This window comes from Clostridium sp. MCC353, from assembly GCF_018785315.1.
Lineage (GTDB): Bacteria > Bacillota > Clostridia > Lachnospirales > Lachnospiraceae > CHH4-2.
The window spans coordinates 1-46833 of sequence record NZ_WQPN01000080.1 but is presented as its reverse complement, the minus strand read 5'-3'; the positions used below and the strand labels follow the sequence as shown (position 1 = coordinate 46833).

The window sequence follows — 46833 nt, the reverse complement described above, 5'->3', positions numbered from 1 at the left end:
TATTACGACTGCATACCCGCTTTACAAAAGATAAAATACCATTATATTACGACTGCATACCCGCTTTATAAAAGATAAATTACCATTATATTACAACTTCATACCCGCTTTACAAAAGATAAATTACCATTTTATTACGACTGCCCACCTGCTTTATAAAAGATAAAATACCAGCATATTACAACGTCATACCAACTTAATAAAGACAAAAACCATCATAATACAAAACAATCTTTATACCACAACCGCCCTCTATAAAAGTATTCAAAATTAATTTTTTATCCTCACTCCAGCGAAAACCAGCAGGAAATAGGGCGTGAGGCAGGCCGGGAGACGGTGGAAGCCGCCGGGAGCGCAAACGGCCGGGGCGCGGTTCGCGGTGACAGCGATTTGTTCCGGCCGTCGGCAGCTCTTGGGCTGAAAGAACGGGAAATGGAGGGGAAATCGCTGACCTCAAAGTCAGCGATTTAGGGAGCCTGAATTGAGAATTTCTTCAGAAATTCTCGATGAATGCTCCCGGTACCCTCCATTTCCCGTTCTTTCAGCCCTAGAGCTGCCCCGGCCGGAACCATGAGCTGCCGCCGCGAACCGCGCCCCGGCCGTTTGCGCTCCCGGCGGCTTCCACCGTCTCCCGGCCTGCCTCACGCCCTATTTCCTGCGTCTCTTCTGCCAACAAAAATTAATCCAGCTTCGCCTTAAATTCCGTCCAGATTTCTTCATGCAGCGACGTAGCATCCGCCCCCACATCCTGGATAAATTCCCCATTTGGAATATCGTCTGCGCTGATAATCAAACTCTTTTTAAACTCTTCCGGCAGGAATTCATAAGACGCCTTATTGGGGCAGAGGTAATAGGTCTGCTGTGAAATCTTCGCTCCCACTTCTCCGTCCAGAATATAGTTTAAGAACGCGAACGCATTATCGCTGTTAGGCGCCTGCGACGGGATGAATGCCGCGTCCACACCAAATCCCAGACCTTCTTTCGGATACACCACTTTTAAATCAGGGTTCTGCTGCAGGGCCAGGACAACCTGCGAGGTGAACAGGTATGCCGCGCTGACTTCGCCGCTGAGAAGGAAATCCTGGGTCTGGTTCTGGCTCAGGACGCGCACGTTGGGGGCCAGCTCCATCAGTTTTTCCCCTGCCTGTTTAATCACCGCCTGGTCTTCCGTATTGAACGATTCTCCCATGGTTTTTAACACCATGCCCATAACAACCCGCTCGCTGTCCATCAGGGCTAAACTGTCTTTTAAAGACGGATCCCATAAGGATTCATACCCTGTGATCTCCGCGCTCACTGCCTCAGGGTTATATACAATCAGGGGGATGCCAGGGCCATAGGGCACGGTCAGTTTGTTGTCCGGATCATAGAAAAAGTTCTGGAACACCGGGTCGATGTTCTGGTAATTGGGAACTTTTTCTTTGTCGATTTCTTTTACAAGCCCTTCATCTGCTGCGATCTTGATGATATAATCGGACGCGATGATGATGTCATAATCCCCGCCTTTGCTGGTCTCCAACTTCGCAAGCATCTCTTCATTGGCCTCAAAGTTGGTATAATTCACCTTGATGCCCGTTTTTTCTTCGAAACCGTCAATCACATCCTGGGGCACATATTCGGCCCATGTGTAGATATTCAGTTCTTCACTCTTCTTTCCGCCACAGCCCTGTAAAAGTCCGGCCGCCATGATACCGGTCAGCGTAACCGCTGCAAAGCGTTTCCATTTTTTCATAATCTTCCTCCATTCCGTTCTGCCGTCCCACGGCATTCACATGTTACATTTTTATCTCAATTCCGGTCCATCTTCCGCCCAATCACCTGTGACGCGATTACGATCACAAATGTCACAACCAGCATGATGCTGCACAGAGCATTGATCTCCGGCGTCACCCCTGATTTCAACTGGGTATAAATGCGGATCGGAAGAGTGTTCGTCTTCGCCCCGGTAACAAAAATGCTGATCACCACATCATCCAGCGACATGGCGAATGCCAAAAGCATCCCAGACACCACCGCAGGCATAATTAAAGGCAGGGTAATATCCCAAAATGCCCTCGGCTCCGAAGCGCCCAAATCCTTGGCCGCTTCCGCCAGCGATTTATCAATTCCAACCAGACTGGCTTTCACCATCATAAATACATAGGGAACGCAGAATGTGGTGTGTCCCAGCACAAGGGTCAGCATTCCGAAAGGCAGACTGAGCATGGCAAAAAACGCCATAAAAACCATACCTAAAATAATCTCAGGGATCATAATCGGAAGCGTGGATATATATTCCACCGCCCCTTTGCTCTTAAAGCTGACCCGGGCCATGCCCACAGCTCCCAGCGTGCCGATAATTCCGGCAGCCGAACTGCTCAGAGCCGCCAGGACCACGCTGTTTCTCAAAGCTTCCAGAAGCCCTCTGTTGCGGAACATTTTCAGATACCAGTCCAGGGTCACGCCGCTCCATACGGTTGTGTTCTTGGAAACATTAAAGGAATATATCACCACCACTGCAATCGGCAGATACATTAACAGCAAAAGAACGGTCTGGTAAACCGCCGATATACGGATTCTCTTCTTTTTCATAGCAGCCCCTCCAGATCCTTTACCCGGGTCACTTTACGGTACAGCCATATCATGACCGAAGTAAATATCATGAGGATGACCGAAAGAGCCGCCGCAAACGGCCAGTCCCTTCCGCTCTGAAGCTGGTTCTGGATCAGGTTTCCCACCAGCATCACCTTTCCGCCGCCCAGGATATCGGCGATGAAAAAGAGCCCCATGGACGGGATAAATACTAATACCACTCCGGACATAATGCCCGGCAGAGTCATTTTAACAGTGACCGTAAGAAATGCCTCTAATCTGGTAGCTCCCAAATCCCTTGCCGCCTCCACTAAGGACCAGTCCATCTTATCCGTGCTCGAATACACGGACAAAATCATGAATGGGAGCAGGGAATATACCATTCCCACCAGCACCGCCGGATAGGAATACAATAATTTCAGCGGGTCTTCCGTTATCCCTAACGTCATCAGCAGCTTATCCAAAAGGCCGTTGCTCCTGAATATGATGATCCAGCCATACATACGCATTAAAGCGCTGGTCCAGAATGGGATCACCACAAACAGCATCATCATGCTCTTCGCTTTTTTCTCCAGCCGGGCCATGAAATAACCGAAGGGATAACCGATAACCAGAGTGACCAGAGTGGTTGAGACTGCCAGCTGAAAGGATTCCTTAAATGTATTCAAATAAACCGGTTTCAGGATCTTGGCATAATTGTCAAGTGTAAATTCATTCACCACGCCCCATGTCTGCGCCCGGGTCATGAAGCTGAGGGCAATCAGATAAACGATGGGCAGAGCCACGAATATAATCGTAAAAATGTAAAGAGGCGCGACTGTCATCCACCAGTGATTCCCCGGCTTTTTCCCTGTCTTTTCAGCCATCTTCTTCCCCCTCCACATCTACCAGCACCGCATGTTCCGGCTCCCATCCGGCATATACCACATCCCCCGGGGCCACGGAACTGTTAATTCCCTGCCTGCTGGAAACCAGCTCTCCCAGACTGCCGCCGTCCAGGCTGATCCGCAGCATTCCTCCCGCAAAATTCTTCTCCGTCACAGCCAGTTTCATGCATTCCGCCCGGCTTTCCGGATACAACGTCACATTTTCGCTTCGGACAGCCGCAGTCACCGGCTGGCCGGCCTTTAAAAGCCCTTTCTGCTTCTTTGTCACAGCCGCCCGCACAACTCCCGCCGGCGTCAGGATTACAGCCGTTTCACCTGTCAGTTCCTTCAACATGCCTTTGATGATGTTGGCAGTCCCTACGAAACTGGCCACATAGCTGGTCTTGGGATGATCATAAATCTCATCCGGCGTTCCCACCTGTTCAAATAATCCGTCTTTCATCACCACGATCCGGTCGGACATATTGATGGCTTCCTCCTGGTCATGGGTTATGTATATGAAGGTGATACCAAGCTGTTTCTGCAGCCTTTTCAGCTCCGTCTGCATCTGGCGCCTCAACTGCAGATCCAGAGCGCCCAGAGGTTCGTCCAAAAGCAGCACTTCCGGATTATTGACAACCGCCCTTGCTATGGCCACACGCTGTCTCTGGCCGCCGCTCAGTTCAGACGGCATCCTCTTTTCAAAGCCCGAAAGCTGAACCAGCTCCAGGACCTTTAACGCCCGCTCTGCAATCTCCTGTTTGGGCACCTTTTTCAATTTCAGCCCATAGGAAATGTTGGTGATGACGTCCATATGGGGGAACAGGGCATAATTTTGAAATACCGTATTCACATTGCGCTGGTTCGGTTCCAGACCGGTCACATCCCGTCCGTTTAAACGCACTTGTCCGCTGTCCGGGCTTTCCAGACCTGCGATGATTCTCAGCGTCGTGGTCTTGCCGCAGCCGGACGCTCCCAGCAGGGTTATAAACTCGCCCTTTTCTATTGAGAGACTGATGCCTTTTAGCACCCCCGTCTCTCCAAAGCTCTTTTTTATCTGGTCTAATTCTAATATAATATCAGCCACATTAAGCCTCCTTATCTTCCTACCAATTGTATCATAAATACCATAGGATGCAACAGTATCTTGAGTTTCACGACCCCCATCACTTTACTTTCAAGACTTTATTTGCTATGATAAAGCTACTATATAAATGGAGAAGAGATATGAACAAGGAAAAAAACAGTCTAAAATCAATCGTCTATCAGGAAACTCTGGACGGTATCATCAAAGGTGAATACAAAGCAAATCAGATCATCAACGAACAGGAGCTGGTAGCCAAATTCGGCTTCAGCAAATCTCCGGTCCGGGAAGCTCTCATCTCCTTATGCAACGAAGGTGTTCTCCGCAACATTCCAAGATATGGATACGAAGTTATCCGGCTCACCAGCAAGGATGCCAACGAGATCCTCCGCTTCCGTTTTATCCTGGAAGGCGGCATGCTGAGGGAATGCTACGATAAAATAACTTCAGATCAGATAGACGAATTATACCGTCTGGATGACCTCTGCAATGCCTCTGTAGACGATATGTGGGTACATTGGGAGCATAATATCAACTTTCACCTGAAACTTTTGTCCTACTCAGGCAATTCCTATTCCTACGCACAGCTGGAGAGATCCATGGACATTTTAAAACGCGCCTATGCCCAGTTTTACTGGGATAAATGGGACGCCGCCTATAATCCCATCGACATGCGCTACCACAGGGCCATCCTATCCTGCATCAAGGTAAAGGACATCCACGGAGCGCTTAAAAACCTGGAATTGGATCTGAAAGACTTCCGCAGCATTTGATCTCACCGGTTACGCAGGACAGCGGTTCCTGTGTAACCAGAATAAAGTCCCGGCCCCCCGGCTTTCCACATGATTGTGGAGAACCGGGGCGGCCGGGACTTTTTTACAGCAGTTTCCTGCCGATGGAATTAATTTTTGCTCTCTTCGTATTTCTCACGGACAGCGATAGCAAGCTGGTCTGCGCAGGATGTGGTGTTTTTGCCGCAGGTATTGCCCTTTAAGAAAGTCTCTACCTGTTCTACCGTCATACCGTCAACTAATTTGCTGATGGCCTTTAAATTGCCGTTGCAGCCGTCAACGAACTCTATGTTTTTCACAACATCCCCGTCTAAATCAAAGGAAAGGGAAGAAGGGCAGACTCTCTGTGGTTTTACTGTATATCTCATGATTTCCTCCATTCTGCCTGATTCCAGGCATGTATATTATTTATTTTTTCAGGTTCAGGCTCATGTCATTATAAGCGCTTTCATTTAAAGTACCCATATGTTTGTCCACAACTAATGCGTTTGTAAGGGATCCTGTAACATTTAACATGGTTCTCGGCATATCGATGATCGGGTCAATGGCAAGGATCGGGCTCACCATAGCGAACTGAGAAGCCATACCAACGCCGGAAAGGCCTACGGAAGCTGCCATAGTAGCTGTTCCGGGGATACCTGCGATTCCTAAGGAACCGATGGTTACTACGATTACAGTCATTACAAGCATGGTAACGTCAAGGGGTGTGCCTGTCACATGGCAGACATAAACGATGAGCAGTGACGGGAATACGCCTGCGCATCCCTGCATTCCTGCCGTCGTACCGAAGCCTGCAACGAAACTTGCAGTACCCTGGTCCACGCCCAGCCTCTTTGTCAGTGTCTCAATGGTCATCGGCAGACATCCAACGCTGGAACGGGAAGTAAATGCCATCAGCATGGTTGCAAATGATTTCTTCATATAAGTTACCGGATTCAATCCGTGAACAGCCAGCAGAACCAGCTGGATAATAAACTGAATTGCAACCGCCAGATAAAGCGCAATAATAAATTTACCAACTTCCAGGATTGAGGAAAGGCCTCTCTGAGCGATTGTGTTGGCAAGCAGAGCCATAACAGCCCATGGCATATAATCCAGGATTAAAAGGGCCATATTGATCATGGCTTTGTGAGCTGCATTGATACCGTCATATAATGGTTTTGCCGCTTCCGGGCTTTCATAATTGATCCACCATACTGCCAGACCAAAAAATGCCGAGAAGATAACAAGTCCGATGATGTTGCTTTCAACCATAGATCCAACGATATTGGAAGGAATCAGGTTTTTCAGTGTGTTCGCCACTGAAGTGATGGCTTTTGCTTCTGCCGTTCCGTCGGTCACAATTGCAGAACCTTTGCCAACTCCTAACAAAAGGCCCACGCAGATGCCGATAACAGCAGAAACCGCAACCATTCCCATGGTAACAAAAATCGTCTTCTTAACCAGAGCGCCCATGGAGCTTCCCTGCTGCATGTTGATAATAACCTGCATAATGGAAACCATAACAAGCGGCACAACGATCATCTTGATCAGGTTGATATAACCATTTCCGAATAAGCCAAACCATGTGGTCGTCTCTTTAACAAATGTAACTTCCATCGGCGCGTCCGGAAAACCGCCCACGAACTGCATCGCCAGTCCGAGAAGAAGGCCAAGACCTGTGCCGATCATAACAACAACTGCAAAATCCATATGTTTTTTATGGTACAAAACATGGATCAGATAAAATAACCCCGCCAAAATTGCAAGAAATACGATAGTCTTAATATCGCTGATCATCAGAAACTCTTGTAAAAATACATTTTCCATCTCCATACTCTCCTAATCATTTGTACTATGCTTCGTCTACATTAACACGGTCGATCATAATATTCAATATCTCCGTATCTGTAATTTTCATACCAACACGGCCGATGTAACCCATGCTCTTAATGGTTCCCTCAACATCATCCTGTACGATTCCCTCGCCCGGCTGGAAACAATGGTGCTTGCTGGCCATATAGTGCGCCAGGATCGCGGCTTCCACTGCGGATGCGATCTTAGCCGCGCAGGAGGATTTCGCCCCGTCGCAGACAATTCCGCCCACATTGCCGATGGTATTCGTAATGGTAAGCCCAACTTCTTCTTCACTGCCGCCATAGAGATATGTAATCGCCGCACCTGCCCCACAGGCCGCGCTGACAGCTCCGCAGTATGCAGAAAGGCTTCCGATATACTTTTTCTGGTGGATTGCAATCAGGTTGCTCACTACCAGGGCCCGGTATAACTTCTCTTCCGAAGCGTTCACCTCTTTGGCAAATTCGATGACCGGAAGGGATACGGTCATACCCTGGTTTCCGCTTCCTGAGTTGATGACAACAGGAAGAGAACATCCGCCCATCCTGGCATCGGAACCTGCCGCTGCCCTGGCTCTGGCCCTCACTCTCACATCATCTCCGTACACGTCCAGAAGGGTCCGTCCCACTTCAGCCCCATAATGATTTTTCATTCCTTCATCTGAAATGGCGGAATTCAGCGCAATCTGGTTTCCGATGGCTTCGCGGATATCATCGATCTTCACCTCATCCGCAAATATCAGGATATCTTTTACATTCAGAAGGGATTTGTCCACATACTCCGGTGATTCCTCACTGACCTTATGCTCAAACAAGATCTCCCCATCCTTTACAATCTTGGTAATCAGTGTATGGCGGTTGATGATGGTAACTTCCGCAAAGTGTTCCCCTTTGATTACCTTTGCCACGATGTACAGGTTTTCCACGCCTTCCTGAAGCTTACACTGGCAGAACCCCTCTTCAACCAATTGTTTGGTCTTATCAATGTCTTCCTGTGTAATCTCCTCCAGGACTTCCAGTTCCCTGTCAGCATCACCGCCTACTATTCCCAGGGTTGCCGCCACGTCTATGCCGCGCAGGCCCCCGGAATTCGGTACGGTCACGCCCATTACGTTTTTGATAATGTTTCCGCTGCAGCGCATCTCCACACGCTCCGGAAATGTTCCCAAAGTAGCACGCGCTTTCGCCGCTGCATAGGCAATTGCTATGGGCTCTGTGCACCCTAGTGCGGGAACAAGCTCATTATTCAAAATTTTTACATAATTTTGATACAGGCTTTGATCCATATCGCTCCTCCTTGTTGGTAATATTACTAATCTTGTTATTAATAATATCATTGATATTATCAGTTGTCAACAATATAACGCAATTTTTTCTCAATAAGATTTTCATTCATTTACGATTTTGAATTTCCCCTTTTCCGCCTCCAAAAAAAACGGCTGATCCATGAGTTCCAGCCGGCAAATGGGGAGTTTCCAGGCGGTTATTTACAAAAAGAAAAGGCGCAAAAGCCTCTCCGCTCTCACGCCTGATCAACACAAACTCCTCTTCTATCTCTGTTTCTATCTCCGTTTCTATGAAAAACACTTGATGCCGTCCGCAAGCGCCGGTTTCTCCCCTCCCGGCAGTGCCGCCTTCTCCACATCTAATGCCTTTTGGGCAGAATTGTTTAATTCCAATACCTGGTTCTGAACAGCTTCCAGCATTCCTGCGGTGATCTGCCCGGTCTGTTCAATAATGTGCTCCTTGCTCTGTAAGAATCCGTCGATGATCTGTGACTGTCTCCTGGAAACAGCCTCAATCTGCATGGCATAATGTTTCGCCTGGAGCGCCATATCCTCTTCAATCCTTTTCATATAGATTTTATGGGACGGCGAACCTTCCTCATACTTTTCCAAGATCGAAAGCAGTTCCGGCAGTTTCTCCGTATTATACCGGTCGTCGTCTTCCTGTATTTTCGTCCCCAGTTCATCATAAAAAGTTTCAATATCCTTGATGATCTGCAGCGATCCCTTTTCTATGATCAGAAGCCGTTTCTCCGCCACTTCGTTCAGCTTTTCCTGTAATGTAAGGATGGTCTGGGCCATCACCGTCAGCCCCTGGGCCTTAGCCTGCTCCAACGCGATCCGGCTTTCCGTCTCAAATTGGAGCATATCCATTCTGGCCTGCTTCATCAGTTCAATGCGGTCATTTTCCATATGCGCCAGCCGGATCTTGGTATCGCTTTCAATCTCCGCTATCTTTACCTTGTCCGGCTCATATGTGGATACAGAACGGCTTCCACCTGAACTTCCGCCCCCAAAAAAATTCTTAATTGCATTACCGATTTTCTCTAAAAATCCCAATTCTTTCCCCTCCTCATTTGGCAGTTTACCAGACAGCACCCGTTCCACCTGGTTGCTCCGGAAACGGCCTAATGTACATACATTTGCAAAATGTTCACAGTTATTAAATGCTAAGTGATACCCTTTGTCCCCAAGACACGCTCTGGCATATAAGACAATCTGTTCCGGGGAGTATAAATCATTAAATTCATCCTCTGTATACTCCTTAACCTCAAGCGTGCCTCCCTTTAAAAAATAATCCAGGTCCGACCTTATCACTTCCGGTTTTGACCAGTCCAGAATGCTGTCGTCTTCCGCCCCGGTAAAATGGATGATCTCATCATCCGACACATAAACTCCATGATGGGCATACAGGCCCCCGGCGCGCATAACGCGGATATGGTCGCCCATTTCAGGTCTGCGCCGCACCCATATCTCCGGTTCTGAAAAATCAACATTGATTACAGGCGGTCTGGCTATAATGCTGTCCATAAATTCCCTCCATTACTTCATCAGATCCTTGCGCATCTTGTAAATCAAAGAATTATACTGTTTTTCCCTGGCAGCCTTTTCCATCCCGTATGCCTTTGCATCCGCCAGATAGACATCGTAATTCTTCAGTTTCAAAGCGGCAAACTCCTGCAAAATGCTTTTAGATATCTTCTGTAAGTCATGATCAGCCACAAATCCGAGGATTTCATCGATCTGGATATCCAAAAGGCTGCTGCTCCAGTTCAAAATAAAGATCCTGTCCTCAGCATTTTTACAGTTGAAAATGATCTCCTGGAGATTCGATTGAAATTCCGCCGCATAACGGTACAGGCTGGCTTCTGTTTCGAATTTATCCTGCAGCTCCCCTCCGCTCTGAAACGCATATTTCTGGTAAATGCCTTTGCGCTCTTCTAAATAGAATTTGTCCACCGAATCCCTGTAGCTTTTTAACACCTGAATGATGTTTCCAACAATTCCGCATCCGCCCTGTTCACCGGCGTCTCCGGCACAGTCGATGTCACCCTTTAATCCACGCTCAATCATGGGCTGGACCTTCTGTTCCACCGCAAACCTGAGCTGCTGCCAGTCAAGGTACCACTGAAGCCACAATTCCTCTTCAATTCCGTCTTCCTCACAAACCTTCTTAAAATCTTCCCTGTAAACGGTTTTGAAAATCCTGTAATCCTCAGACCATTTTTCCCATATATCAACCGCGCTCATCACAAACTGGTGATGGGATTCAAAATATTCAATCTTTTGCAGGGCATTGCGGATCATCTTAGCCGTATTTTCAGCAATAAAAGAAAATCCCGCCCTCTCTTCCCGCTCCAAAACTGCCAGTTCATGAATCGCATCGCTCCCATTATCGATTTCATCGATGCGGTTTTCCAGTTCATCGGCCTGTTTTTTTACGGCCAGTATCTTGGATTTCACACGGTTCATACCCAGGGAAAGCTTCTTCCTGAAAAATGCCTGGCGCTCTTCCAGCAAAGAATTTTCTCTGTCTGTCAGGTTTGCATCAGGTTCGTATTTTTTGGCCAGTTTTAAGCCTATCATATTGAAGTCGTTGATGACAGCCTCTTTTTCATGTTCATATGTATCCAGCTTTTCCATCAGCTCATCCGTCCACTTCTGAACTGCCTGATAATATTGAATGACAGAATGATCAATGGCCTTTAAATCGTATTTCTCCAAAAGCAGAGTGTAATCGAACTCAGAGGAAAGCAGGCTGACCGTCTGAAGGCTTTCGATCTGGGCCTGCACTTCCTCCAGTTGTCTTAAAAGCATCGGTTTTTCAAAATAAATTTTATGGTATAACTGTGTAATCTCATCATCATTGAAAACAGGCCATAATTTATTTTGAACAAAGAGATCCAGGGTGAACTGAAGGCGTTCTTTTTCAGAATAGACGGAATTATTGGCCGATACATTTTTTTCATAATCAGAACCTTTAACCAGTACTCCGGAACAGGGCAGGATGGAAACATCTCTTGATGAAGATATGTCGCTCAAAGCCCCGGCGTCATCCAGATCTTTTGAATAATTCAATCCGTTATGATTTACTGCCCAGTAATCAATGTCTTTGATTCTCTCACAATTTTTATTTGAAAATGGAAAATCTTTAGCGAAAGCCATATTCCATAATTCATAACAATCTGGAACCCCAAATCCAGCTATTCCGTCAAAATCAAAGCCCGAAATCACCTTGGTGGCATCAGAAAGTGAGTATGGAGTTATTAGATTATTCTCTCTATAAGGAAAGTAATCTAAATTTGCCCATAACAGACCCGTACTCTTATCCATCAGTACTTTTGGCTTGTTCTTAAAATAAAACCACTTCTGATTTTTTATGGCATCCAGAATCCGGTCAATTCCCGTCCCGGACAATTTGCTGATCTCGGAATTTATCACGGATAACCGATGATCCAATTCCGTCAGTTTCCTGACCAGTTCTGAGCGCTGCGCCGCTAGTTTAACCTGCTCTAAGTTCAGCGCCTGCACCCTAGAAGCGTTATGTTCGTTTTCAATCCCTTCACAATTTTCTTCAATACCACGGATTTTTCGAAGCAGTTCATCACGCTGTGATGTTAAAATGCTTAATTCGGACATTATTTACCCCCTATCCCCTATTTTGGAGCCCATTTGCCTATAAAACGAAAAAAACATCACCACTTGCGGCAATGCTTCTATAAAGTTGCAACTGGCTGCCATGTTAAAGGCCCTATAGTTTTGCGTCATAACCTTTCGGCTATTTTGCCCTGATACTATAATACAGTATATTATTTGCCGCAAAATTTGTCAATCTTTCTGCTTTTTTAGGCTTATTGCTGAGACTATATTAAAAACTCAGAAAATAATGCCCGGATTATGATTTTATCCATTGTTGAAACCGGATAAAACCGATATAATTTTAAGCAGAGTATAACTCAGTATTTATGCCAAAACCGCATTGTCATGGAGGATTATGATGAGGATAGATAAAATTGAAGACAACAGCAAACAGAATTTTATGGACCTTCTTCTGCTCGCAGATGAAGATGTGAACATGATAGAAAAATACCTGTACCGAGGGGAACTGTTCGCATTGTATGATGATGATTTAAAAAGTGTTTGTGTAGTCACCCGGGAAAGCGCCGGCGTCTGTGAACTGAAAAATATAGCCACCTATGAAAAATGGCATAAAAAAGGCTATGGAAGCCTTCTTTTAAACCATGTGTTTTCATATTATAAGGGCAAATATCAAACAATGCTTGTGGGAACCGGAGACGTTCCATGGATCATGAACTTTTACCAGAATAACGGTTTCCGGATTTCCCACAGGATTAAAAACTTTTTCACAGACAACTACGATCATCCCATGTATGATGGGGACGTTCAGTTGGCGGACATGGTCTACTTGAGCAAAGACTTATAAACCCGGCCTTTCCTTCTTCTATTTCAGAATAAAGGCAGTGAAAACCTGCCTTTTTAAGGTTTTATAATCTTATCGCACGCTTCCATAGCTTCAGCAATATTGTACATATTGGTCACTTCGCCCACCAGCAGCTTTTCCGACAAACCGTAATAATTCAGACAGGTTCCGCAGGATAATATCTCAACGCCCTGGGCTTCCATGGATTTTAAATCCTCTATGGAATCGGAACCTTCCGTGGTCAGCGTCACCCCGCCGTTGTAGAAGATCACTTTGGACGGCAGACGGTCCAACTGGCTGACCGCATAGATAAATCCCTTCATCAAAACTCTTCCCAGTTCTTCATTTCCTGTGCCCATTGTGGCGGAATCGATGACTACGATCGTATTCTTCCTGGAATCGGGACAGCAGACCGGCATCTCCGGACGCTCCAATATGCCGCCTTTTCCGGGCACAGCCGCTCCGTTTCCTCCCTGAATTGTCACCACAAAATGCTTCTCTCCTACTTTTTCCGATGTGCATCCAAAATCCTGGTTTTTTGCCATCTTAGTCAGGTTCTGCACAGCGATTTCATTGTCCACCTGAACCTGGATCACATCTCCTGCTCCGGCCTGGTCCAACGCCCTTTTCGCCTTGACAACAGGAATCGGGCACTGGTCGCCCATCGCATTTACGTCAATAATTTTTGCCATCAGATAATGTCCTTTCTGTATGCTTCCTGACCGGCTTTTTCGTTCAAGAAGATAAGCCGTTCTGAACAATTACAAATAAATATAAATTATCCGTGAGACAAGACAGCAGTCTGCTTCTCCATACCTTTTGTTATCGTAATCGAATTTCCCGCATAGTTCACAACATTGCCGCACAATTTGGTATACTCCTCCAGCGTTCCGATCACCGGATAGCCAAATGTCTCGCTGCGGTAATGCATGGGCACAGTAACAGCCGCATCCAGCAAATCCGATATTTCCTTTGCCTTAGCCGCGTCAATCGTATAAAATCCGCCCACCGGGATCAAAAGCACATCCGGCTTTCCGATCTGCCCAATCTGTTCCGCCGTCAGGTCACAGCCTAGATCCCCCATATGCACCAGCCGGATTCCATTGTGATCCAGGATATGGATGCGGTTTTTCCCCCGCAGTTCCCCTTGTTTGTCGTCATGATAGGTATCGATCCAGGAAATCTCCCAGGGATTTTCACCTGTCCAGGGCGCGGTTTCCACACCTGCGGTAAAATTGTGATCCCCATGGCCGTGGCTGCACAGCGTCTGATTCGCCGTTACACGAAGTTTTGGAAGCCCGGGCACATTGTCGTCTGCGTAGGGATCCATCACAACGGAATATCCTTCTGCCTCTGCTTTAAAACACGAATGTCCATACCAGGTAACTGTTATCTTATCTGCCATTCTATTCCCTCCATGCCGGAGCGTTTTTTGTGCAAATATTGCGCTGCGTGGGCACGCGCTGAGAATTTCAGATTCTCAGCTGCGATTCAAATTTGTGGCTCCGTCACAAATTTGGGTGTGAAACATAAACCATCAGGATTATTTTTCACACCAAACCTCCATTTCTGAGCTGTTTTTTCTGCATAGTTTTATTATAAAGGATATTTGATGGAAAAACAATGATTCAATGGCCCGCTTCCTTTCCCCAGATTCAAACCCGTGCTCAACGCCTCAGATAAATACTGTTTCGCCCGTTTTACGCTGTCCTCCATGGACAAACCTTCGGCAAGCCCGCAGGCAATCGCTGACGACAGGGTGCACCCGGTGCCGTGGGTGTTGGAATTATCAATCCGTTTGCCATAAAACCAGGTGGCAAGCCCATCCCTGTAAAGAACGTCGTTGGCATCATTCAGCTGATGGCCGCCCTTTATCAATACGGCCGTGTGATATTTCTGCGCCAGCAGACAGGCCGTTTCTTCCATATCCCCGGCCTCCTGGATTTTACCGCCGGAAAGCAGTTCCGCCTCAGGAATATTGGGGGTTATGAGGTCTGCCAGAGGAAGCAGTTCCTCTCTCAGGGCACACAACGCATCTTCCTCCAAAAGTCGGCTTCCGCTGGTGGAAACCATAACCGGGTCAAGGACAATATTTTCCGCCTGATACTGGGAAAGTTTGTTTCCAATCACCCTGATCAGCTCTTTTTTCGATACCATTCCAATCTTGACCGCATCGGGCCGTATATCCGTAAAAATGCAGTCCAGCTGGTTTTCCAAAAATTCCGGCGTGCTGTCCAGAATCCCATACACGCCTGTAGTATTCTGGGCTGTCAAAGCCGTTATGGCGCTCATCCCATATACCCCAAAAGAGGTCATGGTCTTCAAATCCGCCTGTATCCCTGCCCCGCCGCTGCAGTCGGAACCGGCAATCGTTAAAACCGTCTTCATAATAAATCCCTCCATACCAGAGCGTTATTCCGCAAATACTGCGCTGCTCCGGATCAGCCTTCGCCTTGTCCTGTTACTATTTTTATCTTTCCCAACAAATTAAGGGCTGCCGCCCTGATGTCTCCGGCCGCAAAAATCCCGGAAACAACCGCTGCCCCCGCAATCCCGCTGCCTTTGAGCTCCAATACATTTTCCCCTGAAATGCCTCCGATGGCCACAATGGGGATGGAAACGGCTCCCGCAATCGCCTTCAGCCGTTCAACCGTCATGGGCACCGCATCTTTTTTCGTCTTGGACCCGAAAACGGCGCCGACTCCCAGATAATCGGCTCCATTTTTCTCTGCCAGGACAGCCTGTTCCACGGTTTTTGCCGTAACTCCCAGGATTTTATCCGGGCCGATCAGACTGCGGGCCTTTCCCGCCTCCATATCCCCCTGTCCTACATGAACGCCGTCTGCGTCACAGGCCAAAGCGATTTTAATGCTGTCATTGATGATGAGGGGCACATGGTACGCCTTAGTCAGCGATCTCATTTTCACCGCTTCTTCCAAAAAATCCCCATCTCCCAGCTCCTTTTCCCGGAGCTGCACCATGGTGACGCCCCCCTGTAAGGCCGCTTCCACCTGCTGTTCCAATGTCATTTTCCCCGTCCATGTCCGGTCAGTCACCGCATATAAAAGAAGCATTGATCTATCGAATTTCAATTTCAGCACCTCCCATCAGCCTTTCATCCGTCAGACGGCTCATGGCATCGATCAAATACATCCGGAAACTTCCTGTGCCCGCTCCGGCTTCAGCCATTTTTTCCGCCGCTGTTTCACCGCATATCCCTTCCGCCGCTATAGCCAGCGCGGTCAGCTCTGTGGCGGAACATCCCTCTTCCCCACAGGCGCAGAACGCGGCAATGATCCCGTCCAGCATACACCCGCTGCCCGTTATACGGCCCATGGCGGGATCGCCATTTCTGATAATAAACGATTGTGTTCCATCCGTAACAAGATCCGCCGCGCCTGTTATAGCGGTGACCGCACCTGTTTTTCTGCTCAGTTGTTTTCCCAATTCCAGAAAATAGTCCAGGTTCTCTTCCTCCAGCCGGTCCTTTTTCTCCGCGTCCACACCGCCTGTGCTGGCAGTGCCGCAGACCAGCGCCTTTATTTCCGACGCATTTCCCCGTATCACGCGGCAGGGGAATTCATTCAGGATTCTTAAAGCGGCTTTCGTCCGGAATTTTCCAGCTCCCGCCCCAACCGGGTCGAATACCACCGGAAGGCCCAGTTCACCGGCTTTTTTACCAGCCTTCACCATGGATTCCAGCTTATTTTCATTCAGGGTTCCGATATTTACCATCAGCCCCCGGCTGATGCCCACGATCTCCTCAACCTCCATCATTCCATCAGCCATAATGGGGGAGCCGCCGACGGCCAGCAGCATGTTTGCCACGTCATTTGCGGTCACATAATTGGTGATGCAGTGAATGAGGGGGGATTCCCTGCGGATATTTGATATTATTTGTGTATGGGATTGTATGCTCATATGTATTTTCTTCCCTTCTAATTCTCCGCCAGCATGTGGTTCAAATAAGCAAATGCCCCGGATTTATAAAGCGCCCCTACCAGCACTGCCGCAATCACCGTTCCGCAAAGGGTGCTCATCAAAAATGGCAGCACATAGGCAAAAACAGCAGCTTCCTTTCCCATGATCATGGTCGCCACCGGATAACAGAGCATTCCGCCCAAAATCCCGGTGCCGAATACTTCGCCGATATACGCCATTGCCAGCTTATTGCTGTATTTAAACATCACCGCCCCCAGCCATGCGCCCACCATGCTTCCCGGGAATGCCAAAAGGCTTCCGGTTCCCATGAGGTTGCGGATCAAAGAGGTACAGAATGCCATGGAAACGCCGTATACAGGGCCTAAAAATATTCCGGCAACCACGTTCACCAGATGCTGGATCGGGAAACATTTGGATGCTCCGATGGGGATGGAGAAGCTGGATAAGGATACTGCCACCGCTATCAGCATACCGCTCACTACAATTTTCTTTACATTTACTTTCATAGTCTTTTTCTCTCCTTTTTTACATGACTGACTTGGGGGTTTAGTGTAAAGCGTGAAGCCATTTTCGAAAATGCCTTCACGCTTTAGTGTGGCACGCTTTAGTGTGGCACGCTTTAGTGTGGCACGCTTTAGTCTGGCACGCTTTAGTGTGGCACGCTTTAGTCTGGCACGCTTTAGTGTGGCACGCTTTAGTCTGGCACGCTTTAGTCTGGCACGCTTTAGTGTGGGGATGGTAGTGTTAACCCCACCGCCTCACTCATCATAAATGCTCACAATCTCCCCCTCCAGAATCCGGTTCATATTCTTCACCGCACAGAAATTCCCGCACATGGAGCAGGTATCTTCCTTCTCAGGCTTCGCAGACGCCCTGTAGCTTCTGGCCTTATCAGGGTCGACAGCCAGTTCAAACATCCCTTCCCAGTCCAGGTTCTTCCTGGCAGTGCTCATCCTGTAATCCCAGTCCCTGGCGCCTTTCACCCCTTTTGCGATATCCGCCGCATGAGCCGCTATTTTACAGGCTATAATCCCTTCTTTCACATCCTGCTCATCCGGCAGACGCAGATGTTCGGCAGGAGTGACGTAACAGAGAAACGAGGCCCCGGCCGACGCAGCAACCGCCCCGCCGATGGCCGCCGTGATATGGTCATATCCCGGCGCGATATCCGTCACAAGCGGCCCCAGCACGTAAAATGGCGCGCCCTTGCAGACCGTCTGCTGGATCTTCATATTGGCTTCAATCTGGCTGAGAGGCATATGCCCCGGCCCCTCGATAATCACCTGCACATCCTTCTCCCAAGCCCTCCTGGTAAGCTCACCCAAAGTGACCAGTTCTTCAATCTGGGAAATGTCCGTGGCATCCTCAATGCACCCCGGCCTGCATGCATCGCCCAGACTCAGGGTCACATCGTACTCCCGGCAGATATCCAGAATCCTGTCATAATGCTCATAAAACGGATTTTCCTGCCCTGTCATCTCCATCCACGCGAAAATGATGGAGCCGCCACGGGAAACAATGTTGGTCAGCCTCCTGTTCTCCTTAAACCGCCGGGCAGTGCTCCTGTTAATGCCCACATGAATGGTCTGAAAATCCACACCGTCCTCCGCATGCATTTCCACGATCTTAATCCATTCTTCCGATGTGATCTCCTTCAAAGGTTTGTGGTAATATACCACTGCGTCATAAATCGGCACCGTACCGATCATCGCCGGGCATTCCGCTGTCAGCTTCCGTCTGAACGCCTGAGTATCCCCGAAAGAACTGAGATCCATGATGGACTCGGCTCCCATTAAAACCGCGTCATTGACCTTTCTCAGCTCCATATCCAGATCACGGCAGTCCCTGGAGGTTCCCAGGTTCACGTTGATCTTGGTTTTCAGCATGGAGCCGATTCCATTGGGCTCCAGACACCTGTGCAGCCTGTTGGCCGGGATCACCACCTTTCCCTCCCCCACCAGTTTCATCAGTTCCCGGGGATCATACTGCTCTTTCTCAGCCACCGCCTTCATTTCCTTCGTTAAAATGCCTTTTCTGGCCGCATCCATCTGCGTTGAGTAATTCATATCATTTCCTCCTCTGCACCTGTCTGGGATCTGCTCATGATTCGTTCCATAGGCCCAAATTGTTCTTTACGCAGCAGCACAATAAAGAATCCCGCTTGCGGGATTCTCCGCCTGCGGCGGGCCGCTTCAGCGGCATAATTCCCTACCGCCGCATTATATGCGTTACGCAGTGCGATCCCATAGCCAGCAAAGCTGGCATAGGAGGGCTTTTTTATTTCATAGGACGCACTTTCCAATGAAAAAAAGCCTGTGCCACGCACGGCACAGGCTTCTATCTCCATCCTCATCCAAATCCGGAATCTAAGATATATCACTATTTCCCTACGTTGGCATTACCCAAATCAGGTTATATAGGTCGAAGTTCGATTACTTCCTCTCAGCCCGCTCACGAGCTCCCTGTTTATGTCAGTAAGTTTAGCACCGGACACTATTCCTGTCAAGAAAAATAATAAGCGGCTTTTTCATTCAAAAAGACAGGCCGTGTAAACGGTTGCTATTTATCCAGATACATATCCTTTATCAGCCGGACCACTTCATCCTCTCCCAGAAGGCTCACATTGAAGAGGGCCTGATGGGATTCGATGCTGCCCCAGTTGTTGTCCGTATAAGTTTCGTAATAATATTTCCTCTTCCGGTCCACCTTTTTAATGGCGTCCACGGCATCCCGTTCCGACAGTTCATACCGTTCCATAATCCGCTTTTTCCGGTCCTCTCTGGATGCGCAGATAAATACATTGATGCAGCCCGGATGATCGCGGAGCACATAATCGGCACAGCGGCCGATTATCACACAGTCCTCCTTCAGCGCCAGTTTCATGATGATCTGGCTCTGGATCAGAAACATGTTGTCATTCAGCGGCAGGCCGTAATCCATGGCCGACTGCGTGTAGCTCGGGGACTTGTGTAGGGAAAAGAAGCGGCTGACCGCACTTTCGTCCACCCGTTCCAGATCGTATTCATCCACCCCCATCTCTTTGGATGCCATCTCGATCAATGCCCGGTCATAGCAAGGGATTCCCAGTTCTTTCGCAACCCGTTCCCCGATACACCGTCCCCCGCTGCCAAATTGCCTGCCAATCGTTATAATTCTAGTACCCATATACACTTCTCCTTTCTTGCAGCCTTTTTTGCATCTGCCGTAAAACCGGCAACATTCTTATACCAGATTGAGCAGCATACAAGCCAGCTGAAAATATATGATCAGGCTGAACGCGTCCACAATCGTTGTGATCAGGGGGGCCGCCATAATGGCCGGATCCATCTTTACCACTTTTGCCGCGATAGGCAGCATACACCCGATTGTTTTTGCCAGCACAACCGTACCAAATAAGCTGAGGACAACCGTAAGACAGAGCATCTCATTGCCCGGAAACATGATCACAAGGCGGATATAGTTAACAAAACCCAGAATCACGCCCACAACCACTCCGACCCGCAGTTCCTTCCACAGCACCTTCAGAATATCCGTGACCTCAATCTCCCCTACTGCCATACCGCGGATGATCAGAGTGCTGCTCTGGCTTCCCGCATTGCCCCCCGTATCCGTGAGCATGGGGATAAATGTAACCAGCAGAGGGATGACCGTAAACGCATTTTCATACTTTGCCAAAATCCCGCCTGTGACCATGCTGCTGACCATGAGGATTAAAAGCCACATAATCCTGTTTTTCGCCAGCTGGAACACCCCGGTTTTCAGATAGGGCTTCTCACTGGGCGCCATAGCGGCCATTTTCTCAAAGTCTTCCGTGGCCTCCTGTTCCATAACATCCACAATATCGTCAACGGTTATAATTCCCACCAGACGGTTTTCCTGATCCACAACCGGTAAACTCAAAAGGTCGTATCTCTGGAAACTGTCCATCACGTCTTCCTGGTCGTCTGTGGTCACCGCTTTTATCACATGGGTATCCATGATATCCCGGATCACCGTATCATAGGGATTCATCAGAAGATCCTTCACCGTCACCACGCCCTCCAGAAGCCGTTTGGCGTCCATGACATAGCAGGTATAAATGGTTTCCTTATCCACCCCATGCTTACGGATATAGGCAAATGCCTCCTCCACAGTCATGGTCTGCTTTAACCCCACATATTCGGCAGTCATAATGCTGCCCGCGCTGTTTTCCGGATAGTTCAAAAACTGGTTGATCAGGTTTCTGGTCTCCGGGGTCGCGATCTTCAGCACGCGCTTCACCACGCTGGCCGGAAGTTCCTCCAGCATATCCACCGCATCGTCCACATACAAATCTTCAATGATCGCTCCCAATTCATAATCCCCGATGCTGTTGATAATATGCTGCTGCGTCTCCGGCGCCAGGCAGGCAAATACATCGCTGCTCAGTTCCTTGGAGAGCATGCGGAAAACCACAACCTTCTTCTCCGAATCCAGTTCCTCGATAAAATCGGCGATATCCGCCTCGTTCATCTCATTTAAAATCTCTTTCAGCCTCCGAAACTGACGCTCCTCCACCAGATTCAAAAGCTCATCCATATCAAAAATTTCCTGCATCATGATCTCCTTTCAACTCCATCTTTTTATGTAGATCCTCCATCGATATCGGTTGAAAGCAAGACAAAAAAGCAGCCACGGCGACGCGTTTCCCTCAACGTGTACCTGAAAATTCATTTCCGCCATCTGCGCGTACGCACATCTGACGGAAAGCAGTTTTCAGACACACTCCTGAAAAGCAGACCATGGCTGTCATAAGCAATACAATTCCGGCAATGCAAAGCAGAAGTCGGTTCCGTCTGGTTCAGGTTCCGGCTCCGGCGTCCACATTGCCATCCGCCCATGATAATTGCTGTCTGCCTTCTTACTGTGACTTCGACCTTCCACTCTGCTTCACATCCTTTCCTCTTTTATACCATCAGCATATCAGCTTTCCGGACCAAACGCAACCTAAAAATAACGTAACAGTTCAGACAGGTCTGAACTGTTACGCATCCAGCCCATTAAAGTCGCCTGCGGCGAGGGGCTGGATGCCTGCAGCCGCTATGTTTTCGTACGGTCCGCGCAGTAAATGCGCAAACCTATCTGAACTGTTGCAAAATAACACCTTTACATTTGTTCCGCCCGGTCTTTCACATTCTTCTTAAAATTTATCACCTCATGGTCATAGGTGGTCTGCATATACTGGGACTTTATCATAAAATCCGCCGTAGCCTTGTTGATGGCCATGGGAATATCATAAACCTGGGCGATTCTCATAAGCGCCTTTACATCCGGGTCATGAGGCTGGGCAGTCAGGGGATCGGAAAAGAATATTACAAAATCGATCACACCTTCTACGATCTTTGCGCCGATCTGCTGGTCGCCGCCCAGGGGGCCGCTGTTGTATCCCTTTACGGTCAGCCCCGTCTTTTCCGTGATCAGCCTGGCCGTTGTCCCCGTGCCGTAAAGCTTGTGGTTTTTCAGGATTTCGCTGTGTTCTTTACACCATTCGATCAGCTTTGGCTTCTCATTGTCATGGGCAATGAGAGCGATATTTTTCTTTTCCTTAATAGTAAATGTAATGTAATCCGAATTCATAACAAATCCTCCTCGCTCCAGTCCTATTTCTCATCCAGTTTGATCTTGGCAAATGCCGCCGCAAATGCATTGTTCACCGGTTCCTGGGCCTCTTTTTTCTGCTTGTTCAGGTAGGCGGCCACATCCCGCTTTGTAACCCCTGCCCCTTCCTTTTTCCTCCGCTCCTGGAAAGAAGCCAGCTTCTCCTTATAGCCGCATTTACACACAAAGATCTGGCTGTCCCCTTTTCCCCGCAGTTCCATCTTCTTATGGCAGTTTGGACACCTGGCGTTGCTGGTCCGGGCAACCGTTTCCCGGTAGCCGCATTCCCGGTCCTGGCAGACCAGCATTTCACTGTTTTTACCCTTGACGGAAAGCATCCGTTTTCCGCACTGGGGGCATTTTGTGTTGGTGAGATTATCGTGGCGGAAGGTTCCGTCCCCGGTCTTTATCTGCCCGATCAGCTCCGCCGAATAGCCCCGGATATCCTTCATAAAGGTATCCCGCCTCAGGCTTCCCTTGGCGATTTTGGACAGACGCATCTCCCAGTCCGCAGTCATTTCCGGCTTCTTTAAATCCTCGGGAACCAGTTCCAGAAGCTGCCTGGCCTTTCCTGTCAGATAGATGTCCTTTCCCCTCTTTTCCAGCAGGAAACTGGAAAATAACTTCTCTATAATATCCGCCCTGGTAGCCACCGTCCCAAGCCCTCCGGTTTCCCCCAAGGTTCTTGCCATGGCCTTATCCTGGGTTTCCAGATAGGCGCTGGGATTTTCCATAGCTGATAAAAGGGCCGCTTCCGTAAATGGAGCCGGCGGCTTGGTTTTCCCTTCCGTCAGACGGAGCTGGAGCCCGGATATCTTCTGCCCCTGTTTCAAATCGGGAAGGGTCTGGCTCTTCACCTCTTCTTCCTCATCCTCATCGTCCTCGTCTTCCCCTTCATAGACCGCCTTCCAGCCCATGCTCTTCACAATCGCGCCCCGGGCCGTAAAGTCCTCCCCGCCGATTGTGCAGGTCAAAGTCGTCTGCTCATATTCATAAGCCGGATATAAAACGGCCAGAAAACGCCGCACCACCAGATCGTAGATCCGCCGCTCGTCGATGGTCATATGATCAAGCTGTACAAACTGCTCCGTAGGGATAATGGCGTGATGGTCGGTCACTTTGCTGTCATTGACAAAAGAGGCTTTCGTGGAAAAGGAAGCCGACATCAGTTTCCCGGCCAGTTTCCTGTAAGGCCCCACGCCGCAGGCGTCCAGCCTCTCCTTTAAAGTGGGCACAATATCGCTGCTCAGATACCTGGAATCCGTTCTCGGATAGGTGAGCACCTTATGGTTTTCATAGAGACGCTGCATGATGTTAAGCGTTTCTTTGGCCGAATAATTAAACCGCTTGCTGGCGTCCCTCTGAAGCTCGGTCAGATCGTAAAGCAAGGGCGCAAATGATTTTTTCGGCACCTTTTTGATGTCTGCCACAACCGCGCTCTCTCCCTGAAGGGACCGGAATAGCGTTTCCATCCTCTCCTTGTCAAAAGACCGGCTGCTTTTCGTCTTCTTATCCTGCCAGGTCAGAGAAATGGCGGGATTCACGCTTTTCGCCGCGATTCCATAATAGGGCTGGGGTTTGAATTCCCTGATCTGGGCTTCCCGTTTGGCGATCATGGCCAGGGTTGGCGTCTGGACGCGCCCGCAGGATAACTGGGCGTTGTATTTACAGGTTAAAGCCCTGGTAGCGTTGATGCCCACCAGCCAGTCCGCCTCCGCCCTGCACATGGCGGCGTCATACAGGTTTTCATATTCCTTTCCGTCCTTTAAATGGGCGAAGCCTTCCCGGATCGCCTTATCCGTAACCGAAGAAATCCAGAGCCGCTTTAAAGGCTTTTGGCTGCCCGCCTTTTTGAGGATCAAACGGGCCACCAGTTCCCCTTCCCGCCCCGCATCCGTAGCGATGATGATCTGTCCCACATCTTTTCTGTGTATCTGGGTTTTCACCGCCTGATACTGCTTTCCGGTCTGCTTGATCACTTCCAGCTTAAATACATCGGGTATCATGGGAAGATGCTCCATCTTCCATTCTTTATATTTTTTATCGTAATCCTCCGGATCGGCCAGTGTAACCAGATGGCCCAGTCCCCAGGTCACAATGTACTGGTTTCCTTCTATATATCCGTTTCCCTTCTGGCTGCATTTGAGCACCCGGGCAATGTCACGGGCGACGGACGGTTTTTCTGCAATAACCAATGATTTCATGTGTTACCTCCTCACTATCCAGTCCATTCTACCATAGATTTCCTGAAATGTTAACCCTGCCACAGCAGCTTGCTCACTGTGGTTTCCGTAGAAAATCCGGGAATCTGGTACAGGACCAGCAAATCCGTCACCCCGTTTTCTTCCATAAATTCCTCAATTCCCATATTAAAATATCTCAAATCCACCATATAAACCGTATCAAAATGATTGGCCGCAAATGGAGCGAAACTGTGGGCGAAAGAATCCTTTACGATCAGAAGCTTCCGGCCGCTGTTTTCTGAAGATTTGCTGTTTTCTGAATCTTCCCTGCTCCCTGAAGTTTCCCCACTTCCTGAAGCTTCCCTGTTTATGACCGTCAGCCCATGGTTCCCGTCCAGATAGACCCCATACTTGTCTTTTCCCTCAAGAGCCTTAAAGTTATATAAGCTGTCATACACCTTCGGAAGCCCGTCGTACTCCACCTGATACCGCTCTTCCTTTTTCGGCAGAAAAAGCCGGATGCTGTCCGGCCGGACCTTAACATTCACTTTGGAATACACCGTTCCAAGAAAGTCTTCCGAAACAATTTCCTCCGTAAACATCTCCCTGCTCCACGGCTCAATGCCCATGGATTCTGCCCATATCTCATATCCATAATATGCGCCTGCCGCCGTCCAGTGATGATCCGTCCTGTAATAAATGTCCTCCTGGCTGTGTTCCTTCATCTGTTCCAGAACCGGAACCATCATTTCAGTACCCGCCCCGGTTTCAGCCAGTTTTTCCCGGATGCGGCGGGTGACCTGTTCCTGGTCATATGGTGCTGCAAAAGCCGGCAGTTTATCCGTTAATACCTGGGAGGCGGACGGCACCATCATCACCCGCACATGTTCCTGTCCCAGCTTTTTTCCCATACGTGCGGCAAACTGAGCCGCCGCATCGATATTCTTGTCAAGCTGGGGCCCTTCTAAATCCTCCCTCTCAAACTTCTCGATCAGGTATCCGTCTTTTGCCAGATAGACCCCGTTCACATCCTTTTTTAACTGGGCCTGTTCCGCTTTCACTTTAAGCCCCACCCAGCCGTCCCTCAAAGGGAACTGGTCCCCCAGAAAGGCTTCATAAGCCGTTCCATAGCTTCCATTTATCAGGTCTTTCATTACAAATTCCGGTTTTGTCTGCAAATACCGGTTTTCCGATTCAGAAAATCCCTTCTCAGGCCATAAGACGCCCGCTGCCGATACGCCGAACAAAAAGGCCAAAAAGACGCCTGTCACCACTCTGCTGCCGCTCTTTCTCATCTGATCCACCTCCCTTAAAACCGGAAATACAGGAACGGATTGTACCCTGCATTCACCAGATAAGCAGTTGTCACCACCAGGACCGCCGCCGCAAACAGTGCGGCCGCCACCCCTTTTCCCAGGGTCAGCCCTTCTTCAATCTCTTCTTCCCCTTTGATTCCAAATACCTTCCCGGCCAGCACGCTCACATATCCCGAAGCCCCGGCGGCGCAGCATATCATCAGCGGAAAGTTGTACACAAAGAGATACCAGGTGCGGCCCGTCATTTCCATAGAAGCGCCGAAACCGAACAGTTCCCCGAGGAAGCGGATTCCCTGCCCCATGTCCTCATGCACGAACAGCACCCAGCCCAGATATACCAGAACCATGGCATACCCATGGCGCAGAAGAGAGGGCCATTTTTTAATAAAACGGCCTAAATACAGCTTTTCAATCAAAAGCAGCACGCCGAAATAGACGCCCCAGAGAAGATAGTTGAGCCCTGCCCCATGCCAGATCCCCGTCAGGGTCCAGACAACCATGATATTGAAAACCTGTCTCATTTTCCCCTTTTTATTGCCCCCTAAGGGGATATACACATATTCCTTAAACCAGGTGCCGAGAGAGATATGCCATCTTCTCCAAAAATCCGTGATGCTTTCCGCCATATAGGGATAATGGAAATTCTCAGGAAAATGAAAACCGAACATGTGGCCCAGCCCCACCGCCATATCCGAATATCCTGAAAAATCATAATAAATCTGCATTCCGAAGGCAAAAATCCCCATCCAGGCCATGAAAACCGACCGGTCCGGCTGCATGATCCCCTGGATTTCCGTCCATAAGGCTCCCATCTGGTTGGCTAACAGCACCTTTTTCCCCAGACCTATGACAAAATACCTGACCCCCAGCGCGAATTGGGATTCACTTTCCCTTCTGCCCGTCAGCTCCTCTTCAATGGTGCTGTAACGCACGATGGGCCCGGCGATCAACTGGGGAAACATGGACACATAGGCGCCGAATGCCACAATATTATTCTGCACTCTGGCATTTCCACGGTATACATCGATGGTATAGGACATGGTCTGGAAGGTGTAAAATGAAATCCCCACCGGCAGGGGCAGCCCGGAAAAATACTTAAAAAAGCCTAACAGCCCCAAATTAATGACCATGGAGGAGATTAACGCTGCCCTGGCCCCGGCTTCCTTTCCCTCTTCTCTAAAACGGCCGATCAGTTTTCCGTGAGTATAATCCACTGCTGTTGAAAACAACAGCAGCACAATATAAACCGGCTCGCCCCATCCATAAAAAAAGAGGCTTCCAAGGAATAAAATCCCATTGCGAAGCCTCCTTGGCGCAGCGAAATATATGATTAACATTACCGGCAGAAACCGGAATAAAAACAATAAGCTGCTGAATACCATATGATCTCCTGATTATTGAAAGAATCCATCGATAATATCAATGGCAATCTGATTATTCTCCCTGGCTGATTCCAAAGCCTCTTCTTCACCCTTTAATTCCGCTTCTTCATCCGGTGTTCCCAGCATGACGAAAAACACATAATCACCGTGGCGCACCACCTGGGAGGAAGAAACTTTCGGCAGATTCATCGGATACTGAACAGAATCATTGACCTGTTTGTCACGGTATGCGTTAAGCGCCTCTTCCACTGCGTCCGCCTTGCCTTCCGCCGCCTTTACGGCAATAAATGTATCCACATGAACGCTGATCATCGGCCCCTGGGCGATAAATTCCTCATACATATCCTTACTGATGCCGAACAGGTCTTCCATGGCCTGAGCGTCATAATCCATGCTGGGTATATAGCCTTCGCCGTATGCTTCCTGTACCTTTTTCTGTATCTCGTTTAAATCCACATCCACCACGGCTTCCTCTGTTGTGGCCTCAGCCGTCGTCTCCTGCGTATTGGAATTCTGGTTTTGACTGTTCTTTGGCTGACAGGCGGTAACTGATAACGCGATGAAACCCGCCATAATAATTAAATAAGATTTTTTCATTCTTTTCTCCATTCCATTCGTTTCCAGCAGTTCAGACGGCTCATCTTCCTGACCGAAAAGGCCGGTCAAGAAGCACCGGATGTTCATCCGATGTGAAAATTGGTTAAAAAAGCAGCTTACAAGCAAGCTTGACGCTGCTTTTTCAACCAACTTTCCCGCCGTCTAAACTGTTACGAAAAAATTATTGATGAATCAACACTTTTATATTATAATGGGTTGTTAGACACCAGTCAATTTACGATTCGCTTACATTGACCGTAAGATTTGCCCATATGAGTATGGCTTTTAACCAAATTACGGAAGCGCAGCGAAAGAATGAGAGGGAAAAATGGGATTCCAATTCGTTAATAAATTACCTACCCCGGACGAAATCCGGGAACAGTTTCCAGTGCCGCCGGCAGTGGCTGCCGCTAAAAAGATAAGGGATGAAGAGATAAAAAAAGTATTCACAGGGGAAAGCAATAAATTTATTGTGGTAATCGGCCCCTGTTCCGCGGACAATGAGGATTCCGTCTGCGACTATACCAGCCGTCTGGCGCCGGTTCAGGAAAAGGTGAAAGACAAAGTCATCATCATTCCAAGGGTATACACCAACAAACCCAGAACCACCGGAGAAGGCTATAAGGGCATGGTTCACCAGCCCGATCCTGAGAAAAAGCCCGATATGTATGAAGGTATTTTAGCCATCCGAAGGATGCATATGCGCGTGATCGAAGAAACCGGCCTGACCACCGCGGACGAGATGCTCTATCCGGAGAATTTAAATTATCTGTCGGATTTAATGTCATACATAGCCGTAGGCGCCCGTTCCGTTGAAAACCAGCAGCACCGCTTGACCGCCAGCGGCTGTGAGGTTCCCGTGGGCATGAAAAACCCTACCAGCGGGGATCTTTCCGTCATGCTCAACTCCGTTGTGGCAGCCCAGCAGGGCCACGACTTCATCTTCCGCGGCTGGGAAGTGAAAACGGAAGGCAATCCGCTGACCCACACCATTTTAAGGGGCGCGGTGAACAAACACGGACAGAGCCTGCCTAACTATCACTATGAAGACCTGATTCTGCTTCACCACCTTTACAGTGAACGGAATTTGAAAAACCAGGCCTGCATCGTGGACGCCAACCACTCCAATTCCAACAAGCAGTATCAGGAACAGATCCGTATCGTGAAAGAAGTACTTCACAGCAGACGCCACTCCTCAGAACTCTGTAACTTCGTAAAGGGAGTGATGATTGAAAGCTATATCGAATCAGGCTGCCAGAAGGTAGGCGAGCACTGCTACGGAAAATCGATCACCGATCCATGCCTTGGCTGGGAAGATTCCGAGCGGCTGATCTATGAGATTGCGGAAGGCCTTGTGTAAGGTATCCGCTCAGGTAACAAAAATTTTTTGAACTTGGCGGATATAATAACATTTGTAATTATGCGGGGAAAGTGATTTTTTATGCGAATTTTGCATATATTTCACTTTCTCTTTTCTTATGCCTGAATTTACCAATACATTTTTAGTTTATCATTTACAGTTTCGAATATTTCTCGTATTTTTGCCTAATTTTATTAAGTTTTTATGAATTTTGTAATATATTACCCCTAAATACTTGTACATTTTCCACAAAAGTGATAGAATTGACATATAAGTAGTTATAAATACTACGTTACTACTTTAAAGCGCTGTTACTTGTTAACGGATAGTTTGCTATCCCCGGTTAAAAGGAGGTTGGGGTATGGTAAAAAGACGGGTAGACACGTTGCAGAGATACAATCCGGTGCCGATTTCAATGCTGATCAATACAGCCAATTCATTTGTATGCGACATATTTGTTGAATGCGGTACCAAGAAAGTCAATGCAAAAAGTTATGATGAGATGAAACGGAGCCTGGTAACTCAATACGGACATTTATTATTTTATTTCAATGGAGTAGACGAAGATGACGCAGGAAAAAAGATTGAGCAGATGTTCCTGCCGTAAGCAGGCGGGGGGAAAGTAAAAAAGAAGGAAACATTCGGTTAACCGGTTCCTTCTTTTTTATTTGTATTTTTATGCGACAACTGATGTGATGCCAAAATAGATCAGCACAATCACTCCCAATACAATTCTGTAATATCCAAAAAACTTAAAATCATTCTTTCTGATATACCCCATTAAAAACTTGATGGAATAAATGGAGACAACAAACGCGATCACCATGCCCAGCAGCAGATAAAACAGTTCCGCCCCTGAAAAGTGTATCCCATGTTTCAGAAGTTTCAATAAGCTGGCCCCAAACATAACCGGTATTCCAAGGAAAAATGAAAATTCTGCCGCAACGCTGCGGGAGCATCCCAACAGCATGGCGCCTAATATCGTAGCCCCTGACCTGGAGGTTCCGGGCACCAGAGCCAGCACCTGAAACAATCCGATGTACAACGCGGTCTGATAAGTCAAATGGGTGGTTCTCGTTATCAGCGGCTCCTTATACTGGTTTCTCATCTCTATCACAATGAAAAGCGCTCCGTACAGAATCAGCATCGCAGCCACCACATAAGAGTTCATCAGATGGGCTTCCATCCAATCATCGATTAAAAATCCGAATATGGCGGCGGGAATACAGGCCACCACAATCTTCAGCCACAAAATCAAGGTCGCCCTCTTCTGTGCGGGCTTTTTTGATGAAGAAAACGGATTCAGTTTTTTAAAATATAAAACAACTACCGCCAGAATGGCACCCAGCTGGATCACCACCATGAATACATTCCGGAATTCTTCCGTTATATTGAACTGTATGATCTCGTCCACAAGAATCATATGGCCGGTGCTGCTTATGGGAAGCCATTCGGTAAACCCTTCCACGATTCCGAGCACGATCACCTTTAGTATCTCAATCACTGACATATGCTATCTCCTGTTCTTCTCATATATTTTCAATCTGCCAGTCAATCGGATCCGCTCCGTTAGCCTTCAAAAATTCATTGGCCTGACTGAAATGCTTACATCCGAAGAATCCGCGGAAAGCGGATAGCGGGCTTGGATGCGGCGCTTTCAAAATCAAATGTTTTGGATTCGTCAGCATCGGTATCTTGGATTGGGCCGGCCTTCCCCACAGCATGTAAACGATGGGCCTGTCCTGTTCGTTCACAGCATGGATCACTGCGTCGGTAAACTGCTCCCATCCTCTTCCCTGGTGGGAATTGGCCTGATGGGCCCGCACGGTCAAAACCGTGTTCAGCATCAGCACTCCCTGATCCGCCCATTTTTTCAAATAACCGTTATTGGGGATATAGCAGCCCAGATCGTCTTTTAATTCCTGATAAATATTAACCAGGGACGGAGGAATCTCCTTCTGTTCAGGCATAACGGAAAAGCTGAGGCCATGGGCCTGATTCACATTGTGGTAAGGATCCTGCCCCAGGATCACAACCTTAACTTCGCTCAATGGGGTAAAATGAAACGCATTAAATATGTCTTCTGCGGGGGGATAAATCACCCGCGTACTGTATTCGTTCTTTATAAACTTGTAGAGCTGTGCATAATATGGTTTTCTGAATTCGCCGCCGATCTCTGTAAGCCAGTCATTCTGTATCATTCCCATGGTGGTTTTTCTCCTCTGCAAATTAATTCAGTTCCATTATATGCTATTTTGCGGCACATTTCAACAGGGCAAACCTAAAACCTCACCTCACCCTCCACTTCTTTCTCAATCCTCAGCTCTTCAATTGTCACTGTCATCTGATCCCCGGTCTGATATGGGAATTGATGAACGGTTTCCTTTACTGTTTTTTGGTCATCCGCCATCACATAATAGGTATATCCCACGGATAACGAAAACTCATCTCCCCCGGCCCCGCATCCGTGGGAAGTCTGCTTTTCTGCCCTCATGCTTCCGCCCATCAGCGTGCCCAGTTCCGTCTCCGGTTCAAAAGACAGTTTAATATGGTCTTCTTCACTTCTCGTCACCCTTTTGACCCTGAGTTCCAGGCCGTCCAGAACCAGCACATCATCAACCTCTGTAGAACTGCCGCGTTCAGGAACCTGAAACGTGTAAGAGAGAAGCCCTTCATCAAAATCATGGATTTCATATCTCACTCCCCTGGTTTCAAAACCGATGACCGGCTCCTCAGCCTTCTCAGATATCTTCCAAACCTGAGTATCCTCTCCCACGCTCTCCGCCTCATATTTTCTTTCATCTGCGCCGATGAAAACAGGATTTAAAAGTTTCAGGCTGTACTGATATTTACCGGATCCCCACACAGATTCTTCCTCCATGCTGACTCCCACCATGCTGCGGTCAGGCGCCAGAGGGAAAACCGTCCACCTGATCCCTGCCGTTTCCATGCTCATGTTCTGGTTCAGAGCAAATCTTAGAGGGGATTCCAAACTGACGGCAACGCTCTGCCCCTCCACCTGAAATGTCATATGATTCTTCATTTCCACCCCGGTAAAATGACACTGTATCTCGCTCTTTCCTTTTATGGAGGTACTTCCCCCCTCCTCCCCGGGAGCTGTTTCAGCAACCGTAAGGCCTTTGTTTCCCCCATACAAATCTTCATAAACGTTCCCGTCCACCATCAGTCTGACAGGCCCCAGGCCGTCCGCATTGTTCTTGGTTATCACAGCATACACATCATTTCCATCCCTATATGCCAGTTCCAGACAGTACCCGCCGTTTTCTCCAAATGCCGCAGCCTCTCTCAGCACATAGTATCCGTCAGTTTCCCCTTCCGTAACCGTCCCACCGAACAAAAATGCCGCCAGCCCTTTCGCCGCTGCCGTAATGCTGCTGAAATTCCAAACTGCAAACACCAGCAGAAGGCAGGCAGCCGCCGCCAGCCATTCTCCCGCCATAGTCCTCCGGACCGGTTTTCTCCGTTTTTCCGATGGAGATGAGGGCAGTTCCGTGAAGAGATCCTTTGAAAGCTGCATCATCAAATGGTCGTCTATGTAATTTTCCAACTCGTCAAATTGTTTCATTTCACACCTCCTGTGTCGTTGTTTTCCCGAATGATAATCCCTTCTTCGGAAAAAATATGCTCCAGCTTTTTTCTCAGGCGGCAGATCCTGATATCCACAGCGGCCCGCGACAGACCGCCCTGTTCTGCGATTTCCGTAATGGTCATATGGTATAAAAACCTCATGGTGAACAGTTTTTGTTCCTTGGGTTTCAGTGCTTTCAGCGTGCGGCTTATGAGATCCTTCAGTTCTTCCCGCTCCATCACCCGGTTGTCTTCCAATCCGATTTCTAACATTCCTTCCATTGGAACCGTCTGTTCCCTGGACAGTTTTCTACGCAGATTTAAAGCCCTGCTCCGCGCCAAAACAGCCACATAGGTCTTTAAACCGGCCCGGTCCTGGTCATATTTTTCCGGACAGGTCAAAAGGCAGCACATCACATCCTGCACCACTTCCTCCACATCTTCCCTGGTTCCCAGGGGATACAGTATTCTCCGGCTCACAAGGCGGGCCACAGGCTCACAGGCGCGGTACAGTTCTTCCTGGCTGGTATTTGGTATCTCAGAGCTGTTTTCCATTCCATTTCGTCCCTGTTGATTGTGTTTGTTTTTATTCGTTTTCATATGGTTGTGATTCCCTTTCGAGAGTTTGTTTTCAGCTGAATGTATTCTGTGCTTCTTAATAAAGATCTTTATATAGTAATATACCAGCAAAATGGGGGGAATCTTTCACTTTTTTCAAAAAATATGGCGGGAGGGAATTTTATTCTGAACGTTACGCAGGAAAGCGGGAGGAGGCGGAGGCCGGAGGGCCAGGGATGCCCAGGGGCCGGGGGGAGCGTCCGCCAGCGGTGCAGCAAGCCGGCTTCCAACCGTAAGTGGAACTAAAGTCCGCAGGCATCAAAAAAGACGGTCCGATGCCCATTCACGGTGAACCCTTTATGGGTGTTCACCGTTCAGTGGGCATCTCAGAAACTGATTCGGTTTTCAGTTTCTGCCCGTCTTTTTTGATGCCTGCAGACTAAGTTCCACTAACGGTTTCCAGATGGCTTCCTGCACCGCTGGCGGACGCTCCCCCCGGCCCCTGGGCATCCCTGGCCCTCCGGCCTCCGCCTCCTCCCGCTTTCCTGCTGGTTTTCTCTATATAAAGCAACAAAAATAGGATGGGAGTTTTTAATCTTTTACTCTTTTTATCTTTTTATCTTTTTATCTTTTTATTTTTCGTGCAGCCAGTACACAGCCATGAAGAAGGGGAAGCTGCGGCGGGAGACTGCAGATGATAGGAAGCGGGGGGCATATGCAGACCCTTAGAAATACTTGGTCTTCAAGGGTGGAAAAAGACAGGCAGAAACTGAAAACCAAATCAGTTTCTGAGGTGCCCACTGAACGGTGAAGTCCCATAAAGAGTTCACCGTGAATGGGCACCGCCCTGTCTTTTTCCGCCCTTGAAGACCAAGTATTTCTTAGGGTCGGAATCCGCCCCCCGCTTCCTATCATCTGCGGTCTCCCGCCGCAGCTTCCCCTTCTTTATGGCGTTACATCCGCCATCATCTCCTGGCTCCGTCTGATATCCAGGAGACAGATCATTTTGTCTTCTTTGCAGTAGACCGCTTTCGAAGCCCAGCAGCCAGGTATCACGGCCCCTGAATAGTCTTCCACAAGATTGCTGCCGCTGACGCTCTCCATCCACGGAGAACCGGTCAACAGGATTCCGTATAAATCCGGGACGCCGTTAACGACTAAAACGGCAGCATTCTCTTCTGCCCCGGTCCGGCCGGTGGAGGCAATCTCCACAACAGGAACAATACTTCCTTTGTAATAAAATACACCGCAAAAATAATCCGGCTGGCGGGGTACGGCCTGCAGTCTGACATGGGTGCAGATTTCTGCGATATCCGAAAACTCCACGGCGTAGATTTCTCCATCAGAGGAAAAGCACAGCAGTTTCCGCTCTGTCTCATTTACCATTTGGGGTCACTCCCTTCCCAGCCTCATAGGATGCAAGTGAAATTAAAGTTTCCACGTCAACTGCCATACAGATGTTTCCATCTCCCAGCACGCTGCATCCGTTCATGGCAGTCTGCCTTTGAAATTTATTCCCGAATAGGGACGGCAGCGGCTTCTGTACCAGTTTTTCTTCCCCGTAAACCCGGTCCACCAGCAGGCACGCCTGTTTTTCGATCCCTTTTACATGAATCAGGATTCTGTTGGCGCCCGGCGTTTTATTTAGACCGTAAAAATCAGCGATGTCAATCACCGGGAATATCTGATTCTCATACAGGAGAACCCGGCGGCCGTGCTCCTCATGAACCGGCGTCTCCTCCGGCCGGCATTCGGTAAAGCGGCAGACTTGGTGGGAAAGCACGCTGAACATGCAGCCATCCACTTCAAAACGGACAGCTTCCACGATGGTGTGGGCCAGGGGGAGGTCCATAATAATGGATGTGCCCTTTCCCCTTTTGCTCTCAATCCGCAAATGGCCTCCGTTGTCTTCCGTTATCTTTCTCACGATATCCATCCCGACCCCCCGGCCTGAGTATTCATCCGCCTTTTTTCTGGTGGACAGGCCCGGAAGGGTGCAGAGTTCATAGATTTCTTCCAGAGAATATTCTTTCTCCGGTTTGGTAAAAAGATTTTTTTCTCTGGCCTTTTTTCTCAGTTTTTCTTCATCGATGCCCCGGCCGTCGTCGCTGATTCTCACAATCATATCTCCCCCGGAACTCTCCACCTCAAATGAAATGGTGCCGTACTCCTCTTTCCCGGCCCTTCTCCTCATTTCCGCAGGTTCAATTCCATGATCGGCCGCATTGCGGATGATATGCATGCTGGCTTCATATAGCTGCTCTACAATGTATTTATCCGCTTCCACTTCCTGGCCGGAAGCCACAAATTCAATCATTTTCCCCTGTTTCCGCCCCAAATCCCGGACTATGCGTTTCAGTTTTGGAATGATCTGGGCTACTGGGACCATTCTCATATTCATCACGGTTTTTTCCAAATCATTCAGAATCTGCCCTGCCGAATAGCCATAACGCTCTTCCAGTTCCGCATAACGGGGAAGTTTCAGCTCATTGCGGAATGCCGACATCAAAATAATCAGTTCCCCGGTCAGATTCTGCAGTTCGTCCAGGCGGTCCAGCCTCACATTTACGTAATCCATATCCACTCTGGAAGCCGGTTCCCCGTTGTCTTTTAAAGGATTCCTGACTGTTTTTTCCTGACCGGCCGGGGGCTTCTCCGCCTCGGTTCCGGGTGACGGCTTGGCCGGGCCGGTCATGGGCGTTTCCTTCTCCAAAGGCTCCTCCCGCATACCAGCTCCTGAATTTCCCGTTTCCTGCGCCGCTTCAGAAAGCCCTGATAAAGACTTCCCCATTCCCGGCTCAGACTTTCCTGAATCCGCCCACGCCCTGCCGGACATTTCCGGCCTTATAGACCCTTCCGGCGTTCCAGACATTTCCGCTCCCGCAACCCCATCCGGCCTTCCAGGCGCTTCCGCCTCTCCAGACCCTTCCGGCTTTCCGGACATTTCCGCCCCCCCGCCTCCTGCCAATTCGCACCGGAGGACAAATAATCCTCTTCCTATTATTTCCAAAGCCTGGCTGGTCAAATCCGGGGGAACCTGTATGAGGAACCCCTTTTCCCTGATGTAATCCTCCGCTCCCTCATCCCTTTCCGGGCTTTTTGGGATGCTGACGGCGTCAGGGATCACTTCTTTGATTTGGCGCATCAGCATATAGGCCCGTAAGTGTTCCATACAACAGTCGCTTTCAAAAAAGACTTTGATCCAGCAGGCGTCTGTTTCGTGGTTTTCAGGCGTTTTGTCCTGTCCCGGAACAGGTTCCCGGGAATCCAGCTTCGCTTTCAGCCGGGTTAACGCCTGGGCGATTTCTTGTTTCATCCCTTCCGGGTCTGATGGTTTATATTCCTCATGCACCATCAGTTCCAACTCTCTTTGAATAAAGTCGGAGGCCCCAAACAGCAGATTCAACAGCCCTTTCTGCCTGCCTTCCGACAAAACGGCATGATCCCGCAGCATGGCAAACACGTCCTCCAGGCTATGGGCGATTTCCGACAGTTCTGTCAGGCCCATCATCGCCGATGAACTCTTTATGGTATGCATGATGCGGAATATTTGATTTATATCTTCCTCCGAAAATGTCTCCGATTTCTCCCCGTCCATCAAAATTACATCCAGTTTTTCCATAAGCTGGCTTGTTTCGAGCAGATAGATATCCAACATCTCCAGCGTATCGCTGTCAAAATATCCCATATCCACCTACTCCTCTAATCCTTCTCTATACCAGACACTGCAGTTTTTCTGATGTTTTTTACCGTAATACAGAGCTTTGTCCGTCCGGGCTATATTCTCATCCATGCTCACGCTTTTGTCATAAGTGTTGAGCCCCAGGGTGATGGTGCACCGGAATCCCACCCCATTATGTACGAATGGGAATCCTGCAATCTCCAGCCTCACCCTTTCACTGATTTCATACGCTTCTTCCTCAGTCACGGAGAACAGCACAATTAAAAATTCCTCTCCGCCCCACCTGACCACCTTATGGCGTCTGCAGACGGATTCCATGATATTGGAGATGCAGACCAGTACCATGTCGCCTGCCTCATGCCCGTATTGGTCATTAATCCGTTTGAAATTATCCACATCCCCCATGATAATTACATCGCTGACATTGTTCCGGCTCTCATCAGCCATCTGATCCAACAGGTCATCCTGTACATAACGGCGGTTGTATAAACCGGTCAGCCCGTCTCTGAAAGCCATATAATTCAATTTCTCCATGTTCATCTGGAGTTCCCTGTTCATCCTGTCCAGCTCATCCTTCTGTTTCTTCATCTTCAAATGGGCCAGGACCCTGGAGCGCAGTTCATCTTTTTTAAACGGCTTTTTGATATAATCACAGGCGCCCATGGAAAATCCCCTGACCACATCTTCGTCGCTGTCCTTAGACGTTATGAAAATAATGGATGCCTGATTCTGATCCTGCGCCTTTATCTTCTGGCACAGCTCGTACCCTTCCGTATCCGGAAGCACAACGTCCAAAAGAATTAAATCCGGCCTGCAGCGTTTCAGCTCCAGAATCGCCTCTTCCCCTGAATGCGCTTCAGCCAGTATCAGATTTTCATCTTTCAAAATCATCTTTATCTGTCCGCATATAAATATGCTGTCATCCACTATCAAAACCGTTTGCTTATCCGTTATATCCATAACCACTCCTCCATTAAAAGGGTATATTTATAATATCATTGTCCTTCCGCCAACCCGTCTCACTTCCAGCTCTCCCGTTTCAGCAGAAAACCAGATGGTGCGTCCGTGATTCTCGCCTGTATCTTCCGCAGAAATTTTGATACCTGCCTGTCTGAGGGCTTCTTTCGCGGCCTGTACATTGCGCATGCCGATCTTGGTTCCGGCTCCGGCATACTGGAACATCTCCGCGCCTCCCGCCAGTTTAGCCGTCATCCTGGATCTCAGAGCGCCCATTTTTTCCATCTCACGGATCAGAAGCAGCACTCCCGCATCCGCGAATTTATAGGAATTCTTCGCGTTCACCGCCTCTTTCTGATACGGCAGGAGGATATGAACCATTCCTGCTACTTTGGCCAGCGGATCATATAAACAGATGCCCACGCAGGACCCCAGCGCATATGTCACCAGTTTTCCCGGGTGTTTTACTGTTTTACCATCTGCAATTCCCACCACAACCGCGTCCATATCACACCCCAAGCACTTTCAATATCTTGCTGAGCGACTCCAGTTCCGGCAAAAACAGCACATGGCTGGTAAAGGAAAGCTGTTCGGCGCTGAACCTGTTTTTTATCATCAGAAGTTCCTCACCCACATTGGCAAAATGGATCATGGGCACGCTTAAAATAGCCCCGGCCATATCGCTGCAGATGTCGGGAACCGACACATGTATCTTAACATTCATCAGTTTCGCCAGCGCATTGATATAGGAACAGCAGACCACATTTCCGATCTCACAGACAGCGGACCGGCACATCTCATCCATTGCCGTCAAATCCCGGTCTTCCTCTCCCAAAAGGGAATTCAGCACGCTCTTTGTAAACGCTTCATCCAGCAGAAACATGAAAATGCCGGACAAATCCCCGCTGATATGAAGCATGATTCCCGTTTCAAATACTTCCGCCCCTCCCAGCAGATCGGGGACTTCCCTGTATTCCACGATCTCCACTTCTGGAAGTTCCACGCTGAAAGAATACCCAATCATATTTGATAAAGAGGTTATGGCATTGCCGGTCCCTATATTTCCCAGCTCACGCAGGATATCATGTGACATCTCATCCAATTCTGAATAATGTTTCATATTCTCACTCCTCCCCGATTCCCAGCGCTGCCTTTACAGGCTTTAGTATATGCTCCGGTTTAAACGGTTTTATGATAAATTCAAGGGCTCCGGCTTCCAGCGCTTCCACAATCATCGCCTCCTGTCCCACTGCCGAACACATGATGACCAATGCCTGGGGATTCATCTCCCGGATCCGTTTCAGCGCCTCGATTCCATTCAACTTAGGCATGGAAATATCCATGAGCACCAGATCCGGCCTTTCCTCTTCATAGATACTGCACGCTTCGTCTCCGTCCAGGGCCTCCAGTATATGATTAAAACCGCCTTCCTTTAATATCTTTTTCAGCATTGCCCTCATGAACAACGCATCGTCCACCACCAATATCTTCTTATCCATAATCCCTTCTCCCTCAATCATCAATTTCAAAACGTTCTACCAGATCCTTCAGAAGATGGGCCTGGGCAGATAACTCTTCACTGGCCGCAGCACTCTCTTCCGATGTGGCGGAATTGCCCTGTACAATGTCTGAAATCTGTTCTATGCTCTTTCTGATCTGGACAATGGCCTCGGCCTGCTGCACCGACGCGTCGGAAATCCGGTCTGTCATAATTGTGACCCCCTGCATTCCGTCCACTACCTTCATCAAGGACTGGGCCGTGTCGCCGGCTTCCTGCATCCCCTCTTCCACCGTCACCGTGTTCTTCTGCGCCAGTTGGGCCGTCAGTTTGGAGGCGCTGGACGTCTTAGCCGCAAGCCTGCGGATCTCATTCGCCACCACGGAAAAACCGCGGCCCGCTTCCCCTGCCCTGGCTGCTTCCACCGACGCGTTCAGAGCCAGAATATTGGTCTGGAACGCGATATCTTCGATCTCTTTTACAATTCCGCCGATTTCTCCGGAATTTTTCTTTATTTCCTCGATTGCCGCCATCATGCGTTTCATCTGCTGGTTGCTGTCCAGGACCTGATTTCCCACCTGATCCGCCAACTGGCTGGATTTCACCGCATTTTCAGCGTTGCTGCTGACGCTTTCGGATATCTCGTTAATGCTGGCGGCCAGCTCTTCGATGGAACTGGCCTGTTCAGACGCTCCCTGGGATAAAACCTGGGCTCCGTTCGAAAGCTGTTCGGCTCCAACGGATAACTGCTCCGCGCTGCTGCTGATCTGCTGCATGGACCCTTGAAGGAGCTGGGTTATCTTATCCATGGCCTGGTTCACCGTGGCAAATTCTCCCTTAAAAACCAGTTCTGATTTATATTTAAGCTGTCCGTTGCCCACCGCAACCATAGCTTTTTCTATCTCCGATACATATTCGTGGAGGTTGCTCACCGTCATGCGGATATTATCCGCCAGCTCACCCAGCTCATCGTTTGCAGCATATGTAAGGTCAGGGTGAAGATTCCCTTCCGCCACCTGCTGCGCCGCCTTTTGAATCTCATTGACCGGAACGGTTATGCCTCTGGTAGTTATGAGCCACACAGCCGTGGACAGCAGCACAACAACAGCGGCCAGAACCAAAATGAACGTTATCATCATCTTCTCAACATTTTTTGCCGTTTTGAGATAATCATCCGCCTCTTTGGTGGCACTCTCCACAAGACTGCTGAGGGCAGTTCTTGCCTCCATGGCCTTGGGTTCATACTGGCTGCGGTAGACCTCCAGGGCCTGTTCATTTTCCCCTGCTTCTAAATGCTGGATCACAAGATCCCTGTGCGGCCTTAACTCATCCAGCTTGTCTCCCACCTTGTTTATGATCGTATTGTCTCCAGCCTCGTTATTCAGCAGTTCAGGGACGCCGGATTCAATATATTCTATAAATGTTTTCATCTCCTCCAGATATTCATGTTTCTTCTCTTCGTCATCCACAACAGCGACACAGAGCAGATCCCTTCCCACCCCCTGTATCGATGCCTGCATCTTCATCGCCGTTCCAACCACTTCATAAGGTTTATTGTAAAAGTCCTCCAGAGCAGCCGAAATACTGCGCACTGCCATCAGGGCGCCGGCAATCGTAACCGCGTACAGCAGCAGAATACCCGCAAATGATATTAACAGCTTCTTTCCAACTTTCATATCCCTGTATTTATTTTTCATCCCTTTATCCCTCGCACTTTTTTAATTTCAATTCTATTCAAGATATTTACCGGCAAGCGCCGCTATGCGTTCTCTCTGAAACGGTTTGACGATAAAATCAGCCGCGCCTGCCAGAAACGCCTTCCGTATCGTTTCTTCCTGTCCGATGGAAGAACACATTATCACTTTCAAATCGGGTTTTATATGCAAAAGCTCCTTTAATACCTCCATCCCGGATTTTCCCGGCATGGTAATATCTAAAAATACGAGGTCCGGATTCTCCTTTTTACAGATCCTTACCGCCTCATCTCCGTCTCTGGCCTCTAAAAGATTTTTAAAGCCTCCATCCTGCAGGCTCTCTTTGATAATACGTCTCATGAACATGGCGTCATCCACAATCAATATTTCTTTTTCCATAATCCTCTATTCCTCTCTCCCGGAAAACCTGATAATTTGTTCCACGATTTGTTCCGGTGTGCATTCTATTATAACTGCTCCCGCTTTTTTTGCCTCATAGGGCATTCCATAAACAGGGCTGCTGGCCTTATTCTGCCCGACAGTCAGGGCCCCGGCCCTGCGCATCTGCAAAAGCCCCTCTGCTCCGTCTTTTCCCATACCGCTTAAAATGATTCCCATCCCCATTTTTCCAGCGCATGCGGCCGATGCAAACAGCACATCCGCCGACGGACAGACGCCGTTATACAGTTTTTTCCCCGAATATCTCAGGTAAAATCCTGTTTTTCCTTTCATAACCTTCAGATGGCTTCCTGCCGCCGCTAAATATACGGTTCCGTCACATACGGGTTCTAAATCAGCGGCTTCCTTCACCTTCATCCGGCACTGTTCGTCCATAATCTTCACTAAATGGGGCGTAAACCCCTGACAGAGATGCTGGACCACCACAATCCCGGAGGTGGTGTCCGGCAGTTTTTTTAATATATCCAGCAAAATGCCCGGGCCCCCTGCGGATGCCCCCATCACAATCACCCGGCCGCTGAAGCCGGATTCCAAACCTTCATCCCGATCCATAGGCTACTCCTTTTTATAAACGGCCGGCCCTGCGCATTCAAGAGTCGTGTTGCCTCTGGAAAGCAGTTCCGAATGCCCCACAAGCAGATATCCTCCCTTTCTCAAACTGTCCTCCAAACTCCTGACAATTTTCTGCCTCACATCCGCGTCGAAATAGATCATAACATTCCGGCACAGAACCAGGTCGTATTTTCTCACCGGATGGGGGGCTTCCTGCAGATTTTGATTTCTGAACTGGATCTTCTCCCTCAGGCTTCCATCCAGCCGGAATGTGCCGTCCCCCAGCACCGTACAGTATTTTTTCTGCCAGGAAACAGGAAACCCCTTCATCTCCTTTACCGGATAGCAGCCTTTTCTGGCCTGTTCCAGCACCTTCTCCGATATATCGGTGGCCACAATCTGATAAGGAGGCAGACGGCCTCCGCTGCTCTCATAATCCTTTAAAACCATGGCCAGGGTATAGCATTCTTCCCCTGTGGCGCAGCCTGCGCACCAGATATAATAACACTCTCGCGGCCCGTTTTTCTCCACCTCCGGAAGTATCTTATCCCGGATAAAATCAAAATGCTGGGGTTCCCTCAAAAAATATGTATAATGGGTGGTAAGGCGGTGTATCATCTCCTCCCCCATCTTTCCGCTCTTATCTCTCTCCACCATGCGGAAATAGGCGCTGAAAGAATCCGCTCCACATTTATCCAGTTCTCTGTTCAGCCTGCATTCAATGAGGACCCTTTTTTTCTCCAGGGCAATTCCATAAATTTCTTTCACATAGTGAACAATGTATTCAAATTCCCTGTCCGATAGTCTTATCAACCCAGTATTTCCCTCCAAATCTGATATTTCAGACCTTCAGCCTGTTCTTTCAGCTCCTGCCGTGAAATCTCGCACATATCACCGATTTCATCAACCGCCATGCCGATTCTTCTGCCGTCCCCGTATTTCAGAAGAATTCCGCATTTTACCGCCGAAGACAGCGTCCGCTCCTCATCCAGCCTCAGGTAGGCCACGGTCTGGCCCTCATATACGGTGATTCCGATCACCTCCTTTGAGGAATCCGGCACAGGGATCACCACGGGCGTTTCCTGAATCGCATCGATGCGCTCAAAGGGAACCAAATAAATCCGTTCTCCGATGCCGACGGAAATACCGGGAACTTTCTCTTCTTCTGTCTCCGCTCTGCTCATATTTCCCTCCGTTGAACCAACCTTCTGTTTTTCCATGGTTTCTATATTCTTTTACCATCTGTCTCCACTTTAAATCCAATAATCCGGTTCCTGGCCCAATGCCTTTTCGTATAGTTCCGCCACATTCAGACCATATGCCCCAGGGCATAGTTCCCGTTCCACAGGAACCACCCAGTCCAGATACCGGTTTTCCCGCCGTATGGCCTCTTCGGCAACCGGCATTTTATCCTCTTCCTTCACATATTCCAAGCCTTCGGCCAGATGGACGGCAACGCCGAACCGGCCTCCGCCGCTGTTGAGGATCAAAACGTAGCCGCTCTTTTCCCCCTGCCCGTCCAGACCGCACAGACGGTTTAGCAGGAATACGGGGATATCCCCATCCTCTTTTGGCTGCCGCGGCACCACGGTTTCCAACCGTTCCATCTCTATCAGGAAATAAATGCCGCCTGATAATATTAACATATACGGAGTTTCCATCTCTCTCCCCTGTCCCAGATCAGGCTTTTACCGCCCATCTCATCTTCGTGGATTTGGCCCGGCTGTTCACGGCGCATTCTTCCGCAGACGGCCTTACCACATCCTTTGCGATCTCACTGTACACGCCTTCCCGGTAAAACCGTTTGAAGAACTGTTTCACAAGCCGGTCCTCCCCCGAATGGAAGGTCAATATGGCCACCCGGCCTCCGGGAGCCAGTACGCCCGGCAGTTTCTCCAGAAATGCTTCCAGCACCTCGAATTCGCTGTTGACATCGATCCGCAATGCCTGAAATGTCCTCTGGCACGACTTTTTAACCGCTTCTTTCCTCTTATCTTCCGGAATGAATGACAACGCCTCCTCTATAATCTGCCTGAGCCTGGTGGTGGTGGAAATCTCATTCCCCTTTTTCAGTTCACGGATCACAGCTTTTGATATCTCTTTGGCATAGGGTTCGTCGGAATTCTCCATCAGCATCCCTTCCAGTTCTTCCCGGTCCATCTCTTTTAATCGTTCTGCCGCGGAAATCCCCTTTTCAGGATTCAGCCTGAGATCCAGAGGGCCTTCGTGTTTATAGGAAAATCCTCTGTCCGGATTGTCAATCTGCATGGACGATACGCCCAAATCCGCCAATACGAAATCAAAAAGCCCGGCTTCTTCGGCCACCTGGTCGATATCGGCAAAATTGATCTGCCGGATGGTGAGGATCTCAGGGCCGTAACCCAGATCAGCCAAACGGTTTCTGGTCTTTGCAAGTTCGATAGGGTCTACGTCCAGGGCATAAAGATGTCCCTGGTTTTCCAGGCATTTTAACATCTCCAGGGTATGGCCTCCATATCCCAGGGTGGCGTCCAGGCCGGTCTGCCCCGGTTTTATCTGAAGAAATTCCAGAATCTCCTTCACGCAAATGGAGATATGCATGCCCGCCGGGGTGCTGCCCTTTTTTATCACTTTTTCGATGGTATCCGCGTATTTCTGCGGCTGTAATTCTTTATATTTTTCCTGGTATTTTTTAGGATGGGTTCCTTTATAGCGGACCCGTCTCTTATGCTGCGGTTCCTGCTGCATGTTGTCCATGGTTTACCTCGCTGATTTTCAATGTATTTAATCTTATGAATACTATTATAGGCCAAACTGCGAAATTTTCCAAACACTTTAAATATGAAAAATATTTGGTTTTATGCGGTCGGCAACTGTAACTGAAAATCGATTCTTGACGTCATATCAATTCTGCATTATGGTTATATTACAGAATCATGATTTTAAAATGGGAGTTTAAAGGAGGGCTTACTTTACATGGAACAGACATTCAACGCAATTTTAATCCATCCCAGCGACAATGTTGCCACCGTCACGGCAGAACTGCGCAATGGGGATCAGGTACGTTACCGGAACGGCGACGAAATCTGCACATTTATCACCAGCGGAGTTCCCATCTACCACAAAGTTGCGGTAACAGATATCCCCCAGGGGCAGCCGGTCCGTAAATACGGGGAAATTATGGCGGTTGCAACACAGGATATCGCCAAAGGCGGTCATGTACATACCCACAACGCAACCAGCGCCGTACAGTAAACGCTAACCGGGGAATTTATAGTTAAGAAAGGATGGAATTTATATGAAATTTATGGGATACCGCCGGCCTGACGGCACGGTGGGAATACGGAATCACGTGTTAATTATGGCCACCGTCGGCTGCGCAGCGGAAGTCGCCCGGAAAACGGCGGACGGCCTGTATGGAGCCGTGTCATTTATTAACCAAAACGGCTGCGGAGAAACAGCGAAAAACCTTCAGCGCACCAGAGACATCATCGTCGGCCTCTGCGCCAATCCAAATATATACGGAGTTGTAGCCATCGGTTTGGGATGTGAACTGAACAAAATGGACGATTTCCTGGCCCTGGTAAGGCAGAGGACCAACAAGCCCATCGAAGGCCTGCTGATCCAGCAGGAGGGCGGAACCATTAACACCATCGCCAAAGCCACCCACATCGCCCAAAAGATGATCACCGAGGCGTCCACCTGTATGCGGGAAGAATGCGACATTTCCGAACTGATGCTGGGCGTGGAATGCGGCGGTTCCGACGCCACCTCCGGCCTGGTTGCCAATCCGGTCATGGGCCTTGTCAGCGACCGCCTCATCGAAATGGGCGGAATCTCCATGTTCAGTGAAACCGTGGAAATGATCGGCGCCGAACACCTCCTGGCCAAGCGCGCCGCCACCCCGGAACTGGGCCAGAGGATTCTGGACATCGTCCATGGCCGGGAGCAGGAACAGATCGACGCTGGAGAGGACATCCGCAAAACCCAGCCATCCCCGGGAAACCAGGACGGCGGGATCACAACTCTGGAAGAAAAATCTTTAGGCTGTATCCACAAAGGCGGCCACAGCCCCATCATGGAGATGGTGGACTACGCCCAGCCGCCCACCAAAAAAGGGCTGATCCTCATGGACACCCCATGCTATGACATGATCTCCACCACCGCCAAAATAGCCGCCGGCTGCCAGTTGGTAGTCTTCACCACAGGCCGGGGCAACTCCATCGGCAATCCGGTTGCCCCCGTATTAAAAGTGACCGGAAACGGAGAAACCTACCGCCGGATGGAAGATAATCACGACATCAACATGGGTGATGTGCTGGAAAAACACGTGTCTTTGGAAGAGATGGCGGATTTCACCATGAAGGAAATTGTGGCCACTTTGAACGGGAAACTGACGAAGGCCGAAATTTATGGATTTGGATATTCCGATGTAATCATCAGCCGGGCATGTGAGTATTGCTGATTTGGGGAATCTTTATTTAACATATTCGCAAAAGTAACGCCATTGAATCCTGGGAATGGGGACGGACGGGGGCGGAGGGCTGCTTGGAGGCTTGACGCCGGGCGGAGCGGAATCCGTTGGCGATGAAAACC

Annotated in this window: 49 protein-coding genes and 2 riboswitches; of the genes, 7 read left to right on the top strand and 42 right to left on the bottom strand. The window is 48.9% G+C overall.

What is annotated here, in order from left to right:
* Nucleotides 1–336 precede the first annotated feature (336 nt).
* Nucleotides 337–471 carry a hypothetical protein gene (locus GPL15_RS27760; RefSeq protein ID WP_275950495.1) on the top strand — a complete coding sequence of 45 codons (135 nt, stop codon included), beginning with the start codon at nucleotides 337–339 and terminating at the stop codon, nucleotides 469–471.
* A gap of 208 nt (nucleotides 472–679) precedes the next feature.
* On the opposite strand, the gene GPL15_RS15285 is transcribed toward GPL15_RS27760, so the two are convergent.
* From GPL15_RS15285 to GPL15_RS15270, 4 genes are read right to left on the bottom strand one after another with little or no spacing between them, the layout of a single operon-like run.
* Nucleotides 680–1732, bottom strand: a complete 1053-nt coding sequence (locus tag GPL15_RS15285; RefSeq protein ID WP_215699548.1) for a spermidine/putrescine ABC transporter substrate-binding protein — start codon at nucleotides 1730–1732, stop codon at nucleotides 680–682.
* Nucleotides 1733–1788: 56 nt separating this feature from the next.
* Complete coding sequence (locus GPL15_RS15280) at nucleotides 1789–2571, bottom strand: ABC transporter permease (RefSeq protein WP_215699547.1); 783 nt, start codon at nucleotides 2569–2571, stop codon at nucleotides 1789–1791.
* Nucleotides 2568–3437, bottom strand: a complete 870-nt coding sequence (locus tag GPL15_RS15275; RefSeq protein ID WP_215699546.1) for an ABC transporter permease — start codon at nucleotides 3435–3437, stop codon at nucleotides 2568–2570. The genes GPL15_RS15280 and GPL15_RS15275 overlap by 4 nt, the downstream gene beginning before the upstream one ends.
* Nucleotides 3430–4524 carry an ABC transporter ATP-binding protein gene (locus GPL15_RS15270; RefSeq protein ID WP_215699545.1) on the bottom strand — a complete coding sequence of 365 codons (1095 nt, stop codon included), beginning with the start codon at nucleotides 4522–4524 and terminating at the stop codon, nucleotides 3430–3432. Before GPL15_RS15270 ends, GPL15_RS15275 begins: the two co-directional genes overlap by 8 nt.
* A 140-nt stretch (nucleotides 4525–4664) precedes the next feature.
* Here GPL15_RS15270 and GPL15_RS15265 point away from each other — a divergent pair, with 140 nt between their 5' ends.
* A complete protein-coding gene (locus GPL15_RS15265; RefSeq protein ID WP_215699544.1) occupies nucleotides 4665–5294 on the top strand; it encodes a GntR family transcriptional regulator in 630 nt (209 codons plus the stop codon).
* 128 nt (nucleotides 5295–5422) lie between these two features.
* Here GPL15_RS15265 and GPL15_RS15260 read toward each other — a convergent pair whose 3' ends face one another.
* From GPL15_RS15260 to GPL15_RS15240, 5 genes are all read right to left on the bottom strand, one after another.
* Nucleotides 5423–5680, bottom strand: coding sequence for a TIGR03905 family TSCPD domain-containing protein (locus tag GPL15_RS15260; protein WP_215699543.1), 258 nt, complete (start codon nucleotides 5678–5680; stop codon nucleotides 5423–5425).
* Between the two features lie 40 nt (nucleotides 5681–5720).
* Entirely contained in the window at nucleotides 5721–7121 is a 1401-nt protein-coding gene (locus GPL15_RS15255) for a cation:dicarboxylase symporter family transporter (RefSeq protein ID WP_215699542.1), read from the bottom strand.
* Nucleotides 7122–7146: 25 nt separating this feature from the next.
* Nucleotides 7147–8433 (bottom strand): L-serine ammonia-lyase, iron-sulfur-dependent, subunit alpha, encoded by a 1287-nt coding sequence (locus GPL15_RS15250; protein WP_215699541.1) that lies wholly within the window; start codon nucleotides 8431–8433, stop codon nucleotides 7147–7149.
* A gap of 288 nt (nucleotides 8434–8721) precedes the next feature.
* Entirely contained in the window at nucleotides 8722–9963 is a 1242-nt protein-coding gene (locus GPL15_RS15245) for a lecithin retinol acyltransferase family protein (RefSeq protein WP_215699540.1), read from the bottom strand.
* A gap of 12 nt (nucleotides 9964–9975) precedes the next feature.
* Complete coding sequence (locus GPL15_RS15240; protein ID WP_215699539.1) at nucleotides 9976–12072, bottom strand: hypothetical protein; 2097 nt, start codon at nucleotides 12070–12072, stop codon at nucleotides 9976–9978.
* An 83-nt stretch (nucleotides 12073–12155) separates the two neighbouring features.
* Nucleotides 12156–12231, bottom strand: a riboswitch (cyclic di-GMP riboswitch).
* 199 nt (nucleotides 12232–12430) lie between these two features.
* Between GPL15_RS15240 and GPL15_RS15235 the strand changes: the two genes are divergently transcribed.
* The gene (locus tag GPL15_RS15235) at nucleotides 12431–12877 is read left to right on the top strand and encodes a GNAT family N-acetyltransferase (RefSeq protein ID WP_215699538.1); all 447 of its coding nucleotides are present in this window, start codon (nucleotides 12431–12433) and stop codon (nucleotides 12875–12877) included.
* Between the two features lie 53 nt (nucleotides 12878–12930).
* Here the strand turns inward: GPL15_RS15235 and yedF are convergent, their stop codons facing one another.
* From yedF to GPL15_RS15155, 15 genes are all read right to left on the bottom strand, one after another.
* Nucleotides 12931–13566, bottom strand: a complete 636-nt coding sequence (gene yedF / locus GPL15_RS15230) for a sulfurtransferase-like selenium metabolism protein YedF (RefSeq protein ID WP_252198447.1) — start codon at nucleotides 13564–13566, stop codon at nucleotides 12931–12933.
* Nucleotides 13567–13652: 86 nt separating this feature from the next.
* On the bottom strand, nucleotides 13653–14279 hold the full coding sequence (locus GPL15_RS15225; RefSeq protein WP_215699537.1) for an MBL fold metallo-hydrolase: 627 nt from the start codon (nucleotides 14277–14279) through the stop codon (nucleotides 13653–13655).
* A 191-nt stretch (nucleotides 14280–14470) separates the two neighbouring features.
* Nucleotides 14471–15262 (bottom strand): bifunctional hydroxymethylpyrimidine kinase/phosphomethylpyrimidine kinase, encoded by a 792-nt coding sequence (thiD, locus tag GPL15_RS15220; protein WP_215699536.1) that lies wholly within the window; start codon nucleotides 15260–15262, stop codon nucleotides 14471–14473.
* Between the two features lie 53 nt (nucleotides 15263–15315).
* Nucleotides 15316–15966, bottom strand: a complete 651-nt coding sequence (gene thiE, locus GPL15_RS15215) for a thiamine phosphate synthase (RefSeq protein ID WP_215699535.1) — start codon at nucleotides 15964–15966, stop codon at nucleotides 15316–15318.
* A complete protein-coding gene (thiM, locus tag GPL15_RS15210) occupies nucleotides 15953–16795 on the bottom strand; it encodes a hydroxyethylthiazole kinase (protein ID WP_215699534.1) in 843 nt (280 codons plus the stop codon). The genes thiE and thiM overlap by 14 nt, the downstream gene beginning before the upstream one ends.
* A 17-nt stretch (nucleotides 16796–16812) precedes the next feature.
* Complete coding sequence (gene thiW / locus GPL15_RS15205) at nucleotides 16813–17322, bottom strand: energy coupling factor transporter S component ThiW (protein ID WP_215699533.1); 510 nt, start codon at nucleotides 17320–17322, stop codon at nucleotides 16813–16815.
* A gap of 252 nt (nucleotides 17323–17574) precedes the next feature.
* Nucleotides 17575–18882, bottom strand: coding sequence for a phosphomethylpyrimidine synthase ThiC (thiC, locus tag GPL15_RS15195; protein ID WP_215699532.1), 1308 nt, complete (start codon nucleotides 18880–18882; stop codon nucleotides 17575–17577).
* Nucleotides 18879–19163: a hypothetical protein gene (locus GPL15_RS15190; RefSeq protein WP_215699531.1), complete on the bottom strand. Its 285-nt coding sequence runs from the start codon at nucleotides 19161–19163 to the stop codon at nucleotides 18879–18881. Before GPL15_RS15190 ends, thiC begins: the two co-directional genes overlap by 4 nt.
* A 20-nt stretch (nucleotides 19164–19183) precedes the next feature.
* A riboswitch (TPP riboswitch) is annotated at nucleotides 19184–19291 on the bottom strand.
* An 84-nt stretch (nucleotides 19292–19375) separates the two neighbouring features.
* Complete coding sequence (locus tag GPL15_RS15185) at nucleotides 19376–19981, bottom strand: cytidylate kinase-like family protein (RefSeq protein ID WP_215699530.1); 606 nt, start codon at nucleotides 19979–19981, stop codon at nucleotides 19376–19378.
* A gap of 57 nt (nucleotides 19982–20038) precedes the next feature.
* Complete coding sequence (gene mgtE / locus GPL15_RS15180; protein WP_215699561.1) at nucleotides 20039–21391, bottom strand: magnesium transporter; 1353 nt, start codon at nucleotides 21389–21391, stop codon at nucleotides 20039–20041.
* 549 nt (nucleotides 21392–21940) lie between these two features.
* A complete protein-coding gene (locus GPL15_RS15175) occupies nucleotides 21941–22411 on the bottom strand; it encodes a methylglyoxal synthase (RefSeq protein ID WP_215699529.1) in 471 nt (156 codons plus the stop codon).
* Between the two features lie 23 nt (nucleotides 22412–22434).
* Nucleotides 22435–24636 carry a DNA topoisomerase III gene (locus tag GPL15_RS15170; RefSeq protein ID WP_215699528.1) on the bottom strand — a complete coding sequence of 734 codons (2202 nt, stop codon included), beginning with the start codon at nucleotides 24634–24636 and terminating at the stop codon, nucleotides 22435–22437.
* Nucleotides 24637–24686: 50 nt separating this feature from the next.
* On the bottom strand, nucleotides 24687–25910 hold the full coding sequence (locus GPL15_RS15165; RefSeq protein ID WP_215699527.1) for a DHHW family protein: 1224 nt from the start codon (nucleotides 25908–25910) through the stop codon (nucleotides 24687–24689).
* 14 nt (nucleotides 25911–25924) lie between these two features.
* A complete protein-coding gene (locus GPL15_RS15160) occupies nucleotides 25925–27313 on the bottom strand; it encodes an MBOAT family O-acyltransferase (RefSeq protein ID WP_215699526.1) in 1389 nt (462 codons plus the stop codon).
* 12 nt (nucleotides 27314–27325) lie between these two features.
* The gene (locus tag GPL15_RS15155; protein WP_215699525.1) at nucleotides 27326–27910 is read right to left on the bottom strand and encodes a DUF4358 domain-containing protein; all 585 of its coding nucleotides are present in this window, start codon (nucleotides 27908–27910) and stop codon (nucleotides 27326–27328) included.
* Between the two features lie 328 nt (nucleotides 27911–28238).
* On the opposite strand from GPL15_RS15155, the gene GPL15_RS15150 reads away from it, so the two are divergent.
* Both GPL15_RS15150 and GPL15_RS15145 read left to right on the top strand, forming a co-directional pair.
* On the top strand, nucleotides 28239–29270 hold the full coding sequence (locus GPL15_RS15150; RefSeq protein ID WP_215699524.1) for a 3-deoxy-7-phosphoheptulonate synthase: 1032 nt from the start codon (nucleotides 28239–28241) through the stop codon (nucleotides 29268–29270).
* Nucleotides 29271–29631: 361 nt separating this feature from the next.
* Nucleotides 29632–29877 carry an HPr family phosphocarrier protein gene (locus GPL15_RS15145; RefSeq protein WP_215699523.1) on the top strand — a complete coding sequence of 82 codons (246 nt, stop codon included), beginning with the start codon at nucleotides 29632–29634 and terminating at the stop codon, nucleotides 29875–29877.
* A gap of 69 nt (nucleotides 29878–29946) precedes the next feature.
* Here GPL15_RS15145 and GPL15_RS15140 read toward each other — a convergent pair whose 3' ends face one another.
* The 18 genes from GPL15_RS15140 to rsmH form a co-directional block, all read right to left on the bottom strand.
* On the bottom strand, nucleotides 29947–30780 hold the full coding sequence (locus GPL15_RS15140; protein ID WP_215699522.1) for an undecaprenyl-diphosphate phosphatase: 834 nt from the start codon (nucleotides 30778–30780) through the stop codon (nucleotides 29947–29949).
* 19 nt (nucleotides 30781–30799) lie between these two features.
* Nucleotides 30800–31477, bottom strand: a complete 678-nt coding sequence (locus GPL15_RS15135; protein ID WP_215699521.1) for a uracil-DNA glycosylase — start codon at nucleotides 31475–31477, stop codon at nucleotides 30800–30802.
* Between the two features lie 74 nt (nucleotides 31478–31551).
* Nucleotides 31552–32856, bottom strand: coding sequence for a hypothetical protein (locus GPL15_RS15130; protein ID WP_215699520.1), 1305 nt, complete (start codon nucleotides 32854–32856; stop codon nucleotides 31552–31554).
* Entirely contained in the window at nucleotides 32853–33458 is a 606-nt protein-coding gene (locus tag GPL15_RS15125) for a sigma-70 family RNA polymerase sigma factor (RefSeq protein WP_215699519.1), read from the bottom strand. Before GPL15_RS15125 ends, GPL15_RS15130 begins: the two co-directional genes overlap by 4 nt.
* A 582-nt stretch (nucleotides 33459–34040) precedes the next feature.
* Complete coding sequence (locus GPL15_RS15120) at nucleotides 34041–34331, bottom strand: hypothetical protein (protein WP_215699518.1); 291 nt, start codon at nucleotides 34329–34331, stop codon at nucleotides 34041–34043.
* 30 nt (nucleotides 34332–34361) lie between these two features.
* Nucleotides 34362–34802: a chemotaxis protein CheW gene (locus GPL15_RS15115; RefSeq protein WP_215699517.1), complete on the bottom strand. Its 441-nt coding sequence runs from the start codon at nucleotides 34800–34802 to the stop codon at nucleotides 34362–34364.
* Nucleotides 34792–37104 carry a chemotaxis protein CheA gene (locus GPL15_RS15110; protein ID WP_215699516.1) on the bottom strand — a complete coding sequence of 771 codons (2313 nt, stop codon included), beginning with the start codon at nucleotides 37102–37104 and terminating at the stop codon, nucleotides 34792–34794. The genes GPL15_RS15115 and GPL15_RS15110 overlap by 11 nt, the downstream gene beginning before the upstream one ends.
* Before the next feature lie 6 nt (nucleotides 37105–37110).
* On the bottom strand, nucleotides 37111–38058 hold the full coding sequence (locus tag GPL15_RS15105; RefSeq protein WP_215699515.1) for a diguanylate cyclase: 948 nt from the start codon (nucleotides 38056–38058) through the stop codon (nucleotides 37111–37113).
* A 27-nt stretch (nucleotides 38059–38085) separates the two neighbouring features.
* Entirely contained in the window at nucleotides 38086–38562 is a 477-nt protein-coding gene (locus GPL15_RS15100; RefSeq protein ID WP_215699514.1) for a chemotaxis protein CheD, read from the bottom strand.
* A gap of 1 nt (nucleotide 38563) precedes the next feature.
* The gene (locus tag GPL15_RS15095) at nucleotides 38564–39175 is read right to left on the bottom strand and encodes a chemotaxis protein CheC (protein WP_215699513.1); all 612 of its coding nucleotides are present in this window, start codon (nucleotides 39173–39175) and stop codon (nucleotides 38564–38566) included.
* 4 nt (nucleotides 39176–39179) lie between these two features.
* Nucleotides 39180–39554, bottom strand: a complete 375-nt coding sequence (locus GPL15_RS15090) for a response regulator (RefSeq protein WP_215699512.1) — start codon at nucleotides 39552–39554, stop codon at nucleotides 39180–39182.
* Between the two features lie 13 nt (nucleotides 39555–39567).
* Nucleotides 39568–41250, bottom strand: a complete 1683-nt coding sequence (locus tag GPL15_RS15085) for a HAMP domain-containing methyl-accepting chemotaxis protein (RefSeq protein WP_215699511.1) — start codon at nucleotides 41248–41250, stop codon at nucleotides 39568–39570.
* A gap of 33 nt (nucleotides 41251–41283) precedes the next feature.
* A complete protein-coding gene (locus GPL15_RS15080; protein ID WP_215699510.1) occupies nucleotides 41284–41646 on the bottom strand; it encodes a response regulator in 363 nt (120 codons plus the stop codon).
* Between the two features lie 6 nt (nucleotides 41647–41652).
* A complete protein-coding gene (locus GPL15_RS15075; protein ID WP_215699509.1) occupies nucleotides 41653–42258 on the bottom strand; it encodes a CheB methylesterase domain-containing protein in 606 nt (201 codons plus the stop codon).
* Between the two features lie 3 nt (nucleotides 42259–42261).
* Nucleotides 42262–43071, bottom strand: coding sequence for a protein-glutamate O-methyltransferase CheR (locus GPL15_RS15070; protein ID WP_215699508.1), 810 nt, complete (start codon nucleotides 43069–43071; stop codon nucleotides 42262–42264).
* Nucleotides 43068–43442: a chemotaxis protein CheW gene (locus GPL15_RS15065; protein WP_215699507.1), complete on the bottom strand. Its 375-nt coding sequence runs from the start codon at nucleotides 43440–43442 to the stop codon at nucleotides 43068–43070. The genes GPL15_RS15070 and GPL15_RS15065 overlap by 4 nt, the downstream gene beginning before the upstream one ends.
* 69 nt (nucleotides 43443–43511) lie before the next feature.
* Nucleotides 43512–43904, bottom strand: coding sequence for a hypothetical protein (locus tag GPL15_RS15060; protein WP_215699506.1), 393 nt, complete (start codon nucleotides 43902–43904; stop codon nucleotides 43512–43514).
* A 34-nt stretch (nucleotides 43905–43938) separates the two neighbouring features.
* Nucleotides 43939–44994 (bottom strand): 16S rRNA (cytosine(1402)-N(4))-methyltransferase RsmH, encoded by a 1056-nt coding sequence (rsmH, locus tag GPL15_RS15055; RefSeq protein WP_346344985.1) that lies wholly within the window; start codon nucleotides 44992–44994, stop codon nucleotides 43939–43941.
* A 219-nt stretch (nucleotides 44995–45213) separates the two neighbouring features.
* Here rsmH and GPL15_RS15050 point away from each other — a divergent pair, with 219 nt between their 5' ends.
* Both GPL15_RS15050 and GPL15_RS15045 read left to right on the top strand, forming a co-directional pair.
* The gene (locus GPL15_RS15050; RefSeq protein WP_215699505.1) at nucleotides 45214–45492 is read left to right on the top strand and encodes a UxaA family hydrolase; all 279 of its coding nucleotides are present in this window, start codon (nucleotides 45214–45216) and stop codon (nucleotides 45490–45492) included.
* Between the two features lie 43 nt (nucleotides 45493–45535).
* Nucleotides 45536–46702 (top strand): UxaA family hydrolase, encoded by a 1167-nt coding sequence (locus tag GPL15_RS15045; RefSeq protein WP_215699504.1) that lies wholly within the window; start codon nucleotides 45536–45538, stop codon nucleotides 46700–46702.
* The last annotated feature ends 131 nt before the right edge of the window (nucleotides 46703–46833 follow it).

Bases quoted from the DNA above. Each gene is read 5' to 3' on its own strand.
- GPL15_RS15285 (WP_215699548.1), bottom strand. From the start codon at position 1,732: ATGAAAAAATGGAAACGCTTTGCAGCGGTTACGCTGACCGGTATCATG.
- GPL15_RS15280 (WP_215699547.1), bottom strand. From the start codon at position 2,571: ATGAAAAAGAAGAGAATCCGTATATCGGCGGTTTACCAGACCGTTCTT.
- GPL15_RS15275 (WP_215699546.1), bottom strand. From the start codon at position 3,437: ATGGCTGAAAAGACAGGGAAAAAGCCGGGGAATCACTGGTGGATGACA.
- GPL15_RS15265 (WP_215699544.1), top strand. From the start codon at position 4,665: ATGAACAAGGAAAAAAACAGTCTAAAATCAATCGTCTATCAGGAAACT.
- GPL15_RS15260 (WP_215699543.1), bottom strand. From the start codon at position 5,680: ATGAGATATACAGTAAAACCACAGAGAGTCTGCCCTTCTTCCCTTTCC.
- GPL15_RS15255 (WP_215699542.1), bottom strand. From the start codon at position 7,121: ATGGAAAATGTATTTTTACAAGAGTTTCTGATGATCAGCGATATTAAG.
- GPL15_RS15250 (WP_215699541.1), bottom strand. From the start codon at position 8,433: ATGGATCAAAGCCTGTATCAAAATTATGTAAAAATTTTGAATAATGAG.
- GPL15_RS15245 (WP_215699540.1), bottom strand. From the start codon at position 9,963: ATGGACAGCATTATAGCCAGACCGCCTGTAATCAATGTTGATTTTTCA.
- GPL15_RS15240 (WP_215699539.1), bottom strand. From the start codon at position 12,072: ATGTCCGAATTAAGCATTTTAACATCACAGCGTGATGAACTGCTTCGA.
- GPL15_RS15235 (WP_215699538.1), top strand. From the start codon at position 12,431: ATGAGGATAGATAAAATTGAAGACAACAGCAAACAGAATTTTATGGAC.
- yedF (WP_252198447.1), bottom strand. From the start codon at position 13,566: ATGGCAAAAATTATTGACGTAAATGCGATGGGCGACCAGTGCCCGATT.
- GPL15_RS15225 (WP_215699537.1), bottom strand. From the start codon at position 14,279: ATGGCAGATAAGATAACAGTTACCTGGTATGGACATTCGTGTTTTAAA.
- thiD (WP_215699536.1), bottom strand. From the start codon at position 15,262: ATGAAGACGGTTTTAACGATTGCCGGTTCCGACTGCAGCGGCGGGGCA.
- thiM (WP_215699534.1), bottom strand. From the start codon at position 16,795: ATGAGCATACAATCCCATACACAAATAATATCAAATATCCGCAGGGAA.
- thiW (WP_215699533.1), bottom strand. From the start codon at position 17,322: ATGAAAGTAAATGTAAAGAAAATTGTAGTGAGCGGTATGCTGATAGCG.
- thiC (WP_215699532.1), bottom strand. From the start codon at position 18,882: ATGAATTACTCAACGCAGATGGATGCGGCCAGAAAAGGCATTTTAACG.
- GPL15_RS15190 (WP_215699531.1), bottom strand. From the start codon at position 19,163: ATGGAGATAGAAGCCTGTGCCGTGCGTGGCACAGGCTTTTTTTCATTG.
- GPL15_RS15185 (WP_215699530.1), bottom strand. From the start codon at position 19,981: ATGGGTACTAGAATTATAACGATTGGCAGGCAATTTGGCAGCGGGGGA.
- mgtE (WP_215699561.1), bottom strand. From the start codon at position 21,391: ATGCAGGAAATTTTTGATATGGATGAGCTTTTGAATCTGGTGGAGGAG.
- GPL15_RS15175 (WP_215699529.1), bottom strand. From the start codon at position 22,411: ATGAATTCGGATTACATTACATTTACTATTAAGGAAAAGAAAAATATC.
- GPL15_RS15170 (WP_215699528.1), bottom strand. From the start codon at position 24,636: ATGAAATCATTGGTTATTGCAGAAAAACCGTCCGTCGCCCGTGACATT.
- GPL15_RS15165 (WP_215699527.1), bottom strand. From the start codon at position 25,910: ATGAGAAAGAGCGGCAGCAGAGTGGTGACAGGCGTCTTTTTGGCCTTT.
- GPL15_RS15160 (WP_215699526.1), bottom strand. From the start codon at position 27,313: ATGGTATTCAGCAGCTTATTGTTTTTATTCCGGTTTCTGCCGGTAATG.
- GPL15_RS15155 (WP_215699525.1), bottom strand. From the start codon at position 27,910: ATGAAAAAATCTTATTTAATTATTATGGCGGGTTTCATCGCGTTATCA.
- GPL15_RS15150 (WP_215699524.1), top strand. From the start codon at position 28,239: ATGGGATTCCAATTCGTTAATAAATTACCTACCCCGGACGAAATCCGG.
- GPL15_RS15145 (WP_215699523.1), top strand. From the start codon at position 29,632: ATGGTAAAAAGACGGGTAGACACGTTGCAGAGATACAATCCGGTGCCG.
- GPL15_RS15140 (WP_215699522.1), bottom strand. From the start codon at position 30,780: ATGTCAGTGATTGAGATACTAAAGGTGATCGTGCTCGGAATCGTGGAA.
- GPL15_RS15135 (WP_215699521.1), bottom strand. From the start codon at position 31,477: ATGGGAATGATACAGAATGACTGGCTTACAGAGATCGGCGGCGAATTC.
- GPL15_RS15130 (WP_215699520.1), bottom strand. From the start codon at position 32,856: ATGAAACAATTTGACGAGTTGGAAAATTACATAGACGACCATTTGATG.
- GPL15_RS15125 (WP_215699519.1), bottom strand. From the start codon at position 33,458: ATGAAAACGAATAAAAACAAACACAATCAACAGGGACGAAATGGAATG.
- GPL15_RS15120 (WP_215699518.1), bottom strand. From the start codon at position 34,331: ATGATAGGAAGCGGGGGGCGGATTCCGACCCTAAGAAATACTTGGTCT.
- GPL15_RS15115 (WP_215699517.1), bottom strand. From the start codon at position 34,802: ATGGTAAATGAGACAGAGCGGAAACTGCTGTGCTTTTCCTCTGATGGA.
- GPL15_RS15110 (WP_215699516.1), bottom strand. From the start codon at position 37,104: ATGGGATATTTTGACAGCGATACGCTGGAGATGTTGGATATCTATCTG.
- GPL15_RS15105 (WP_215699515.1), bottom strand. From the start codon at position 38,058: ATGGATATAACGGATAAGCAAACGGTTTTGATAGTGGATGACAGCATA.
- GPL15_RS15100 (WP_215699514.1), bottom strand. From the start codon at position 38,562: ATGGACGCGGTTGTGGTGGGAATTGCAGATGGTAAAACAGTAAAACAC.
- GPL15_RS15095 (WP_215699513.1), bottom strand. From the start codon at position 39,175: ATGAAACATTATTCAGAATTGGATGAGATGTCACATGATATCCTGCGT.
- GPL15_RS15090 (WP_215699512.1), bottom strand. From the start codon at position 39,554: ATGGATAAGAAGATATTGGTGGTGGACGATGCGTTGTTCATGAGGGCA.
- GPL15_RS15085 (WP_215699511.1), bottom strand. From the start codon at position 41,250: ATGAAAAATAAATACAGGGATATGAAAGTTGGAAAGAAGCTGTTAATA.
- GPL15_RS15080 (WP_215699510.1), bottom strand. From the start codon at position 41,646: ATGGAAAAAGAAATATTGATTGTGGATGACGCCATGTTCATGAGACGT.
- GPL15_RS15075 (WP_215699509.1), bottom strand. From the start codon at position 42,258: ATGGATCGGGATGAAGGTTTGGAATCCGGCTTCAGCGGCCGGGTGATT.
- GPL15_RS15065 (WP_215699507.1), bottom strand. From the start codon at position 43,442: ATGAGCAGAGCGGAGACAGAAGAAGAGAAAGTTCCCGGTATTTCCGTC.
- GPL15_RS15060 (WP_215699506.1), bottom strand. From the start codon at position 43,904: ATGTTAATATTATCAGGCGGCATTTATTTCCTGATAGAGATGGAACGG.
- rsmH (WP_346344985.1), bottom strand. From the start codon at position 44,994: ATGGACAACATGCAGCAGGAACCGCAGCATAAGAGACGGGTCCGCTAT.
- GPL15_RS15050 (WP_215699505.1), top strand. From the start codon at position 45,214: ATGGAACAGACATTCAACGCAATTTTAATCCATCCCAGCGACAATGTT.
- GPL15_RS15045 (WP_215699504.1), top strand. From the start codon at position 45,536: ATGAAATTTATGGGATACCGCCGGCCTGACGGCACGGTGGGAATACGG.